The organism is Pseudomonas costantinii (assembly GCF_001870435.1).
Lineage (GTDB): Bacteria > Pseudomonadota > Gammaproteobacteria > Pseudomonadales > Pseudomonadaceae > Aquipseudomonas > Aquipseudomonas costantinii.
Genome location: NZ_MDDR01000018.1, coordinates 1 through 55,451, shown reverse-complemented (window position 1 = coordinate 55,451; position 55,451 = coordinate 1). Strand labels below are relative to the sequence as shown.

Here is a 55,451-nt window from a genome sequence, read left to right as displayed (position 1 = left end):
CCAACGGCACACACACCACCTTCTGCCCATCATAGGTGTACTCCGTAAACGGCTTGGTCACCAAAATCGAAAAGCCAAACCCCCTTCCCACCATCCCCCGCACCATCTCAATCGACGGCGAGCTGAACACAATATTCGGCGTCAGCCCACGCTCTTCAAAGATGCTCACGAAATACGTGCGGCTCGGCAACACGTCCAGCAAAATCATCGGTTCCAGCACCAAATCCGCCAGCGACACCTTGGCCTGCTGCGCAAACCGGTGATCCGCCGGCAACAGCGCGTACGGCTGCTGCGGCGGCATCAGCGGCGTGGTCTCAATGGTGCCGCCCAGGTCATGCTCAAACAGCATCGCCATATCGATGCTGCCCGCCGTCAGCGCCTGCACCAGCTCTTGCTGCTCACCATCGCGAATACGGATTTCCACCCCCGGCCAGCGCGCCTTGAAACCTGCGATCAAGCGCGGCAGGTACAGCGGCGCCACCGTTTCAAAGCAGCCGATATCGATCTGCCCCGCCACCACATCATTGTCCGCCAGGGCGTTTTGTTCGAATTCATGGGCCACCCGCAGCAGCTCCAAGGCCTTGCGATAAAACCGAGCGCCGCTGGGGGTGAGTGAAACGCCTTGGGCGTGATGGCGGATAAACAACTGCACGCCAAAGCTGTCTTCCAGCTGTTTGATCGCGGTGGAAACCGACGGCTGCGCGATATACAGCTTGCGCGAAGCCTCGGCAACGCTGCCGCACTCGGCCGTGGTGACAAAATATCTGAGTTGGCGCAGGTTATAGGCAGCCATCGGGACCTCCAAAAACGTGGGGATTTCGCCCCAAATACGTGCAAGAAAAAGCCACTTTTTTCGGTGAATCAACTGCATGCAACATACCGGAGCACAAATCGACTCGAGATACTTTTTTTAAGGTCTATAGCAACAAACTTACTAATTTACCTCCCCGCCCCCTTTGCAGATGATCACTCCAACAACAAAGCGTCGCCCACGCGCCGCACAGCGAAGTACGTCAACGTACTCACCTTGCCTTGGAGCTCGTCATGGTTACCACTGCAACATCCTCCGCCCCGCTCATCGAAAAACACACGATAGGATACGTGCCCCCGGATGATCGCCATGGAAAGGTAAGAGACCTGTTCACCCTGTGGTTCGGCGGCAACATCGCGCCGTTGCCGATCGTTACCGGTGCGCTGGGCGTGCAACTGTTCCACCTGAACCTGGTGTGGGGCATCGTCGCCATCCTCGTCGGCCACTTGGTCGGCGGCGTGCTGATGGCGTTGCACTCGGCCCAAGGCCCACAGATGGGCATCCCGCAAATGATCCAGAGCCGCGCGCAGTTCGGCTCACTCGGCGCACTGCTGGTGGTGATCATCGCCGGCGTCATGTACATCGGCTTCTTCGCCTCCAACATCGTGCTCGCGGGTAAATCCCTGCACGGCGTGGTCGACAGCGTGCCCGTGCCGGTCGGCATCGTCGTCGGGGCCATCGGTTCCGGGATCATCGGCATCATCGGCTACCGCTTTATCCACGTGCTCAACCGCATCGGCACCTGGGTACTCGGCGCCGGCATCGTGCTGGGCTTCGGCTACATCTTCACCCACGTACAGACCACGGACTTCCTGACACGCGGCAGCTTCAACATCTCCGGCTGGCTCGCCACCGTGTCCCTGGCCGCGTTGTGGCAAATCGCATTCGCGCCCTACGTCTCCGACTACTCGCGCTACCTGCCCGCCGACGTGCGCGTCGCCTCCACCTTCTGGACCACCTACCTGGGCTCCGTCCTCGGCTCCAGCCTGGCCTTCATCTTCGGCGCCGTCGCCGTCCTCGCCACCCCGGTCGGCATGGACACCATGGACGCCGTCAAACTCGCCACCGGCGCCATCGGCCCGCTGATGCTCGTGCTGTTTTTGCTCAGCGTGATCAGCCACAACGCCCTCAACCTCTACGGCGCGGTGCTGTCGATCATCACCCTGGTACAGACTTTCGCCTACCGCTGGATTCCCACCGCCAAAAGCCGCGCGGTGATCTCCACCTTGGTACTGGCCGCCTGCGCGATTGCCGCCGTGTTCGCCTCCAAAGACTTTATCGGCCACTTCGTCGACATGGTGCTGGTGTTGCTGGTGGTACTGGTGCCGTGGACGGCGATCAACCTGATCGACTTCTATGCGATCCACAAAGGTAAATACGACATCGCGTCGATCTTCCGCGTGGACGGTGGGATTTACGGCAAGTACAACCCGCAGGCGCTGCTGGCGTATGCGATCGGGATTGCGGTGCAGATTCCGTTCATGAACACGCCGCTGTATGTGGGGCCGATTTCGGCACACATCAATGGCGCGGATTTGTCCTGGGTGGTGGGGTTGGTGGTGACGTCACCGTTGTATTTCTGGTTGGCAAGTCGGGACAGTGCTTATAAGCGCCGGATGGACGGGGGGAAGTTGGTGAGTGGGGTTTGAGCTGACTGCCTGCTGTGATTTGATCCTGATGTTTTGAACCACCCATATCCTGGTTTTGCGGCCGGGGTATGGGTGGTTTTCCAGTTTTTGGGTGGGCGCTTTAGTTTTCTATAAAGAACCAGCTGATAGCCATACCTATGATTGAGACAACCGCGACGAGTGGCGGCATGACCATCCAGAATTTGAGATGTCGTGGGATTTTTTCGACATCCTCAACCTGTACCAAATCACGCCACTGAAGCACTTTGGGGATAAGAATGATGATAGCCATGGTGACTACACGCACTTGCCGCCCCTCAAAATGAGCGTTACGAAAAATGTGCCTGTATCCGGCTACATAGTCGCTGTGTTGCAGGTAGCGCTCTGCGGCATCGAGTTTTTTGAACATCACGTAAAAAGTGAGCGGGATGCTGAGTAGCATGAGGATGAGGGAACACATGCCCAGATATAGCCAGACCATTAATGACTCACCGTCTTATAGAGAAACTTGCCTGCGCTTTCCCCCAGTCCGCTTCCGAGTGCCCCCAGGGCGAACCCACCTGCTGCACCGCCTACGATTGCACAGGCCAAGGCCCCAGCACCCGCTGTAGGTATGCCAAAAACAACCGCACAGGCGCTGATACCAAGACCAGCCCCAACGCTCCCGCCAACTGCTGCACCGGTCACTCCAGCTACCAACTTACCGCCTTCAACATACTTCGCCTGCGTGCACTCTTGCTCACGCCCTGTGGAGCACGCCTGCGTTATCTCCAGCGCCGTCGCCCCAACATCCAGCGCTATACCAATGTAAGTCCCCGTATTCAACAGCTGCGAAGCCTTGGCTAATCGCTTGACCCGCTCCTCATACCCACGAATTTCTCCATGGTGCCAATAGCTTCTACTGGAAATCCCCAACATCTTTTTAATCGACCCTTCGTTTCTCAACCCCGTACCAAAGCGTGCCATGCCCGAGATTTGGCTGTCCAACGCGGCAAACAACGCTCTACGCTTAACCAGAAACTCCTCCCTCGCCGCCGTGGTGCCCTTCCTCAAGTACTGCTTATGCAAATCCTCGATTTCCATAAGGGTCTTCTCGACTTGCGCCAGATGCTTGCTCCAAGCACTGCTGGCACTGCCAATGCCAACAGACGAATAGGACAAAATAGCCTGCAACTGATCATAGTTTTTGACCAGGAACTGGTCGGTTGAGGAGTACGCCAACAGGGCAAGCTTAATATTCAGCGCCGAGCGCATCAGCTGTGCCTCTTCAGCGGTACAAGCGGCGGTTCGGCTGTCGCCAATGATCACCAACTGCCCCGGCAACACCAGCGTATTGCGGATGTGCTGGTTGAGGGTGTCGAATTTTGTGTGAGTACGTGGATCAAGCGCCAGGCTCAGTTTGAGCAGTGGGTAAGGCTGGGGTCGTTCATTGATAAATGCGTAGGGTCCCTGCATGCGTGCACCTCCAAGTGACTGAGGCGCACGACTATAAAAAGGCGCTACAGCGGAGGTAAGACGCGTATAGGGGTGGTTTTAACGATTCAGAAATGGACTACTTCAGTCTAAGTGCATGCCTACGCACTGGACGTTCCGGGGTGTTTCATTGGCATCATCATTGAGGAACTAACGCCAGACACCCACCTAACGGCTTCCGATTGCGTCAGTCAGGAAGGCCACGCCACTGGAAGCACCCAACATTGCGTGCCTGAAAGAACCAGCAAACTCCCCCGCCTACATCCGATGATGTTCCAACAAAAAGTCCACAAACAACCGCACCCGCGCCGGCATTGTCGGCCCACCTACAAACACCGCATGAATCGGTTCCCGGTCGCCGGGGTTCCAGGCTTGCAACAGCGGTATCAGATCGCCGCGTCGCAGGTCCTCGCTTACGGTGAACTCGCCGATGCGCGCAATGCCGGCACCGACTCGCGCAAATTGTGCGAGCGCTTCACCACTGCTGCATTCGATGTTACCGCTGACCTTCAGGGAAAACGCTTTGCCGTCGCGAATAAACGGCCAGTTGGGTTCGGCACGTCGGAAGTTGAAGCGAAGGCAGTTGTGCCGTAGCAAGTCTTCCGGTGCGTGGGGGGTGCCATGGCGCTGTAGATACTCGGGCGATGCCACCACCACCTGGCCGGTGTCGCCGAGCCTGCGCGCGGTCAGCGGGCTGTCGGGCAAATAGCCAAAGCGTATCGCAACGTCGGCCTGGCCGCCGAGAATGTCGACCACTTCGTCGCCAAGGGTGAGGTCGACGACGATGTTCGGGTAGCGCTCGCTGAAGGCTGCCACCAAGGGCACGATGGACAGACGCCCATGGCCAAGGGCGGCGCTGACCCGCAATCGGCCCCTGGGTACGCCCTGATCGGCGATGGCCTCTTCCACTTCATCCATGTCAGCCAGGATGCGCCGCGCACCGCGCAAAAAAGCTTCGCCCTCGGCGGTGAAGGTGATCGCGCGGGTGGTGCGCAACAGCAGCCGGGTGCCAAGGCGTTGTTCGGCACGCGCGATGATCCGACTGACCGCCGAAGGCGTGAGCCCCAGTGCACGCGCGGCAGCCGACAGGCTGCCTTCCTGCGCCACGGTGGCGAACACGAGCATTTCACCTGATCGACCGTTGAAGTCCACTTGTGCCTCTTACGCAAAGGTGATTGCCAAAAATGCTATCTACCGCCTTAAAACGCTTGATCGTAGCATTGGCGGCATAGATAAGGAGCCTTTCATGCGTATTAATCCACCCCTTGTTGCACTCGCCATGGGTGCCTTTGGCATCGGCGTTACCGAGTTCGCTCCCATGGGCATGTTGCCGGGCATCGCTGCCGATCTCGGCGTTTCGATTCCCGCTGCGGGCTTGTTGGTCAGTGCTTACGCCTTGGGCGTACTGCTTGGCGCACCGCTGATGACCCTGACCACCGGCAGGATTCCCCGGCGCTATCTGCTGATCGGGCTCATGGCGATTTTCACCCTGGGTAATCTGATGTCAGCCCTGGCGACCGATTACTACAGCCTCATGATCGCCAGGGTGGTGACCTCACTCAACCACGGAGCGTTCTTTGGCGTTGGCTCCATCGTCGCCGCCAGCGTGGTTGCCCCTGAAAAACGTGCCGGGGCGGTTGCGGCAATGTTTATGGGCCTTACCCTCGCGACCATTGGCGGTGTACCGCTGGCCGCCTGGTTTGGCGAACTGTTCGGCTGGCGCAGCGCCTTCTGGGGCATTACCGGCCTCGGCGTAGTGGCGATGGCCGCGTTGTGGTTCGCCCTGCCCAACCTGAAGGCGCCGCAAAACGTCAGTGTGATGGACGAAATTCGCGTACTGGGCCGTGGCCCGGTGCTGGCGGCGTTGGCCCTCACCGTCGTCGGCTCGGGAGCGATGTTCACCGTCTTCACCTACATCGCGCCGATCCTCAGCAGCGAGACCCACGCGTCCAGCGCCTACATCACCGCCATGCTGGTGCTGTTCGGCGTGGGGCTGACACTGGGCAACATGTGGGGCGGCAAAGCCGCCGACCGCTCGATAGACCGCACCCTGATCGTTTCGCTGAGCGTGCTGATCCTGGTCTTGCTGGCCTTCACCGTCCTCATGCGCTGGCCCCTGCCCGCCGCCGTTGCCATCCTGATATGGGGTATCGCCAGCTTCGCCTTGGTGCCGCCGCTACAGATGCGCGTCATGGAAGCGGCCAAGGACGCGCCCAACCTGGCCTCGGCGGTGAATATTGGGGCGTTTAACTTTGGCAACGCGATTGGTGCGGCGCTGGGGGGCGCGGTGATCAATGCGGGGCTGGGTTATCCGGCGATTTCCCTGGCCGGGGCGGCGATGGCTGGGTTGGGGTTGTTGATGGTGTTGGGGTTTGCGTGGCGGTCGAGGATGGTTGCGGCGGCAGTGGTGTGAGGGTGGTGTGACAAAAAGGGACGGTTCTATTTTTAATCGAATAGATCCGTCCCATTTTTGCTTCAACCTGTCCTGAATCTTGCCAGAACGTTGAAAACGCTTGGGTACTACTAGTTACCTGCGGCAGCAGTGTTGATTTATTCGCCTCCGATTTTGATGGCTTCGTTTTCACACACTCTCGGCCAAAAGCAGCTAATCAATGAGGGTAGTCTCCGATTAGAATTCGATGCGCTCATGATAGCTATTACAGTTGCGCGCAGTCATAGGCAGTGCGGACTATAGCGGACATTAGTAATGTAGGACGTAAACGCCTAACGCGGCCATATATTTGCCGATGCCTCTACGTTAGACACGTTTCAATCATCTCGATTACCATGTATAGCTTATGCCCGAGCACCGGGAATTCTGAAGCAGTCAATTCAAGCGGCCGCCCTGCCATTCCAAGAGACACCACCTAGGTAGGGACGGAGTACTTTTTACTAGTAGCATCACTAATAAACGGATGTTTGGTTTATGCATAAAAGAGACGATGCCTTTTCAATCACGATTAATGACCCCGACTTGATTGATGAGTCCGCAATAATAACGATGGAAAACATTAATGATGCATTGCTTTTAATTTTCAAAGAGAACAGCATCTACAAACTGTTAACCGCTGACTCAACTGACCCACAAAAAACCCAGCCAGATACCGGACACACATATGAAAAAATAGCAGCTATTGGTGCTGCCTCTCCCTATGTAGCCCGGGTTTTTCTTCAGTTCAAACGGATTATTGATCAAGTTTTTCCGGAGAACCCCATAAAGCCGAAGCTTCTGGAGCAAGTTTGGAGTCTAAACGAGCAACTACTGCTCTGCGCACAGTTTGAGTCTAATATTCGTGAGCAGCTTGATGACGTTATGCAAAAATGTGACATCATCATTGAACAGAACAAGTCCAATCGCGCCATCCCGCCGCTTGTCAAAGTTAAAAATCTAGAAAGTGATGCAAAATCTTTCCTTTTGGTCGGAAAACAGTTCCTAATAGATTGCTTTAAACTATTAAGCCTGCTTACGGGTTTGCCATTGGGAGCCCGAGACGAGGCGCATTTCGATAAACATATAAAATGGCTGGAGCAGCATCGCCCTACTTTAAATAAATTATCTTCAGTCCTCGGCAATGACCTACCTTGGATTCGAAGATTATCGGAGTGCCGGAATGCAATTGAGCACCCTGGGCCAGGCCAATCTCTTACGATAGAAAATACAAGGCTTCACCCAGGTAACAAATTCTCGCTCCCGACTTGGAGCTACGATCTTACAAACAAAATAAACGTACAAGAATCCTCTATCTCCATTCACCAAGAGCTTGATGCTTATTTAAATAACATGCTTTATTTTTAGAGGAGATTCTTCTCTTCTGTATTTCCGAAAGCTTACCCGAAGATGGCATGCTTTCAATATACCAATACGACGAGGCAGACATAAATCCGAACTGCCCAATTAAGTATTATGCAAGCTTAAGCGCTAAATTTCGTTCGAAACTAAAACCATTTTAACGTTACAGTGATCCAAGCTGGCATCCGGGCGTGACTTCACCCGCGAGCAGCCCCCAAGAAGGCACTTGAATTGCTTGACGGGAGGCCCGCAGGCTGAGAGCTTGCGAGCCAACACCTAACGAAGAGGACGCCCATGTCGCGCAAAGACCTTGAAACCAAGAAGCGTCACCATTACGTCTGGGCGAACTATCTGACCCGCTGGGGCCGCGGTACGAAGAATGTTTTCTACACCACGAAAACTGGAAAAATTGCCCACGACAGCGTGCGAGCCTTAGTTGTTGACGACTTTTTCTACAAGACCACCGCGCTTACCGACATGGATGTTCGGGTAATTAAAGGTTTCTCCCGAAAAAGCCCCGACCATCTTCATCAACAGCACATGTCGTATCTTAATGACTTTCTTAAGATGCAGCAGCTTGAGACCATTTACCGTAAGTCTGGCATTCAGGATCAAAAAGTCGAGCTGCATCTCCATGCGATGAAATGCAACCTACTGGAAAACCTCCACGCATCCCATGAAGCAAAGGCATTGCCAGTTTTAGCAGAGCTCGCTGATGAAAAACTCGATGTACTGCAAGATAAACAGCACATTGTCGAGTTCATGATGTTCTTCGGTCACCAGATCTCCCGCACAAAAACTTTCCGAGATGGCCTGATCCGGATTCAACCACGGAGTAACGCCCTTGAAATTGAAGTGGCAGATGCTATGGAGCGTGCATGGTGGTTCATAAGCTACATGTTCGGGATGAGTATCGGCTTCAGCCTGTACGTAAGCCGCCACGAGGATAGACATGCATTACTGGTGAATGACACTAGAGTGCCTTTCATCACGTCCGACCAACCTATAGTCAACGTGCACTCTTGTGTCTCAGAGACAGAGTTCGCCGCACCTGAGTATGCCGACTTTTACTACCCGATCTCGCCGAGGGTCGCCTACATTATCTGCAACTCCGAACGATTCATGCCGGGTAGAAATGAGATAGATGAAGCCACTGTCTTGGAACTCAATACCAAAGTGGCAGCTCAATCCATGCTACACATCATCGGTGATAGTGAGAGCGCAATTCTACCTTTCAAACAGTACATCGGACGGCGCTATAAAAGAACTCCTGATGGACATGTCATAGTCTGACTGAAAAGGCTAATGGTCTAGTCAGTTATGCACGTAATATTTTTGGTAAAACCCTATGTAAATGACGGACTAGGTTAGACGCAAAATGGATGAGCAGGTTTTTGATTTCAGCCAAAATCTCTTGGTGGATGAACGAGTGAGTTTGGTGATTGGGGTTTGATACACCCTCTTGGTTGCGCTCTGGCTAAACGCACCTTATAGTTCGGCCCGTCGCTGGCATTGGCCAGCGACAGGGTTTCGCAGCCCTAAAACGATTCACACCAACACCGTCAGACATGCCCCAGCCGGCTCCCGGCTGCCGAATGTTTTATGGCGGTTGTGCGTGGGAGACCTTCGGGTCTGCCGGGTTTTGGTGTAAATCGTCCGGTCTGCGAACCCGCGCACAGCTGCCACCCAATCTGTTTCGCAGCAGAGCCGGTGGTAAATCTTTTTTCTTGAGGATTTACACCATGACTACTCAACACCCGCCCCGCCGCTTCACCCCCATGTCCCAATCCGCAACCGACTACCCCGTCCTGCTGATCGACAACGACGCCCCACTCAGCGAGCTGCACGCTTGCGCCAGCGAGCGCCTCAACGCCGCACTCGCCTACCTGAACCTGATGGCCTGTTCCAACGTCTCCGACTATGCCGAGCACGACATTAATACCGTCGCCAATACCGCTCGGATCATGGTCCAGGATGTGGCGGATGTGTTTTCGGTGATTGAGCGGCGGGGGTTTGATTCGCCTGCTGTGGGTTGATGTGATGTGAGCTGTGAGGGAACCCGCTTTGGCGGGTTTTCTGGTTTTTATGATCTACCAAAAATACTGGCCGTAGCAGCTGTCGAGCCCTGGCGAGGCTGCGTAGGCCGCGCTGCCGAAATCGAGCCAGGCACCAGACCGAGTCGCGCCTGACGCAGCCTCGCCAGGGCTCGGCAGCTGCTACGGGATTGAGTGTGGTTCCTAGGTCGGTGATGATTCTCTATCATGTGGCCTTTCGCTCAATGCCCCAGGAAATACCCATGCCCACCCTCACCTTCCGCAACGCCCTCCCCGCCGACGCCGCGCGTTGCTTTGAGATTGAAATCGGCGCCTACGAAGGCGATGAAGCCGCGACGCTGGAGAAGATTGCCACGCGGATTGCGCAGTACCCACAGGGCTTTCTGATTCTGGAAGCGGATGGCGCGGTGGTGGGGTTTATCAACTGTGGCTGCGCCTATGACGTGGTGATGTCGGACGAGGCGTTCAAGGAGTTGGTGGGGCATTCGGCTGAGGCGCCGAATGTGGTGATCATGTCGGTGGTGGTCGCCCCGGCGCATCAGGGCAAGGGGTATTCCAAGGCGTTGATGACGGAGTTTGTGCAGCGCATGCGCGGCATGGGCAAGCAGACGATTCACTTGATGTGCAAGGAGCAGCATGTGCCGCTGTACCAACGCATGGGCTACCAGTATGTGCAGCCCTCGCCATCGGATCACGGTGGTATGGCGTGGCATGAGATGGTGATGACGCTCTAATCTAACCAACAGGGAGTTCGGCGATGACGGCAGCGCTTTTTGAGGTCAGTGACCAACCCAATCCCGAAGCCGAGCATATCCTCGGCAGCGGTCTTGCGGCGTTCAATGAAGCGGTCACCGGGTCCAACGATCGCCTGCCGTTGACGGTGCTGATCAAAGACCCCGTCACTGCGCAAATCATCGGCGGCATCACCGGCAAAACCACGCTGGGCGTGGCCTTTCTTGACCTGTTCCATTTACCTGAATCGCTGCGCGGCTCGGGCCTTGGCAGTCAGTTGCTGCAAGCCTTTGAAGACGAAGCCCGGCGCCGGGGTTGCGCGAATGCGGTGCTGTACACCATCAGTTTCCAGGCACCGGGGTTTTACGAGAAGCATGGCTGGGTGCGTTTTGGCGAGATACCTTGCACACCTGCGGGCAGCAGCCGGGTGTTTTTGTCTAAACAGCTGTGATGTTCAGGGCTTTGCCAAACAACCGATTGCCATGGGTTTCCCCCTGAAAGGTATAGGTCGGCGCCCCCAACTCTTCATACCCACGTCGAGGGTAGAACCCCAGCGCGCGCTCATTGCCCACCCACACCGTCGCCCACAATAACGAAGCGCCACCCAGCGCCGCGCGTTGTTCCGCCGCTTGCAGCAATTGATAACCGATGCCCAGACCGGTGAAGCGCTCCTGGATATACAGGCGTTGCAGCTCGGCGACGTCAGGCGCCTCAATCATCGAATGGCTGGCGTTGAGGGTGATTTGGGCGAAGCCGACAAGGTGATTGTTCAGTTCAGCGACGACTAATGCGGTGCCGGGCTGGGTAATCAGTTGGGCGATGGATTCCGGTGCGAAGGCCTGCAGCGCTTCATTGGCAATCGAGCTGCGAATGCCTTGCGTCGCATAGGTGTCGAGGAAGACTTGCATGCCGAGCACGCCAATGCACAGGGCGTCCTGGGGGATGGCATTTCGAATAATGATGGCGGGAGGGTTGGCGGTAGACATTGAGCATCCGTACTCGGGGTTGTGAGGCTCAACGTTTTACCACGAATGTGTGGTGCAGCAATTGCCTCGGCTGATTTGCCGCAGTAGGGTTTACGCCTCGCCCAATCCCCAGGAGCCCAGCATGAGCTTTTTTTCTGACCCGGACGCCGTCGCCCGTTACGCCGAAGGCCCCGTGCGCCTGGTGCCGGGCTTCGATGGGTTGCAACGCATGACCACCTTGCTGCTGCGCGAAAGCGTGCCGGCCACGGGCAATGTGTTGGTGTTGGGCGCAGGTGGCGGGCTGGAGTTGAAGCGCTTTGCCGACGCCGAGCCGGGTTGGCGTTTTGTGGGCGTGGACCCGTCGGCTGAGATGTTGAAGCTGGCGCAGGCGATGTTGGGCCCACTGGCAGAACGGGTTGCATTGCATGAAGGCTATATCGACACCGCGCCACTGGGCCCGTTTGATGGGGCTACGTGCCTGCTGACCTTGCACTTCATCCCGGCCCAGGAGCGCCTGCAAACCCTCAAGGCGTTGTGGCAACGCTTGCTGCCGGGGGCGCCGCTGGTTGTGGCGCATCACAGTTTCCCGCAGGCGCCGGACGTAAAAGCCCGTTGGTTGAAGCGCTATGCCGCGTTTGCGGTGGATTCGGGCGTACCCGCCGCGGATGCCGAGCGGGCGATTGCGGCGATCAGTGAGAAGTTGCCGGTGCTGTCACCCGAGACGGATGCCGCCTTGATGGGTGAAGCCGGGTTTGAAGGCGTCGAGTTGTTCTACGCGGGCTTCAGCTTCAAAGGCTGGGTGGGCTACAAGCCGCGCTAGCAGCTTTACCCTAGGGCTATAACGCGCAGGTGACGCCCTGCATGATCGGCTCGACGCTGCCCGTCAACACCACACCGCCCTGCCCGTCCCACTGCACCGTGACCGCGCCGCCGTCGCACTGCACTTCAACCGTGTTATCCAGCAAGCCCCGCCGAATCCCATTGACCACCGCCCCGCAGCAGCACGAACCGGAGCCCAGCGGCACACCGCCGCCGCGCTCCCAGATGCGCAGGCGGATATGGCCGCGGTCCAGCACCTGTACGAAATGCACATTGGTCTTGGCCGGGAACAGCGGGTGAGTTTCCAGCGCCGGGCCCACGGCGGCTACATCGACAGCCTCGATGTCCTCCACGAAAAACGTGCAGTGCGGGTTGCCCATGCTGCACGCGGCCGGGTTGCCGTCGATGGGCAGTCGACGGGTGTCCATCGCCTCGGCCAATGGCACCGCCTCCCACGCCAACGATGGCGCGCCCATGTTCACCGACACCCGCCGCCCGGATGCACGCGTGCAGGTCAGCAAGCCACGGTCGGTACGCAGCACGATGGCGTCGGTGCCGGCCTCACACATCAAGCGATCGGCTACGCCTCGAGTCGCGCTGCCGCAGGTTTCCAGCGGCGTGCCGTTGGGGTTCCAGAACTTGATGCGCGCGGCAGCGTCGTCGCAGTCGAGTACCACGGCCAATTGGTTGAAGCCGATGCCGGTGTGACGGTTGCCCAGCTTACGGGCGATTTGCGCGGTGATCGGGTCGCTCTGGCCACGGCGGTCGATGATGATGAAATCGTCGCCATGGGCGTGCATCTTCACGAACGGCAAGGTCATGGACAGTCCTGTTGTCGAGCTGAATGAGAGGTGAAGCATACGGCAGTTTCATCCCCGTGGATTCGGCTGCGTGCTAGCGTGAGCGCGTCCGAGTTCAGCAGAGTCACCCATGAAAAAAACCACCTTCGCCTTGACCGTATTACTGGCCGCGTTTTCCCACGCGGCCCTGGCCGCCAATCTCTGCCAGCCGGTCGCTACAAACCCGACGACCAAAGCTTTGCTGGCCGCCGCCCAACGGCACCTGGGTGATCAACCCAATCCCCTGCCCCATCTGCACACTGAAGGCACCCTGCCCAACCAGGGCATCCGCGAGCAGAGCATCGCCGCCGAAAAAGACTGGCCGGTGATGCGCCAGGCGGCCCTGGCCTGGCGCTTGAGCGGAGATGCGCGCTACCTCAAGCAAGTCGACGACTACCTCGCCGCGTGGGTCGGTGTGTATCAGCCGGACTTCAACCCGATCGACGAAACCAACCTCGACATGTTGATCAATGCCTACGCGCTCACCGCCGATAGCCTGCGCCCTGAAACCCGGGAAGCCAGCCGCCGGTGGATCAGCAACCTGGGCAACGGCTACATCGCCCACATCCAACAATTCCACGGGCAGAAAAAAGGCACCCAGACCAATAACTGGCAGAGCCACCGCGTCAAGTTGGTCACCATGGCGGCCGCCGCGCTCGGCGACCGGGCAATGCTCGAGCAGGCCCACCAGTTGTTTAAACAGCAGATCGCCGACAACGTCCTGCCCGACGGCTCGGTGACCGACTTCCAGGACCGCGACGCCTTGCATTACGTGGTCTACGACCTCGAACCACTGGTGCAAGCCGCACTCGCGGCCAAACCCTATGGCGTGGGCGGCGACTGGCTGAAAATCACCGCCAATGGCGCCTCCCTGGGCGCCGCCCTCGATTGGCTGGTGCCGTACGCCGACGGGCAACGCAGCCACCAGGAATTCGTGCACACCCACGTGCAATTCGACAAAGACCGCGCAGGCGTAGGCGAAGCCGGCTACAGCGGCACCTGGGAACCCAAGAGCAGCGCGACGCTGTTTTGGCTGGCGGCGCAGTTGGACCCGCGTTACCTGCCGGTGGCGACACAGTTGGCCGCGAAACCGGCGGATTGGATCAGCGCCTGCTATTTGAAGTAGCTGCGGCTAGACTGGCCGGGCTTCCCCTTTCAAAGGATTGACGATGCTTATTGTATTCAGTGGTCTTCCCGGCACCGGGAAGACCACGATTGCCACCGAACTGACGCGACAGACCGGCGCGGTTTATCTACGAATCGACGTGATCGAACAGGCGCTTCGGGATGCCGGTGTACTGGCGGGCGACGTGGGTGCCAGCGGTTATGGCGTGGCGAACGCATTGGCGCTGAGTAATTTACGCCTGGGGCAGGTGGTGATTGCCGACTGTGTGAATCCGGTCAAGGAAAGCCGCCAGGCGTGGCAGGCGGTGGCCACGGCAGCGGGTGCTGAGTTGATTGATATTCAGGTGGTTTGTTCTGATCAGCGGGAACACCAGCGGCGTGTGGAAAAGCGTACGGGAGATATTCCCGGGCTGGTGCCACCCACTTGGCAATCCGTATTGGCGCATGAGTACGAGGTTTGGGATGAGCCGCCATTGACGATCGACACCGCACGGATGACAGCAACCCAGGCTGTTGCAGCAATCCTGAGCGGGCCTACCTAATGCCATTCAGTTAACTCGCCTCGCTAGCACCAAAGCTCCCACATTTGATTACTGTGTTGCCTAGACTCAACCGGCTTCGGTTGGATATCAGGGCATGCCACAAAACCCTAAAGCACACTCCCCATCGCCTTCATCAACACCGGATCACGCCCATAAATATCCGGCGCGTACACCAACCCACCCTGACGATCCACTTCAACCGTCCAATACCCCAACAACAACGGCACCGGCGTGGCCAACCTGAACTCATGGGTCACACCCGTCGCCAGCAATTCATCAGTGCGGGTACGTTCAGCCGGGCTCACCAGCAGATCACGCAATAGCAGCGGCTGCTCAACCCTCACACACCCCGAGCTGAACGCACGCGGCCCTTTGGTAAACAGCGGCTGGCTCGGCGTGTCATGCAGGTACACCGAATACGGATTGGGAAAACGCATCACGATTCTGCCCAACGGGTTACGCGGACCAGCGTCCTGGCGCAGGAGGATATTGCCGGGCCGAGTCCAATCGACCTGGTCGGCCGCCAACGGGTGACCTTGGGCATCGAGCACTTGCAAGTTTTGCTGACGCAGATATTCGGGGTTCAAACGGATCGCCGGCAGCTTGTCCTCGCGCATGATGGTCGGCGGGATGGTCCACGTTGGGTTGAGCGTCAGCCGAGTAATACGTGATTTGAGCAACGGCGTCTGGCGTTCGGCACGGCCGACTTGCAGGCGGGTTTGCCACACAGGAATGCCGCTCTGGTAGACGCTCAATTGCGCGGCGGCGACGTTGACCACTACGCCTTCAGGCTCCAGGTCCTGGCTCAGCCAACGAAAACGCTCCAGGTTGATGCGCAGTTGTTCGCGGCGCATCGCCGGGCTGATGTTGAGTTCGGCCACGGTGCCCGCCCCAATCACGCCGTCAGCTTGCAACGAGTGGCTGAGTTGAAAGGCCTTGACCGCCTTGACCAGTTCATCACGGTATTGCCTGGCGTTGCCGGTGGGTGCCTTGGCCAGGTAGCCGCCGCTGTACAAGCGCCGCGCCAGTTCCGGCACGCGAGGGTCTTCCATGCCGGGGCGCAGCAATGGACCGCTGGCGACCGGGTCCCAATGGGGCAACGGTTGCAGGCGCAGGGTGGAATAAGCATTGCGCAGGCTGCGGTATAAATCGGCGCTGGGGCGCGCGTGGTCGAAGGCTTGGGCCATGTCATGCAAGCCGGTGGCGGCAAAAGCCAGCACCTCGGTATTCGGGTCGCGCGTGGGGGGCTGGGAATGCCAGATCGGTTCGAAACGCGATTGCTGCAGGCGGCCATAGTGCAAGTCCTGCAGGGCTTGCAGGTATTGCTGGCTGGTGCCGATATCGCTGCACAGCACGTTGCCCGTGGCCTCTACCGTGGGCAGGCTATAGTGGGTGGGGTCCAGGCCATCGTCGGCCAACAGATGCAACTGAGATTGCAACGCTTGGCGGCGCTCAGCGGCGGACCACAGCGGCACATCACCCTGCTGCTGATAGAACGCTTGCAAGCGCGATTGGGCCGCAGCGTCGATGTGCGGGGCGAGATTGGGGCAAACGCCGCTCAACTGTGAGAGGGCCTGTTGCACCGGGCTGGAGGCAATGACGGGCACGGCCGCCACCGGCGGCTCATCCGCTGTCGCGACCAATGGTGCAACGAGCAGGCAAATGCTCAAGTAACATGCGTGTTTTTTGAACAATTGTCTTGGCTCCAATCCACTGCGGGGGACGCTTTGTAGATGCTGACTTTTATAGGCCGCCTCGGTTTGATCACCGTGACCCTGACTGCGCTGAGCACTGTTGCGCTCGCCGCCAATAGCAACCCACCTTCTTTGTATAGCAGCCTGGCGCGCTCGGCTCCAGAACTCAATCCCACTGTACTGAAAAGCGCCCTGAGCGCTGTGCAGTGCGCGGTCAATAACGGCGAGGACCGTTCCGATCGCCTAGCGGTTATTGACTACTCCCAGCCATCGACCGCCCGTCGGCTGTGGATCTTCGATTTACGCAAAAAAACCTTGGTACTGCGTGACTTGGTGGCCCACGGCGCCAAGTCCGGGGAAAACTTCGCCACCCAGTTCTCCAATCGTGAGGGCAGCCACCAGTCCAGCCTGGGCTTGTTCCGCACTCAGGAAAGTTACCTGGGCACCCATGGCTACTCATTGCGCATGGACGGCCTGGAGCCCGGTTTCAATGATCAGGCTCGCGACCGCGCGCTGGTCATCCACGCCGCCGACTACGTCAACCCCGCGTGGAGCAAGCGCGAAGGCCGTATCGGCCGCAGCCAGGGTTGCCCGGCCGTGCGCCCGCAAGTGGCGCGCCAGGTGGTAGACAAACTCAAGGATGGGCAGTTCATGTTTTCCTGGTACCCGGACCAGCGTTGGCTGAAGTCGTCGACGTACCTCAACTGCAAGCCCCAACAAGTGGCGAGTAGTCGTACAATCCGTGGTGGTTAGCCTGTCCCCACAGATAAAAGAGAGCGTCTAATGCTTCTACACACGTCCACCTGGATCGAGATCGGGCAGTTTCTGGAACGCAGCCGCACGGTGGTGATTCCCATCGGCTCCAACGAACAACATGGCCCCACCGGCCTGCTGGGCACCGACTGGATGTGCCCGGAGATCATCGCCCATGAGGCGCAGAAGAATACCGACATCCTGATCGGCCCGACCTTCAACATCGGCATGGCCCAGCACCACCTGGGCTTTCCCGGCACCATTTCCCTGCGCCCTTCCACCTTTATCGCCGCGATTGGCGACTGGGTGCGCTCGTTGGCCGGACATGGTTTCGAGAAGATCCTGTTTCTGAACGGTCATGGCGGCAACATCGCCACCATTGAAGCGGCATTTTCCGAGCTGTACGCCGAAGCCAGCTACGCCCGCCGCCCGGCCGGGTTCGCGCTGAAGCTGGTGAACTGGTGGGATCTGGAAGGCGTCAACGACCTGGCTCACCGCCAATTCCCCGTAGGCCACGGCAGCCATGCCACGCCATCGGAAATTGCGGTGACGCAATGGGCGTATCCGGAGTCGATCAAGTCCGCCGACTATTCGCCGCAAATCGCCAACACCGGGCCGATCCGTGAGGCGCTGGACTTCCGCGCACGCTTCCCCGATGGGCGCATGGGGTCAGACCCGGCGTTGGCCACGGTAGAAAAAGGCGGAGAGTTGGTGGCGTTGGCTGCCAAGGGGCTGGTCAAGACCGTCGATAGCTTCAGCAACGAGCCAAAACCTTAAGTCGAACGCTAAGCAACATGTGGGAGCGGCGGTGCGACGATTCGACTTGCCCGCTCCCACATTTTCATTTGTGTATGGCCTGAGGTTATTTGCAGTCTTGCGCTGCCAACTCCAGCCGCGACGGTGTGATCGCCGAAGCCAGCGGCTTGCGCTCGTACAGGAACACCTTGGTGCCGTCCTGGGACTTGTAGGCCTCCAGCACATCATCGGCGGCAATCTTGCTGGTCAACACCACTTTGGCGTGGCGCGAGTTCTGCGTCACGGTAGAGGTGATGCCGTGCTTTTCAAGCTTGGGCAATACGCATTGCACATAGCCTTCGGGGGTCTTGCTGGTTTGCAGGGTCAAGGTCGGAGCATTGGGAGCAGAGATACAACCGGTCAGCAACAAAGAAGTAAAGGCCAGGGCCGGGACGAAAAAGGAGCGCATAGAAAATCCTGAATATAAAAAGAAAAAGTCACATCAACTCGCTCGGACTAACGCCTTGAGCGACGCATCAAACTGCTTCAAGGCATCGAGCTGTACATCACGCTGCTGTTCAATCTGTGCGGCAATCTCGGGAGCCGCCTTGTCATGCACCCACACCGACGACACCTGCTTGTGCACCGAGCCTTCGGCCTTCGTGATGTATTGCAGGTTCGCGTCATAGAACCGCGCGGTAAAACTCGCCTCGACCCAGTCGTTACGCTGAGTCAGCAATTGGTTATGGGTATCGAGCACCACCACCACATCGGGGTGAGCCTGCACCAACTCATCCAGGCTGCTATAGACCGTTACTATGCGAAAAGTGCCCTGCAACGAGTTCATTAACCAATCGATGGCCAGTTCCGGATCGGAGCTGTTGACGAACGCTTCGCGGATGCGTCCATCAAGGGCATCCTTGGCGCCGTTCAAGGCCATGGCGTGGTAGCGTTCAAGGTAGCTGAGGTTGTCGCGGGTGTTATCGCTGTACAACACACCCACCGACTGCGCGTGCTGCAGGGAGTCTACGCTACCCACGAGTGGCAGCAAATGGCCTGTACGCAGTTCATCGGCAATTGCCGGGTTCGTCAGCACTGCTGTGCCGAGCATCAGCATCATTAAACCAAACTGGATAATCGTCCTCATCGCGCATTTCCTTGAGCCGCGTCTCGATGGGGCTATTTTCCACTTTTCCTGAAAAAACAGAACGTGTGATCCTTGATGGTGACTATCATTTGAACCGATAGTGTCAGGCATCCAAACCCCATAAAACCTACAAGGACCACGCCATGAGACCCCACCAGAAAACCTTCGATCGCATCCGCGAAGCCGTATTGCCGGAGTTTCGCGAGCGGGTCGCCGATTACCTGGTCGACTATGAGAACGTGCTGCAGGATGAGGCGGCCGACGCGGATCAGCGCTACGCCAGCGCCCAGCAACTGCGCGGTTACCTGCGCGGTTTGAACACCACACGGGTGCTGGGCATGGCCGATTGGGAGGACCTGGACCGGCGCGTGGGCCAAGAATGGCTACAGGTGCTGGAAGCCGAATAACTGACTGGGGGTGTCGATCAACAGCGCCCGCGCAACCTTCGGCGACCAACCCAGCGCCTGACGCTGCTCCACCACGCTGGCATAGTCGATATGCCCCTCATGCTGCGTATGCGGCCAGTCACTGCCCCACACCAGGCGGTGCAGGCCGAAGCTCTGTTCCAGCAAGGGCATGACCTCACGCGCGAACGCAAGGTTCTGCGACGGGGTGCCGGCCAATCGGTAGATGCCGGAGACCTTCAGCCAAACCAGCCCACTTGCCCCCAACTCCAGCAACTCGACAAACGCGGGCTGCTCAACGCCCTGTCGCGCATCAGGGCGCCCGAAGTGATCAATCACCAACTTGACCCCGAACGGCATCATCTGACGCACCAGGTGTGGCAGGTCTTGCACCTCGCGATGCAATTCCACATGCCAGCCCAGTTCGGCAATCCGTTGGAAAAACACTCTCCAGCCGTGCTCGGCAAAATCCGGCAGCGGCTGGCCGACCAGGTTCAACCGCACTCCCACCACACCAAGCCGGGCCATGGCCTGCAAGCGATCAACACTCACATCACGCTCAACCACCACCACACCGCGCAGTTGCGTAGGCGCCTGCGTCAAGGCGGCCAATAGATAGCTGTTGTCAGCCCCCAAAAAGCTCGGCTGCACCAACACGCCATGGCTCAACCCGTTGGCGTGCAAGTGCTTGAGGTAATCCGCCAGCGTGGCGTCGTAGCCGGGGGTATAGCGGCGCTCGCCGGCAAGTGCCAGCGCTTGGCTGAATACATGGGCATGGGCGTCGATGCCGGTGATGGGCGTGGTGCGGTTATCAAGCATGGTTTCGTCTTTCACAAATAAAGGGGTTCAAGCCTGGGCGCGTTGGCCGACCGGCTCACTGTCCGCAGGCGCAGCTTCGAGGGTGCGGCCACGGGTTTCCGGCAGGCACAGTGCAGCGATTACCGCGACACCGTAGGCAATTCCGGCATCAATACCGATGGCCGAGCCCAAGGACATGGAGTCACTCATGTGCCCTACCAGAAACGGGAACACCGCCGACAGTACACGCCCGAAGTTGTAGCAAAAGCCCACCCCGGCGCCCCGCACATCCGCAGGGTACAGCTCGTTGAACAGCGCCCCCAGACTGGCCGGAATACCGGCGGCAAAGAAGCCCAGCGGAAAACCGAGAAACAGCATCTGGGTATTGCTCAACGGCAGGAACACATAAGCCTGCACGGTGACCACGCAGCACAGCGCAAACAGCACGATATTTTTGCGCCGGCCAATACGGTCAATCAGAAACCCGCTGACCACGCAGCCGCACCAGAAGGCGAAGATGATCACCGCCAGGTAGCCACCGGAGTTGAGCACCGAGAGGTTGCGCTCAGTCTTGAGAAAGGTCGGCAGCCAGGTCATCACCGCGTGGTAACCGCCGTGGGCGCCCAGGCCCAGCAGGCCGCCGAACAACGTGACGCGGATCAACTCCGGGCGGAAGATCCCCGCCAGGGACTTGAAGAAACTCTGCGGGATCGCCTGTTCTTTTTGCAGGCGCTGGAAGCTGTCGGGCTCCTCGACGTTACGCCGCACCCAAATGATCAGGAACGACGGCAGCAGGCCCACCACAAACATCACCCGCCAGGCCATGTCCTGGGGCACCAGCGAATAGATCAGCGCAAACACCCCGACCGCCACGCCCCAGCCCACGGCCCAGGCGCTTTGCACGGTGCCCATGACTTTGCCGCGATACTTGGGGTTGATGGTCTCGGCCATCAACACCGCGCCCGCCGCCCACTCACCGCCGATGCCGAAACCTTGCAGCGCCTTGACGATCAGCAACTGGTTGAAGCCGGTGACAAACGCCGACAAGAAGGTGAAGAACGAAAACCACAGGATCATCCACTGCAAGGTGCGCACGCGGCCGTAACGGTCGGAGAGCGTGCCGCCGACCCAGCCGCCGATGGCCGAGGTGACCAGCGTGACGCCGCTGATCAGCCCTGCATCGCCCTTGGTCAAGGCAAACGCGGCAATCAGCGCCGGGATCGCCAGGCCGAACATCTGCACTTCCAGTGCGTCGAGGGACCATCCGCCGAAGCAGGCCCAGAACGTTTTGCGCTCCCGAGGAGTGACTTGGCGATACCAACTGAACATGATTTCTTATCCTTATAGGTCAAACGCAAGGCGGCCGAGCGCGAACCGCGCCGTAACGGGGCCAGTGGTGGCAAACATCAAGGGGGTGGGGCCAGAAGCGTCTGGCCCCTGACTTCAGCGAATATCCACGCGGTAGCGGAAGTGTTCGGCGTGCCCGCGCGAGCGTCGCCATTCCAGCGGTTGCCCGGCGTAATCCCGGGCCAGCCGCTCGATCACCACCACCGGGCTGTTGACCGGCACCTGCAGCAGGCGCGCGTAAACCTCGTTGACCGCTTCGGCGGTCAGGGTTTCCTCGGCCGAGGCCACCACTTGCCCGCAAACGCTTTCATAGATCGGGTAGAGCAACGGCCCCTGTTGCGCCAGGTCGACGTCGAGCAAGGCCTGGAAGCGCGCGCGTGGCAGCCAGATTTCTTCAGCCAGCAGCGGCTGCACGTCCAGCAAACGGGTACGCACGATGCGAATCACCTGGGCCTCAGGCGTAAGGCCGAGTGCCTCGCTGACTGCCGACGGCGCGGCTAGGGATTCAACGGACAGGATCCGGCTCTCCGGCACCTGGCGTTCGCCGGAGGGGCCTTGAAAGCGGAAAAAACGAAACAGGGAGGATTGGAATTGTGGGCGACGCACAAACGTGCCGCGGCCCTGCTGACGCTCAAGGATGCCCTCGCTCACCAGCGCATCCACCGCCTTGCGCACGGTGCCGGTGGACAGCTCGTACTCGGCGGACAACACCGCTTCGGTGGGAATGGCTTCACCGGGGCGCCAGCGATTATTGGCGATCTGGTCAACCAATTGGTCGCGCAGACGTTGATAAAGCGGCAGGCGGGCATCACTGGACAGCGTATTCATGGGCCACATTCACTTTGTTATTTAGTCATATATATGAATATGGCGAGAGTATTTGCCCGCTGGGTGACACCTGTCAAGGGCGTCACCCCTCGCGGAGGATGAATGGTCGGGTTACAGCGCGGGGCGTTGCAGGTTGACCCATGCTTGGACCGACGGCCGCAGCCACTGGCGCCGGGCGTAATCCACCAACTCAGCCGGCACGCTGTCACCGTTCAGAATCAAGCGATTGAGCATCACCGCCAGGTCCACGTCGGCAATCGACCACTCGCCGAACAGGTACGCCGGATTGCCCACCAACAGCGCCTGCGCCGCGCGGATCAAATTGTGCGCGGCCGCTTCGGCAACCGGCGACAACGGCGGCATTTTTTCACCGTAAAACACCACCAGCGTCGAGCGCTCCTGGCGAATCGGCAGCAAATCGCTGCGCAGCCATGCCTGAACCTGCCGTGCCCTCGCCCGCTGTTTTGGGTCGGCCGGGTACACCGCCGTTTCAGGGTAAACCTGCTCCAGGTATTCGCTGATCGCGGAGGATTCCGACAGGGCAAAGTCGCCTTCTACCAGAGTCGGCACCCGTTGCGTCAGCGACAGTTGGGCATAGTCCGCAGCCCTGTTTTGCGCGGCGTCCAGGTCCAGGGCGACGGTCTCGAACGCCAGGCCTTTTTCCAGCAGGGTCACGAACACCGACATCGCGTAGGGGCTGGTGAACTGGGCATCAACATAGAGGCGTAACGCAGGTGGGTTCATGGTGGGTCTCCTTGAGTGAAAGCCCAACCTACGAGATGTGCGGCCATAAAGACAATGCGCGGTTTTTATGGGGGCATTCCTGGCGGGAATGCCAACAGCAATGGCAAAATGCTATCGATTAGCTACTCTGCGAAATCGCCCTGCCCTTATCGGCCGTCAAGGAATGATCCGTTCATGAAACAAGCAGTCGTCGTCATCCACGGCATCGGCGAACAGCGCCCAATGGATACCCTGCATGGCTTCGTGGAAGCGATGATCCCGGCAGACACGCCCGACGGCACGCCGTTCTACTGGAGCAAGCCGGACCGACTGTCGCGCAATTTTGACCTTCGCGTGCTGAAGTCCTCAGGGCGCAACACCACGGATTTCTACGAGTACTACTGGGCCCACAAGATGCAGGGCACCAAGGTGGGCCATCTGCTGGGTTGGCTGTGGGATATCTTCAAGCGCCCGCGCCGCGATATTCCTGACGCCATCGTGCCGATCTGGCGCACCACACGCTGGACAGTGATCGTGCTCCTGCTGCTGCTCGCCACTGGCACCCTCGCCACGGCCTGGGGCAAATTCGATCACAACAGCAACCCCTTCGCGCTGGTCCCGCTGCTGCTCGGCGCCATCGGCTTGGGGTTGCGCTATTCCGCCCTGTCCTACCTCGGCGACGCGGCCCGTTACCTCAGTCCCAACCCGCAGAATGTGGTGGTACGTGAACAGATTCGTGCCGATGGCGTGGCACTGCTGCGCGCGCTGCACAACAAAGGTGACTATGACCGCATCATCGTTGTCGGCCATAGCCTGGGCAGCGTAATTGCCTACGATATCGTCGGCTACCTGTGGCATGAACATCACGACCAGTTGACCAAGGTCAACCCCAGCAACCTGGAGCTGGCTGCGCGATACGCCAATCACGAACCGCTGCAACCGGTCATCAACGAAACCCTGCGCAAAGCCGGCGCCGCCCTCGACGGCAGCCTGAGCAGCACCTTGAAGTTTCGCGAGCTGCAAGCCGAGGCGTTTATCGAACAACGCGGCCTGGGTAACCCATGGCGCATCACCGACCTGGTCACCGTCGGCAGCCCGATGGCCCACGCCAGTCTATTGCTGGGCCGCAGTGTCAGTGACTTCAAGCAGCGCATGGAACGCCGCGAAGCCCCGGCCTGCCCGCCCACCGAAGACACCAAGGGCTATGGCTACAACGCCCGCCAGCCGGTGATGCTCGGGCAAAAACCCTTCACCCCACAATACCTGCACCACGCCGCGGCGTTTGCCGTCACGCGCTGGACCAACCTCTACTTCCCTGCCCCTTTCGGCCTGTTTGGCGATATCGTCGGCGGCCCGGTCAAGCCGGTGATGGGCGCAGGCGTGTTGGATTTGCCGGTAAGCGTGGCCAAGTGGAAAGGCTGGCTTGCACGGTCCTGGTTCAGCCACATCCACTACTGGAGCGAGCGCGGCGGTGCCCAGGGTTATCTCGGCACATTGACCAGAGATGACAACGCAATCACCCAAGGCCCGCGCCCCTCGGCCACCGAAGCATTGCGCTGGGCGGTCGACCTCAAGGGGCTGCGGCGCTTTCGCCCGGCAGGCGCCAAAGAGCCCCTGGCACAAGCCGACACTTAACCTGAGAAGCCACCGGCCTTGAGGAACTCGCGCTCGTGCTCGGTGGTTGGCCTGGCCAACACCTCGTTGCGATGGGGAAAGCGCCCGAACCGTTCGATGATATCCGCGTGCTCCTTGGCCCAGTGGTAGGTGTTGGCATCCAGGTGCTGATTAAGGGCCAGCGAGCGCTGCTGATCCGTCGGCTCCTCCGAATGTTCAAACGGCAAATAACAGAACGCGCGCAACTGGGGCTCAATCAACTGGTCCAGCCCGGCATCGACCATCCGGTGCGCATACAAACGCGCCAACGGGTCGGTGGCAAACATATGCGCCGTGCCGCGAAAGGCATTGCGCGGGTACTGGTCCAGCAGGATCAGTAAGGCCAACGCGCCCTGCGCCGAATCCAACCAGCCTTCCAACTCGCGCCTGGCCGCTTGCAGATGGGCCGTGTGGAAGGTGTCGCGAAAAATCGCATCAAACGCGTCGTCCTTGGCAAACCAGCGCTTGGGACCGGCCGCTGTCCAGAAGTCGATGACGGTGTGTGGCGTGTGTTCAGACGTGCTCAAAGTGGGGGTCTCCTCGTGCTGTAGGCGCGATCAAGCTCGCGCCTACAGTGGACAACCTTTACCGCTTAGAAGTCTACCGTCGCCGAGACTTTGAGCGTGCGCGGCTCGCCTTGGGTCAGGTAGTTGTTGGCCGTCGACGCCGAAGCCCAGTACGCCTTGTTCGCCACGTTTTCGAGGTTGGCGCGCAGAGTGATGTACTTGTCATCAGCCTTGAAGCCATACCGGGCGCCGAGGTCGACGCGGGTCCAGGCCGGGATATTCAGGGTGTTGGCGGCGTTGACGTACTCGCCACCGGTACGCAGCATGCGCGCGTTGAGCGCCGCGCCCTGAATGCCCGGCACGTCCCAATCGGCACCGACGTTGTATTGGAAGCGCGGTACACCAGCGGCGCGGTTGCCATCGGTGAGGCCATTGGAGGTTTTCGTCAACTCGGTGTCCATCCACGTCGCACCGGCCAGCAGACGCAGGCCATCGATTGGCTCACCGAACACGTTGAGTTCTACGCCCTTGTTGATTTGCTGGCCGTCGACGCTGAAGGTGTCGCGGGTGTTGCCGGGCAGCCGCGAGGTGGAGCTGTTTGGCTGTTCGATGCGGTAGACGCCCAGGGTGGCGCCATAACTGTCCCAGTCCAGCTTGACCCCCGCCTCGGTCTGTTTACTGCGGCTGGGCGCAAACACTTCGCCGGGGTTGGTGACGTTGGTCAACGGTGCCGTCGGGCCCTGGGCCAGGCCTTCGATACGGTTAGCGTAGAACGACACGTGTTCCCACGGTTTGACCACCAGGCCATACACCGGCGTGGTAATCGACTCGGCATAATTGGCTGTGCGGGCGCCGCTGGTAGTGTTCCAGGCATCCACTTCGATGGTCTGGCGACGCACACCCAGGGTCAGCAGCACACGATCATCGACAAAGCCCAGTGTATCGGACACCGCCGCACTCTTGATGCGGTTCTTGCCGACGATGCGCGGGTCGTGAATATCACTGCCGAAGTAAGTCACGGTCGGGCGTGGCACCTGGATCGGGTTGTACAGGTTGCCGGGCACACGGTTGGCTTGCAGGATCGCTTCAAACGCCGATCGCTGCTCACCCCAAATGCCCGACAAGCCGAAGTTCATCTGATGGGTCACCGGCCCGGTGTTGAAATGCCCATTCAACCCGGCCATGGCGCTCTTGTTATCTTCATCATGGGGCGAATACAAAAAGCCCACCCGCCCGCTGCCGTCGTTGCCCACATACAGCGACGAATATTGGCCATTCTCCCGCGTGTGCTTGGCGCCGCCGCCCACATACGCCGTCCAGATTTCATTAAGGTCGTATTCGGCATTGAACATGCCGTAGGTGTCTTCCAACTCCGACCAACTCCAGTCCTGCGCATAGTTGTGCGTGGCCGACGGCGCCTTGGGCACCTGGGTACCGTTGGGGTATACCACCGCGCGGCCGTTGTTGATGCGCTCTTTCTGGTAGCCGACGTCGGTGGAAACGCGCAGGCGATCGCCACGGTAATCCAGGGCCACGGCGATCAACTGTGAGCTTTTATTTTCATCCTCGATAGCGGTGTCGCCGCCGTGCTTGGCCAGGTTGACCCGAGCGCCGAAGCGATTGTCTTCGCCAAAGCGCTGGCCCAGGTCGAGGTGGCCGCCGGTCTGGCCGTCGCTGGCGTAGTCCAGCGTCACGCTGCGGGTTGGCACATCTTCGGCGCGCTTGGGCACCAGGTTGACACTGCCACCAATCCCCGTGCCGGCCGGAGACACACCGTTGACGAAGGCGTTGGGGCCTTTGAACAATTCGACGCGCTCCAGGGCCTCGGTGGTGATGATCTGCCGGGGCAGCACGCCGTACAACCCGTTGAAGGCGATGTCATCGGTATTCAACGGCAGGCCACGAATGATGAACATCTGCGCGAAGTTGCCGAACCCGGACGATTGGCGCACCGACGCATCGTTGAGCAGCACATCCCCCACTGTACGAGCCTGCTGGTCGGCGATGGTCTTGGCGGTGTAGCTGACCACGCTGAACGGCACATCATTGATCGAACGATTGCCCAACACCCCCAAACGGGCCGAACGCGCCACCTGGCCTCCGCCGTAGGTGTCCGCCTGCGCCCCGCTCGCCTCGCCGCTGATCGTCGTCGCGCCCAGCTCCAGCGCATCACCATTGGCCTGAGGCACCACGGTGTAACCATTGGCACCAGTGCTTTGCACGGTGTAGCCGCTGCCTTGCAGCAACTGCATAAACCCGGATTGCGCGGTGAAGTTGCCGTGCAGTCCGGCACTTTGCTGATCGTTAAGCAGCGTGGAATTAAACGATAACGGCACGCCGGACAGCGCCGCAAACTGCGCCAGCACATTACCCAGTGGACCAGGCGCAAGGGTGTAGCTACGCGCCGCGCTGGTCGACACAGCGTCCGCCGCCACGGCGCTGTGCAGCGGCGCCAAGGCCGTAAGCGCAACAGCCAGGCTCAACGCCTTCAGGGGACGGCGGCAGTGTGGGAGCGGTCTGGAGATCATGGGCATTCCTGTCGGCGCGGTGCAAAAATTGAGGGTTCTCCTCTACACCGGGCGACAACGAAAAAGGTATCAGTAGACGTCGAAAATAATTTCAGCGCGGCTCAACGGTCACCCAGTAGCCAGTCAAACTGCTGACTTTTACCGGCAAGGTTTCCTGCAACAGGCGCAGGCTGGCGTCGGTATCGCGCAACGGGAACGCCCCGGAGACACTCAAGCCCGCTACGCTGTCGTGGCAACGCAAGACGCCGGAGCGGTAGCGGCCCAATTCTTCGAGCAAATCTGCCAGGCGCATTTGCTGGGCGAGTAACATGCCGTTCTCCCACGTCGTCGCGCTGACATCCAGCGGCTCCAACGCCGCCACGCTATCGCTGCCAAACGCGCTCTGCTCACCCGCCTTGAGAATCACGCCACGGATGGCGTACTCCGGCAGTATTTCCACCGCGCCTTCGATCACCGCCACGCGGCTGCGTTGCTCGCCCACCCGCACACTGAAATGCGTGCCCAAGGCTCGGGCAGTGCCATGACGGGTCTGTACGATAAAGGGCCGGTGGGGCGGCGCGGGATCTTTGGCCGTGGTGATCATCACTTCGCCCTGCAGCAACTCAATGCGCCGAACCTGCTGGGTAAATACGATATTCAGCGAGCTGCCGGTGTTGATCAGCAAGCGTGTGCCGTCCGGCAACGTCAGGTTGCGCTGCTCGCCGATGGCCGTGTGTTGATCAGCCGTCCATTGCCGCCACGGTGTATGCCGATAAGCCAGCCAAGTCGCCGGGCCCGCCAGTAGCAGCAACCCGAGCGCTTGGCGCCGGCCGAGGGATTTTTTGCGACCGATACGCTTGAGCGTGTCCCCGGCAATCGCCCCCGGCACGCTGTCAAAGTCCCCCAGAATCGCCTCCGCACGCTGCCAGGCTTGGGCGTGCTGGGCACTGCGGCCCTGCCATTGGGCGATGGCGCGGCGGTCTTCGTCGGTGGCGCTGCCGGATTGCAACTGCACCAGCCAATCGGCAGCTTCGCCGAGGATCAGCGGGTCGATCGACGGGCTCATGCCACGCTCAGGCAAGCCAGGAAAGCCTCGCGCATGTAGCGTTTGACCGAAACCAGCGACACCTTCAATTGATCGGCGATCTGCTGATAGGTCAAACCATCGAGCTGCGACAGCAAAAATGCCTGGCGGGTTTTCTCGGGCAAATCGCGCAGCATGGCTTCAATGCGGTACAGCGTTTCAAGAATCAGCCAGCGGGTTTCCGGCGACGGCACTTCCTGCTCCGGCAGATGGGCAATGGTTTCCAGGTAAGCGCGCTCGACTTCCTGGCGGCGCCAGCTGTCGATCATCAGGCCCTTGGCGATATGGGTCAGCAACGCACGCGGCTCGCTGCCAAAACCGGCGCTGTGCTGGCGGGTCAGCAGGCGCATGAACGTGTCGTGGGCCAGGTCGGCCGCATCACTGGCGTTGCCCAGCTTGCGGTCGAGCCAGCGGTACAACCATCCGTGGTGTTCGCAGTACAAGTCCTGAATAGGCAGATTGAGCGAAGACGACATGCAGATCACCAGGCGCCAGGCATAAGCGCCAAGCAGTAATTAAGAATTGATCGCATTCTAATCTGGACAACGAAACGCGGCAACGCGCAAATTAATGTTATAGGATAACGTTAATTTTTCCGCCCTACTCTGTGAACTCGCCCATGCCTGACGCTGTTCCCCTACGCCAACGCCTGCTCTCCATCGACGCCCTGCGCGGCCTGGTGATCCTGTTTATGCTGCTGGACCACGTACGCGAAACCTTCCTGCTGCACCGCCAGGTCAGCGACCCAATGAACATCGACGGCACCGAGCCCACGTTGTTTATCAGCCGCACCCTCGCCCACCTGTGCGCGCCGGTGTTCGTGCTGCTCACCGGTTTGTCCGCCTGGTTGTACGGCCAGAAATATCAGGGCCGTCGCGATGTATCGGCGTTCCTGTTCAAGCGTGGGCTGTTCCTTGTCGTGCTGGAATTCACCCTGGTCAACTTCGCCTGGACCTTCCAGTTGCCGCCCAGCGTCATCTATATGCAAGTGATCTGGGCGATTGGCGTGAGCATGATCGCCCTCGCCGCGCTGGTGTGGTTGCCGCGCCCGCTGCTGATCGCCTTGGCGCTGGTGATCATTACCGGGCACAACCTGCTCGACGGCGTGCACTTCGCGCCGGGTTCGACGCTGCAAAATGCGTGGGCGGTCCTGCACGAGCGCAGTTGGATCGATATCAGCGACACCCTACGCTTGCGCACGACCTATCCGGTGCTGCCGTGGATTGGCGTGATTGCCCTGGGTTACGGCATGGGGCCGTGGTTCGCCAATGTCACGTCACCGGCCGTGCGCCAGCGTTATCTGTTGTTGGCGGGTGTGGGGGCGTTGGTCGGGTTTGGTGTGCTGCGTGCAGCCAATGGCTACGGTGAAAAGCCTTGGCACCTGTATGGCAGCGATGTGCAGACGTTGATGAGTTTTTTCAACGTGACCAAGTACCCGCCTTCACTGCTGTTTCTGGCGTTAACGTTGGGGGTTGGTTTGCTGTTGTTGCTGGCGTTCGAACGTGCGGGTCAAAAACGCTGGATCGGCCTGCTTGCCACGTTCGGGGCAGCGCCGATGTTCTTCTACTTGCTGCACCTGTACGTGCTGAAAATCCTTTACGTCGCGTGCGTTGCGCTGTTTGGGCTCAACCATGGTAACTACTTTGGTTTCGATGGCATGGGTGCCGTCTGGCTGGTTGCGCTGTTGCTGCCTTTGGCGCTGTACCCGCCGGTACGCTGGTTCGCCGGGCTCAAGGCGCGACGTCGCGACTTGGCCTGGCTCAAATACCTGTAGAAACCTGTGGGAGCTGGCTTGCCTGCGATACAGGCACCTCGGTCTGCCAGTGATACCGAGGTGATGCAATCGCAGGCAAGCCAGCTCCTACATTTTTAGACCGTGCTAGGCACAGGAATCAGGCCAGCTCAGCCCGCAGTTGACGCGCCGCCGTCACCATATGAATCAACGCCGCCTCAGTCTCCGGCCAACCACGCGTCTTCAAGCCGCAATCCGGGTTCACCCACAAACGCTCCGCAGGAATCCGCTTGGCTGCCTTGCGCAGCAAGTTGGCCATTTCCGACGCTTCCGGCACACGCGGCGAGTGGATGTCGTAGACGCCCGGCCCAATGTCATTCGGGTAAGCGAAGGCTTCGAACGCGTCCAGCAGTTCCATGTCCGAGCGCGAAGTTTCAATGGTGATCACGTCGGCATCCATGGCCGCGATGGACTCGATCACATCGTTGAACTCGCTGTAGCACATGTGCGTATGGATCTGGGTTTCGTCACGCACGCCGGAGGCGCACAGGCGGAAGACTTCGGTGGCCCAGTCCAGGTAGTGCTGCCACTGCGCCTGGCGTAACGGCAAGCCTTCGCGGAACGCGGCTTCGTCGATCTGAACGATCTTGATCCCGGCAGCTTCCAGGTCAACCACTTCGTCACGAATCGCCAGCGCCAGTTGACGAGCCTGCACTTCGCGGCTCACGTCTTCGCGCGGGAAGGACCACATCAGCATGGTCACCGGCCCCGTCAGCATGCCCTTCATCACCTTGTGGGTGAGGCCTTGGGCGTAGCGGATCCACTCCACGGTCATGGCCTTCGGGCGGTTTAAGTCGCCGAAGATCACCGCCGGTTTCACGCAACGTGAACCATAGCTCTGCACCCAGCCGAAGCGGGTGAACACGTAGCCGTCCAGTTGCTCGGCGAAGTACTCGACCATGTCGTTACGCTCGGCTTCACCGTGCACCAGCACGTCCAGGCCGAGGTTTTCCTGTACCTCAACGGCGTGCTTGATCTCACTGTGCATCGCTTCGACGTATTCGGCCTCGCTCAACTTGCCGGCCTTGTACGACTGACGCGCCAGGCGGATCGACGCGGTTTGCGGGAACGAACCGATGGTGGTGGTCGGGAACAGCGGCAGGTTCAGGCCGGCACGTTGTTTCTCGATACGCTGCGCAAACAGCGACTGGCGCCTGCTGTCCTTGGCGGTAATCGCAGCCACACGGGCTTGCACCGCAGGCTTGTGGATACGCGGCGAAGCAGCGCGAGCAGCTTGTACGGCGCGGCTTTCAGCCAAGGCTGCCAGCACATTTGGCGCTTGCGGCTGGTTAACCGCTTGAGCCAACACCGCGACTTCGGCGCACTTCTGTACGGCAAACGCCAGCCAGCTTTTCAGCTCGGCATCCAGCTTGTCCTCACGGCCGAGGTCCACCGGGCTGTGCAGCAACGAGCAGGACGGCGCAACCCACAGACGATCACCCAACTTCTCATGGGCATGCTGCACAGTGGCCAGGGCCTTTTCCAGGTCACAACGCCAGACGTTACGGCCATTGACCACGCCCAGGGACAGCACCTTATAGGCCGGCAGACGGTCGAGGATGGTCGGGTACTGTTCTGGGGCGCGCACCAGGTCGATGTGCAGGCCGTCGACCGGCAGGTTGGCGGCCAGGCCAAGGTTCTCTTCCAGGCCACCGAAGTAAGTGGCGACCAGCTTTTTCAGCGGATCGCGCTGGATCTGGTTGTAGGCACGCTCAAAGGCGTTTTTCCAGTCTTGCGGCAGGTCCAGCACCAGGATTGGCTCGTCGATCTGCACCCACTCCACACCCAACTCGGCCAGGCGCTGGAAAATCTGGCCGTACAGCGGCAGCAGGCGGTCGAGCAACTCGAGTTTGTCGAAGTCGCCACCCTTGGCCTTGCCCAACCACAGGTAAGTCAGCGGGCCGATCACCACCGGTTTCACGTTGTGGCCAAGGTCGCGCGCTTCCTTCACTTCCTCGAACAGTTGATCCCAGCCGAGGTGGAAGTGCTGGTCAGCGCTGAATTCCGGCACCAGGTAGTGGTAGTTGGTATCGAACCACTTGGTCATTTCCTGGGCGTGGGCACCGCCGCAGCAGCTATCGCTGACACCACGGGCCATGCCGAACAGGGTTTGCAAGGTGGCTTTGCCGTCGGCTGGGCGGAAACGCTCCGGGATCACGCCGAACATCAGCGAGTGAGTCAGCACCTGGTCGTACCAGGCAAAATCACCGGCGGGCAGCAGCTCGATACCGGCCTGCTTTTGCAGCGCCCAATGCGTCTTGCGCAGATCACGGCCTACGGCACGCAAGCCAGCTTCGTCGAGTTCGCCCTTCCAAAACGCTTCCTGCGCTTTTTTCAGTTCACGATCGCGTCCAATGCGCGGAAATCCAAGGGAATGAGCGACTGCCATGACTTACAACTCCAATAGGTACGTTTATGGGAGCTATTGTCGACAGACACTCATAGTGAGACAAACTCATTTTATTCTAGATGGTCACAAGATTTACTCACGTTGCGATCAGGTGCAAATAGAACGCGTGGAACATGAAATACGCGCATACCGCCAGCGCCACCCCCATGCAACGGTTGAACAGCGTGAACGCTGATTGCCCGGTAATTCGCCGCCCCAGCACCGCGCCCAGCAGCGCGTAAACCCACGGCGCGCCAAACGCACCGAAGGCCAGCAAGGCCGACACCCCAGCAATGGACGCCCCGGTAATATGCGCCGCCGGCAACATCACGCTGGTGATCGGCAACACCGCCATGATGCCTTTGGGGTTGAGCAACTGGATCACCAGGCCGTTCCAGAACGTGAGGGTTTTGGCCGGTGCATGTGAGGCGGCTTCACCCTCCTGCGGCACGACCGTGCGGGCCGTGAACACCTGATAGGCGAGGTACAGCGTGTACACGCCGCCCACCAGGGAGATGTAGGGCAACGCGGCCGGGGAAATGATCGCCTCGCCGGTGTAGCCAAACAGCACGAACAGCACCAGCATTGCGCAGCCCACGCCGATGAAGAACCCCGTGGAGCCGCGGAACTTGCCGGTGAGCCCGGCATTGAGCCCCATGAAATTGACCGGGCCGGGGCTGTACATGACGCTGAAGGCGTAGAGGAAGATGTCCATGGAAAACCTGCAGTAGAAGAAGTCCAACGAGTCTACTGAGGGGGTTTGCGGTGAATCTTGTACGTTTATAGTTCGGTTCTCACTCAGCCCTGCGCTTGTCGCGCGAACCACTCCATGACCACTGCACAGCCTGGATGGGACGCCGCCATCGGTTGCGGGCAGAGCGCGTACACCCCGCCCGTTTCCAAGGGTTCGCCCAGGGGGGCCACCAGCACACCACGTTCGATGGATTCGGCGGCCAGGGTCAAATCGGTCATCGCCACGCCCAGCCCACGGGCGGCTGCGTCCAGCGCCAGTTCATCGAGATTGAACGGAATATGCCGGTAATCCTCCAGCGCTCCGGCGCCGTTGGCGGCCAGCCATACGCGCCAGTCTTGTTTGTCGACGGAACGGTGCAGCAGCGCAACCTGACGCAGCTCTTCCAGCGTTGCCAACGGCCCGAGGTTGGGCGCACACACCGGCACCAACTTTTCCTGGAACAGCGTCAGACACGCCGGATCACTCGGCGGCTTGGGCAGGTATTGAATGTAAGCGTCACTGTCGCTGGCGGGTTCGACCACTTCGGTGGCGACGGTCTCGATCGCCAGGGAAATATCCGGGTGCAGCCGGTAGAAATCACTCAGCTTGGGCAGCAACCAACGCACGGCCAGCGACACATGCAGGCGAATGCGGAACGGGCGTTTCTGTGGTGAGATCCGATCTTCCAGCACCTTGAGTTGCGCCAGAATACTGCGTGCACTGGCCAACACCTGCTCGCCTTCGGCGGTCAGACGCAGGCTGCGGCTGGTGCGGGTAAACAGCGACACGCCGAAGTGACTTTCCAGCTGTTGGACCTGGCGGCTGACTGCGCTCTGGGTCAGGCACAGCGTTTGCGCGGCGTGCGTGAAGCTGCCGCTGTCGCTGACTTCCACCAACGCCTGCAAGCCCTGCAACGACGGTACGTGACGAATCTTATCCATGCGTTTTCCGAATAGCTGGATGATTTTATAACGTTGGTTGTATCACCCAAGCGCCTATAAATTCTAGCCATCGACTTAAATCATCCATGCAGACAGTGCATGCAACCGAGGTCACCGTGGACAATATCTGTGGCTGGATAGCCCAAACCGAACGCCTGCCCGCCCGCGCCGCCCTGCAGGGCACGCAACGGGCGGACTGGCTGGTGATCGGCGCCGGTATCACCGGGCTCAACGCCGCCCACACCCTCGCGGCCATGCACCCCCAAGCGCGCATCGTAATCATCGACCGCCAGTGCGCGGCCCAAGGCGCCTCGGCGCGTAACTCGGGGTTTGTGGTGGCTCACGAGCATCCGGCCGAAAGCGAGTTGATGGGCCGTCCAGGTTTCGCGGGTTTTGAGGTGGATACCGCCATCTCCCGCGCCGCGAGTGACGAGGTGCGCCAGCGCATCGCTCGCCACGGTATCGACTGCGATTTTCGCGACAACGGCTACTTCTTCGCCGTGCATGACGCCGACAAACTCACCCAGGTTGACGCCAAACTCGCCACCCTGCGCGCCCTCGGTGCATCTGTGCAGTTGCTGCAAGGCGATGCGCTGCGCCAGAAGCTCGGCACCGCGCATTACCAGGCCGGCATCTGGTGCGGCGGTGGCAACGCCCTGCTGCAACCGGCCAAATACGTGAAGGGTTTGCTGGAGGCGCTACCGGAAAATATCAGCCTGTTTGAGAACACCGACATCACCGGCCTGGAGCGCATGAGCAACGGTGCACTTCGCGCCACAAGCCCCGCCGGGAACATCGAAGCCCGCCAGGTGCTGGTGTGCCTGAACGCCTTTATCCCGCGCGTTGGCCTGGACCACAGCGCCACCTTCCCCATGGAACTGAGCGCCAGCCTCACCCGCCCGCTGACTGAAAAAGAATGCGCCGCCGAGCCTTGGGGCGTGCTCTCCACACGGCCACTCGGGGCAACTGTACGCCTGACCCCTGACCGGCGCGTGATGATCCGCAACACCGCCGAGTACCGTACGCGAGACTTGTCCAACGGTGATTTGCTGCAGCGCCGACACCACCATGTGCGGGGTTTACAGCGGCGCTTTCCGTGGCTCAACGAGCAGGATATCCACTACACCTGGACCGGTCACCTTAGCGCGTCGCGGTCCGGCCAGCCCTACTTCGCCAAGGTCGAAAACAACCTGTACGCCATTGCCGGCTGTAACGGTTCCGGGGTGGCGCGCGGCACCTTGTGGGGCCGGTTGATGGCGGAGTGGGCCTCGGGGGAAAGCTCGCCGTTACTGCAATCGGTCATCCAGCGTGCGCAACCCGGCTGGTTGCCGCCGCGCCCACTGTTCGACCTCGGTGCCCTGCTGCGCATGCGCGTCGAAGCCGTGCGTGCGCGTTCAGAAATCTAAAACAAAAAAGGTAAATGAAATGCCTATCAACCGATTGTCCGTGGCCGTCATGCTCAGCGCGTTTTCGGTCGCCAGCTATGCTGCCGAAACGGTGAACATCTCCAACTGGAACGGCTATATCGCCGACGACACCCTCACGAATTTCACCCAGGCCACTGGCGTCAAGGCCACCTACGACATTCATGACAGCAACGAAGTGCTCGAATCCAAGTTGATGACCGGTAACACCGGCTACGACGTGGTCAGCCCTTCGAACCACTTCCTGTCACGGCTGATCAAGGCCGGGGCGATACAGAAGCTCGACCGCAGCCAGTTACCGAACTGGAAAAACCTCGACCCGGTCTTGATGAAAAAGCTTGAGACCAACGACCCCGGCAATCAGTACGGCTTCCCGTATATGTGGGGCACGGCGGGCATCGGCTACAACGTCGAGAAGATCAAGGCGATCTTCGGCAACACCGACGTTACCCGCTCCTGGAAGATGTTCTTCGATGAAGACACGATCAAAAAACTCAGCACCTGTGGCGTCGCAATCATCGACAACCCGACGCAGATCCTGCCGATAACCCTGAACTACCTGGGCCTGCCGCACCACAGTCATGAGCCCGCCGACTATAAAAAGGCCGAAGAGGCCCTGCTGAAGATTCGGCCTTACATCCAGTACTTCCATGCCTCCAAATACATCAGCGACCTGGCTAACGGCAATATCTGCGCGGTGATCGGTTTTAACGGCGACGTGGTGCAAGCGGCCGCCAGCGCCAAGGAAGCCAAGAACGGCATCGAGATCGCCTACTCGATCCCCGAAGAAGGTTCGACGCTGTGGCTGGACATGGTGGTAATGCCCAAGGCCGCGCCCCATGAAAAGAACGCCTACGCCTACATGAATTACCTGCTCGAGCCCAAGGTCATCGCCAACATCAGCAACAGCATCCACTACGCCAACCCCAACAGCGCGGCGGATGAGTTCCTGACCCCGGCGGTGAAGCAGGACCCGGCGATCTACCCGCCGAAAAGTGTGATGGAGAAATTGTTTATCGTCGAAGACCTGCCCCCGGCGATAGCGCGCCTGGCCACGCGTTTGTGGACCAAACTCAAGACCAATACTTGAAGACAAGGGGCATCCGGCCGATAGCGAGGCTGCGATAGCGGTGGGTCAGGCAATATCTCTATTGGTAGTGCAGCCGCCATCGCGGCCTCGCTGGCGCTCGACGGCTCCCACATTTAAGCTGCGGAGTTTTCAGCGTTGTGATTCTTATAGGAGGAGAGCCAACATGGATGCAGTGACCCAAGGCAGTTGCCTCTGCGGCGCGATCACTTATCAGGTTTCTACTCAACTTAAAGCCGTCACCCACTGCCATTGCAAAAAATGCCAAAAAGGCCATGGCGCAGCATTCGCCACGTATGCCAGCGCTCCCAAGTCAGCCGTCAGCATCAATGCCTCACCGGATGTGCTTCGCAGCTATGCGTCTTCCGAGGGTGTCACTCGCCAATTCTGCTCACAGTGCGGATCGTCGCTGTTCTGGTCTGACGCCAAGGGGCTTTATCCGGAGTGGATTTCGATCGCGCTGGGCACGCTCGACTCGCCTTTTATTGCCCAGAAGCAGACGAACAGTTGTCTTGAGTCGAAGGCAGGCTGGTGCGCAGCCCCCCACAGCTGCGACTAGGCACGGACCCCAATATTGAATTGAAGCCCGTGCCACTCGGCTACTTACATCAACGGAATCGAATAATTCACAAACACCCGATTCTGATCCTGGTCCCGCGCCACGTCACTGCGCGAGACGCCGTTACGCCAGCCAAACCCGACATTCTTGAACGTGCCGCTCTGCACCACGTAATCCAGGGAAATATCCCGTTCCCACTCGCTGGCGTTGTTGCCGCTGGCGGTGAGGATATGGTCGCCCTTCAAGTACATCATCGAGGCCTTCAAGCCGGGCACGCCCAGCGCGGCGAAGTCGTAGGCGTACTGCGCGAAGGCGGTGCGTTCGCCCGCCTGGATAAAGGTTTGTACGGTACGGTCGGTGTAAAGATAGAGGCTGGAACCGCCCTCGCCTTTGTTCACCAGGCCACCCTGGTTGAGTTGGGCGAAGTTGCTGTCGTTAGAGACTTGCTGATACCCCGCAGTGATAGCGTGCGGTCCCAGGGAGTAGATGAACGCCGCGCTCCAAGTGTTGTTATCGATTTCACCGGTGCCGTTCTTGGTATAGCCGCTGAACTTGTAACCTTCGGCGCGACCGGCAGCGCTGCTGTTTTTACCGTCGGAGGTGGTCTTGAAGTAACGCAGGTCGGTTTTTAATGAGCCGTAGTCGCCCAGCGGCAATACATGAATCAAACCGGCGAAGTGCTGTTGGTAATAGTCTTCGAGGTTGGCGTAGTAGTACTGGACCATCAGGTCCTTGTTCACTTGGTAGTCGGCACCGGCGTAGTTGAATTTATTGCTTTCCTGGGTGCCACCCGCTGCCGCCAGGCCGCTGCTGTCGCTGGAGCCACGGCCGGTGGTGTGCTGGAGTTGACCGCCGATCAAGGTCAGGTTGTCGATGTCTTTGCTGGTGACTTGCCCACCTTCGAAGGACTGCGGCAACAGGCGGCCGTCGTTGCTCACCAGGATCGGCAGGTTCGGGCGCAGGTAGCCGTAGCGCAGTTCGGTCTTGGCGAAACGCGCCTTCGCAGTCGCGCCGCCTCGGGCCCAATTGTCAGCCGCCTTGCCATCATCGTTGGGGATCATCGAACTGCCCACGTGGCGGCCGGCGCCGCTGTCGAGGGTCACGCCGAGCATGCCGACGGCGTCCAAGCCAAAACCGACGGTGCCGTCGGTGAAGCCCGATTGATAGTTGAGGATAAATGCCTGGCCCCACTCTTCGGTCTTCGACGGTGCGGCGGCGCCATCACGGTTGTCGTTGTTGAAGTAGAAGTTGCGCATGCTCAAGTTGGCTTTACTGTCATTCAGAAAATCAGCCGAAGCCAAGGGGCTCAAGGCAATACCCAGGCCGCCGGTCAATACGCTTAACACATTCAAAGTCGCTTTCATCAGGACGAACTCCGGCGCGGAATCCAAGTTCCGGGCGCAAAAAAAGGTCAACAGGAAGCACTCGGCAAACTTGAGTTGGCCGGTGCGTTAACGAGCGTTTACGTACTTAGTTGTGCGAAGTGAACCTCCGTAAAACCTCAGTCAATCAATCCATGGGCGTCATAAAACGGGTACGGCCCCGGGTATTCCCCAAACACGCCGTTGTGGCTGATCAAACCGTGCTGCGCATCCCAGCGGTGCAGCAGGTAACCCGCCGGTTCCAGGTTGAAATGCGCGGGAGCGGCCTCTTGCAGGTCGAGCACGATCTGGTGCGAGGTGCCAGGGCACACACAACTCAAGCTGCCACCAAAACGCCGCTGCATCGGCCGGTGCAAATGCCCGCACAACAGGCGTTCCACTTGTGGGTGACGGGCGACCACGCGCTCAAGGGCGGCGGCGTTGATAAAGGGTTCGCGGTCCATATGCCCGATGCCGCTGATAAACGGCGGGTGATGCAGGATCAGCAAGGTCGGTGCGTCAGGGCGCAACGCCAGCTGTTCGTCCAGCCATTGCAATTGGCTGTCCAGTAACTGACCGCCATGGCCGCCGGGGATGGTGGAGTCCAGACCGATCAGCCGCAGCGGATAGTCGTCCACCACCCAATCCAACGGCGCATCCGGCGAATTCGGCAAATAGAGATGATCGCCGAACGCCTCGAGCAACGGCCCACGCGTATCGTGGTTGCCCGGCACCAGGTAGTAAGGCATGTGCAGGCGCGCAAGTTCGGGGTGCAGCACGGCGTATTCATCGGCGCGACCGAAATCCACCAGATCGCCGCTGATCACCACAATATCGGGCCGAGGGTGGCTGGCGTTCAAATGATCGACGGCACGGCGCAACGCCCCCAGCGTATCGACGACGCCATAGGTCAGGCGCTGGCCGGCTTTAAGGTGCAGGTCGCTGATCTGTGCAACAAGAAACGGACGATTCAAAATAAGCTCTCACGCATTCAGGGTGAACAACATGTGCGGCGCGATCGCCAGGGCAATCGGCGCGCCGACGGTGTGCAGTGGGGTGTCGCTGCTGTCCACCAGCAGCGGTTGCACACCGCCGATATCCACCAACAGGCGGCTTTGCGCGCCCTGGAAAAACTGCGCCACCAGATGGCCGTGCAAGTGCCCTTCGCTCTCCATCACCCGCAGGTGTTCGGGGCGGCAGTACACGGTTGCAGGTACGTCTACGGCTTGCCATGGCAGTTCACCACCGCACACCTTCAGGCCATGGGCCGTACGTTCAAGCACCGAAAATGCATTGAGGTTGCCGACAAAGCCGGCGACGAACGCGTTGGCCGGTTGCTGATAGATCTCCCGCGGGCTGGCCAGTTGCGCGACACGCCCCTGCTCCATCACCAGGATGCGATCCCCCAGGGCCATGGCTTCGCCCTGGTCGTGGGTGACGAAGACCGAGGTGATGCCAAGGCCGCGCAGCAGTTGATCCAGTTCACTGCGCAGGCGCTCGCGCAATTGCGCATCGAGGGCTGCCAACGGTTCATCCAGCAACAGCACTTTCGGGCGTGGCGCCAAAGCGCGAGCCAAGGCCACGCGCTGACGCTGACCGCCTGACAACTCATGAATGCTGCGCTTGCCATGGTTTTGCAAACCCACCAGTTCCAGCAACTCTTCGCAGCGCTTGTTGCGCTCCAGCGCAGCCATGCCGCGAATCTTCAGGCCATAGACGATATTCCCCGCTACATCCAGGTTGGGAAACAGCGCGTAATTCTGGAACACCATGCCCACATCGCGACGCTCGATGGGCAAGCGAGTAACGTCCTGATCGCCGAAAAAAACCTGGCCTACATCCGGGCGTTCCAAGCCCGCAATCAGGCGCAAGGTCGTGGTTTTGCCACACCCGGACGGGCCCAGAATCGCCAGGGTTTCACCGCCCTCGACGGTCAAATTCAAGTCATGCACGGCCACGGTGCCATCGGCAAACGCCTTGCGGCAGCCCTGCAAGCGAATAGTGATAGCGGTCATCGACGCTCTCCACGGGACAAACGAGCACTGATGGCCTGCAACGCAATCAGCAGCGGCACGATCATCAGCAAGAAGATAAGGGTGTAGGCGCTGGCGATTTCCAGGCGAGCCGAGGCATAGCTGTCGGCCAAGCCCACGGGCAGCGTCTTGGTCATCGGCGTGTGGAGCATCCAGGTCAGGTTGAACTCACCCAACGACAGGGTGACGACCATCAGCACGCCCGCGAGAATCCCCGCCCGGCAATTGGGCACTACCACGCTGAAAAAGCGCTTGATCGGTCCGGCGCCGAGGCTCGCCGCCGCCTCTTCCAGTACCGGCAGTTGTTGGCGCTGCATCACCGCCATCACCGGTCTTACCAGAAACGGCAAAGTGAACAACACATGGCCCACCAGGATGAATAACCAACTGCTGCGAAACGTGCCGAACTGGCCGTAAGTCAGCAGCAACGCCAGCGCACTGGCCAACCCCGGCATCGCCACCGGCAATACCATCAATTCCTCGAAAGCGCGGCTGAAGCGGTTGTTCATGCGCACCAAGGCATAGGCCGCGGGCACGCCGATCACACAGACGCACACCGCGCAGGCCAGGGCCAGTTGCAACGACAGCCACACGGTCGGCGAATAGGCCTGCCACACCTGAATCAGCCAGTCGAAGGTCAGCCCGCTCGACACACCCACAAAAAAGTTGCGCGTCAAACCGGCCAGCAGCGACATCAACACCGGCACCAACATGAACGCGCAGACCAGCAGGGTAAACAGCAGTTGAATCACAAACAGCGATGAGCGTTTCACAGGACTGTCCCCGCGTTTTTCACCAAGCGTCGCGTCAGCAGCAACACCGCCCACGTCAGGGCACCGAGCACCACCGACAGCGCAGCGGCGACGGCAAAGTTGGCGTAGTTGGTGAACACGTTGTAGATCGCCACCGGGGTGACATTCAGGCGTGTACCCAAGGTAAAGGCGGTACCGAAAGCGCCCATCGACGTGGCGAAGCAAATCGCCCCGCACGAGGCCAGCGCGGGTGCCAGGCCCGGCACGATCACGTCGCACACCACGCGCCAATGCCCGGCGCCCAGGGAATGAGCGGCTTCTTCCAGGCTGCGGTCGAGGCTTTCGCATGCGGCCATCACCGTGAGGATCACCCGTGGGATCGAGAAGTACAGGTAGCCCACAAACAACCCCGCCAGCGAGTACGCAAAGATCCAGCGCTCACCGGCCAGTTGCAGGCCCAGGGACGCAAACAAGCCCTGGCGCCCCGCCAACAGGATCACCAGAAAGCCCACCACCACCCCGGGAAATGCCAGCGGAAACGTCAGCAGCGCGACCAGCGCCGAGCGCCCGAAAAACTGCTGGCGGGCGAGGAACACCCCGCTGATACCGCCTACCACCAACGCGGCAAAGGTCACCACCAGTGCGAGGAGCAAGGTTTGCCCGAGGCTGCCCAGATACTGTGCACTGCTCAGCACCTGCCAGTAGCCGCTGCCTTGGCTGTCGCGACTTTCAGTGCCGAGCACTATCAGGTGCGCCAGCGGCAACAACCAGAAGGCGAGCAGCACGGCAAACGCGGGGGCCAAGGCCCAGGTTGCCTGTTTAGCCGACGCTGCCACTTACTTGACCTCGCTCAGGTAACGGGCGGCGAACGCTTCCTGCACGGCGGCCATCTTTTGGTAGTCCACCACACCGGCGCGGGCGTAGTCGCTGTCAGGCAGGAACTGCGCGGCGACATCGGCCGGCATCTTCATTGGGCGCACCGGGCGCAAGTAGGCCTTGGCCCAGAGCGCCTGGCCCTCATCGGAGAGTACGAAGTCGAGGACCTTCTCGGCATTCGCGCGGTGCGGTGCGTTGGCCACTGGGCTCATGACGTAGGGCACGCTGATGCTGCCTTCTTTGGGAATCACGAAAGCGACGTTGGCGTTGTCTTTGTAGCGGGCGCGGTAGGCGTTGAAGTCGTAGTCCACCAGAATCGGCAACTCACCGGACAGCACCCGCGCATAGGCGGTTTGCTTGGGCACGATGGGCGCGTTTTTCGCCAGCTTCTGGAAGTAGTCGATGGCCGGGGCGAAGTTGTCCAGGTCGCCGCCCAGGGCACGGTTAATCGCCACCGCCGACACGTAGCCGACGAACGCGCTGGACGGGTCCAGGTAACCGACCATGCCTTTGTACTCAGGCTTGAGCAGGTCGGCCCAGCTTTGTGGCACCGGCAAGCCGCCCAAGGCATCAACGTTGACCATGATGCCCAACGTGCCGGAGTGGATCGCGAACCAGTGGCCGGCCGGGTCTTTCAAGCCAGCGGGTATCTGCTCCCAACCTTTAGGTTTATAGCTGCCGACCACATCAGCCTTTTGCGCCTGCAAGCCGAAGGTCACACCGTAGTACACAACGTCCGCAACCGGCGCCGCCTTCTCTGCCACCAACTGCGCCAGGGACTGGCCGGAGTTCTTGTTGTCCAGCGGCACTTGCACGCCAGTGCTGGCGGCGATGGCCTTGAGCTGGGTGCCCCAGTCAGCCCAGTCCGGCGGGCAGTTGTAGCAAATCGCAGTTTCGGCGGCCTGGGCCAGGCTGGCCACACCGCACAGCAGCACGGCTGCCAGGGTTTTATTGAACGCGCGCATCAAGCGTCTCCTCATGGGGTTGAGTGCTTTCGCCCGGCCGGATATGGCAAGGCAGGCAATGGGAAATCGGGGCGTTGCCGGCGATTTGCGCCAGCAGTTGATCAATCACGGTGCTGGCCAGCAGTGCGATGGGCTGCACCACGCTGCACAGGGTCGGGTGCATTTGGGTGCCGAGGGCGATGCCGTCAAAGCCCATCACCGACAGTTGCTCGGGCACATTCCAGGCGTTACGGCGCAGTTCGGCGATCAGGCTGATGGCCAGGAAATCGTTGGAGCACACCAACGCGGTGGGCGCCTGGGGGCCTTGGAGAAACGGCGCGATGGCAGCGAACTCGGCTCTGGTGTGCGCGGGCATTTCGATCACCGGGCGGCTTTTCAGGCCGTATGCCTTCATCGCATCGCAATACCCCGCGTAGCGCAGGCGCGCACGGTCAGACTGCAGCGCAGGGCCGGCGACCATGCTGATACGCCGGTGCCCCGCGTCCAGCAGGTAGCGCGTGGCCAGGGCCATGCCCGCGCGGTTGTCGACCGACACCGCGCTGTAGTTGGGGTTGCTCGGTTGGTGATACGCCAGCACAAACGGCGTTTGTTCGGTATTGAGGCTGCTGAGTACGCTGTTGCTCTCAGCATCGGTAACCGTCAGCACCAGGCCATCGACGCGCTGGCGCAGCAGTTCTTCCACCACGATGCATTCGCGCTCGCTGCTGTAGTCGGTCGTCGCCAGCAACAGGCTGTAGCCACGCAGCCGCGCTGCGCGCTCCATCGCTTGGAACTGTTCGGCGAACACCGGGTTGAGCAGGTTCGGTACCACCACGCCAATCAACTGGGTGGTTTGCAGGCGCAGTTGGCGGCCGAGCAAGTTAGGGCGAAAGCCCAACTCGCGGGCGGCGGCGAAGACCTGCTCACGGGTGGTCGGGCGCACCTGCTCGGGGGAGGCAAAGGTACGGGCGGCGGTGGCGCGGGATACACCGGCCAGCCGCGCAACGTCTTTCAGGTCAGTCATTGTCACTCGCTTGAGATCGATCTCATTGGCGAGGACATTAACCGGGGAATGTGGCAGTGAAGTGGTGGGTAGATGACGGTTTGATGGCAGCGCAGGCCTCTCTGCAAACCCACGACCCTGCCCAAACCGACTGGCCTTATACTGCCGGTCTAGTCCTATCCCTCAAGGAAGAATAATGCGCGTCATCGTCATCGGAGGCCTCGGCAACTTCGGGCTGCGTATCTGTCGGCGCCTGGCCTCTGAGCCGGGTATCGAAGTGATCGCCGCCAGCCGCAGCTCCCGCTCAGGCCTGCACACACTCAACGACGGCCAGCGCGTGGCCACGCTGCCCTTGGATATCGGCGCTGCCGACTTTGAGCAACGCCTGGCCGAGGCCAAACCGGGATTGGTCATACATTGTGCGGGGCCTTTTCAAGGCCAGGATTACCGCGTGGCCAAGGCGGCGTGTGCGGCCGGGGCGCACTATCTGGATCTCGCCGATGGCCGGGAATTTGTTGCCCAGTTCGCGGCCAATGTCGATGCCGAGGCGAAAGCGGCCGGCGTGATCGCTATATCGGGCGCCAGCAGCGTGCCGGGCCTGTCCTCAGCAGTGGTCGATCATCTGGCCCAATCCTTTAGTCGCATCGACAGCATCCAGACCGTCATTGCCCCCGGCCAACAGGCCAGCCGTGGAGTCGCGACCATCCAGGCGGTGTTCGGTTATGCGGGCATCGCATTCGAACGCTGGAACAACGGCGCCTGGACTCGACACTTTGGCTGGCAGGATATGCGTCATTTCAACTTCGCGAAGATCGGCAAACGCTGGGGCGCGGCCTGCGATGTGCCGGACCTGGCACTTTTCCCAACGCGTTACCCGGGCGTACGCGACGTAGCGTTTCATGCCGCCCTCGAACTGCCCATCCAACACGTGGCCCTGTGGCTGGCCGCCGCCCTGCGCCGCCTTGGCGTACCCCTGCCGATCAGCCGCTACGCCGCCCAACTGGACGCCTTCTCCAGTCGCGTTCTCGACCGTTTCGGCAGTCAGACCGGTGCAATGCAAGTCAACGTGCAAGGCCTGCGCAGCAATGGCCAACCCGGCGCGCTGACCTGGCACCTGACTGCACCTGGCGGCGATGGCCCGGAGATCCCGTGCATGGCAACCTTGCTGCTGGCACTCAAGCTGGCGAAAAACCAGCTCCCGCAGACGGGTGCTTTCCCTTGCCTCGACTTTCTGCAGTTGGACGAATTCACCGCAGAGTTTCAACGTTGGGGCTTCACCAGCACCCTCGTCGAGAGCACGCCATGAGCCAACGCCGCATCACGCTGGTTATGCCAGCCAGTGCCGCCCAGACGTTCGAGGCGTTCCATAACCACAGTGTGCGTATGCAGTGGGACACGCTGCTGTCCCGCGCAGGCGTCGAAGGCGGCGGTAGCCATCCCTACAAGAACGCAATTACCTTTAACCAAGGGCGTGGCTGGAAACGCTATTTCGCGATGCGCACACGCTTCGTCAACTATGTGCCCGCCAAGGTTGCCGCCGCCGTCTTGGTGGAACCTGCCGGGTGGTTCGACGGGTGGTCAGCATCCATGCGTCACCGTGACCTGGATAACGCCACGTCAGAGCTGATCTATACTTTCAACGTCCGCCTGCGCCCACGCTGGCTCGGCTGGCTGTTGGACCCGTTGGCCAACCGCCTCTTCGAACATGAAACCCGACAACGCTTCGCCGCCATGGCCGAGTATTTGCGCCGTCATCCGATAAACAGTCACGAGAAGTCGCCAGACTTATAGGCGGTTCTGAAAGTGATACCGGCAAAATCCGCCCACTAACCTTCCGATCTGATCCAAGTGCGGGCACAATGCGTGTCCTTTTTTGGCAGGCACCGCCGCAGGCTCTCAAAAATGATCAAAACGCCGTACTACCTCATCGATAAACAGAAGCTTCTGGTCAACATGCAGAAGATTGCTTACGTGCGCGAACAGTCCGGCGCCAAGGCCCTGCTAGCGCTCAAGTGCTTTGCCACCTGGTCGGTGTTCGACCTGATGCAGCAATACATGGATGGCACCACCTCCTCGTCGCTGTATGAGTTGAAGCTCGGTCGCCAGAAGTTCGAAGGTGAAGCGCACGCCTACAGCGTGGCGTGGGCCGACGATGAAATCGAAGAGATGCTGGATAACTGCGACAAGATCATCTTCAACTCCATCAGCCAACTGCAGCGCTTTGCCGAACGCTCCGAAGGCAAGGTGCGTGGCCTGCGTGTGAACCCGCAGGTCAGCAGCTCCGACTACCTGCTGGCCGACCCGGCGCGTCCGTTCAGCCGTTTGGGCGAATGGGACCCAGTGAAGATCGAAGGCGTGATTGATCAGATCTCAGGCTTCATGTTCCACAACAACTGCGAGAACGGCGACTTCAGCCTGTTCGACAAGATGCTCGGCGTCATCGAAGAGCGTTTCGGTGAGCTGCTGCACAAGGTCAAGTGGGTCAGCCTCGGCGGCGGCATCCACTTCACCGGTGAAGACTATGCCGTCGACGCATTCTGCGCACGCTTGAAGGCGTTCTCCGAGAAGTACGGCGTGCAGGTTTACCTGGAACCCGGCGAAGCGGCGATCACCAACAGCGCCTCGCTGGAAGTCACCGTGCTCGACACCCTCTACAACGGCAAGAACCTCGCCGTGGTAGACAGCTCCATCGAAGCCCACCTGCTGGACCTGCTGATCTACCGCCTCAACGCCAAGCTGGCACCGAGCGAGGGTGAACACACCTACATGGTGTGCGGTAAATCCTGCCTGGCCGGGGACATCTTCGGTGAGTATCAATTTGATCGTCCGCTGGCCATCGGCGATCGGCTGTCGTTCATCGACACCGCGGGCTACACCATGGTCAAGAAAAATTGGTTCAACGGCCTGAAAATGCCGTCCATCGTAGTGAAACAACTCGACGGTACAGTCGAGGTGGTTCGTGAATTTGGTTACGACGACTACCTGTCCAGCCTTTCTTAAGCTGGCGGATATAGGAGAAATAAAGCAATTGAAAAAGAACGTTCTTATCATTGGTGCAGGAGGTGTCGCCAAGGTGGTGGCCCACAAGTGCGCGCAGCACAACGACGAACTCGGTCGTATTGCTATCGCGTCGCGCAACATCTCCAAATGCCAGGCCATCATCGACAGCGTCAAGGCCAAGGGTAGCCTCAAGGTTCCCGCCGACATCCAAGCCTTTGCGCTGAACGCCCTGGACGTGGAAGCGACCAAGGCCCTGATCCGCGAGACACAATCGCAGATCGTTATCAACGTAGGTTCCTCGTTCCTCAACATGTCGGTACTGCGTGCCTGCATCGATACGGGCGTTGCGTACCTGGACACCGCCATCCACGAAGAGCCGGGCAAGGTCTGCGAGACCCCGCCGTGGTACGGCAACTACGAGTGGAACCACCTGGAAGAGTGCAAACAGAAGAACATCACCGCCATCCTTGGCGTGGGCTTCGACCCGGGTGTCGTCAACGCGTATGCCGCGCTGGCGCAGCAACAGCATTTCGACCGCATTGATTCGATCGACATTCTCGACGTCAATGCCGGCTCCCATGGCAAATACTTCGCCACCAACTTCGACCCGGAAATCAACTTCCGCGAGTTCACCGGACAGGTGTGGAGCTGGCAGAACAGCCAGTGGACCAGCAACACCATGTTCGAAGTCAAACGCACCGACGACCTCCCGGTAGTCGGTTCGCAGAACCTGTACCTGACCGGCCACGATGAAGTGCACTCGCTGTCGAAAAACCTCGACGTGCCCAACGTGCGTTTCTGGATGAGCTTCGGCGAACACTACATCAACGTGTTCACCGTGCTGAATAGCCTCGGCCTGCTCTCCGAAAAACCGGTCAAAACCGCCGAAGGCCTGGAAGTGGTGCCGTTGAAAGTGGTCAAGGCCGTGCTGCCCGACCCGTCTTCGCTCGCCCCTGGCTACACCGGCAAGACCTGCATCGGCGACCTGGTCAAAGGCACCAAGGATGGCAAGCCGCGCGAAGTCTTCATCTACAACGTGGCCTGCCACGAAGAAGCCTTTGCCGAAACCGACAGCCAGGGCATCTCCTACACCGCAGGCGTTCCTCCAGTGGCTGCGGCCCTGTTGGTGGCGCGTGGCGAGTGGGATGTAAAGCACATGGCCAACGTTGAGGAACTGCCGGCTGAGCCGTTCCTGAAGGCGCTGGATGTGATGGGATTGCCGACTCGGATTAAAGACGAGAATGGTGATCGTGCTTGGGATGCGATTGCCTGAGGGTGATTGTTGACTGAACAAAAGAATGCGCCCTCAGGGGCGCATTTTTTGTTTGGGCATGTGGAAACTTTCAGAACACATTTGGATTTGTAGCGTTAGTTATTCCAAATTTCGGGCTGAGTTACTCAACGCCCTTGAACACTGCAACAACGCCGGCGCCAACTGTTTCTCCGCATCCGCCCGGCTCCACCGACTGGTGGGCGCCACCACATGCACCGCCGCGACCGGTCGACCATTGGCACCCAGCACCGGCGCACCAATCGTCATGTCACCCAGGAACAACTCCTGCGTATTCACCGCATAGCCCTGCTCTCTCACTAATTGCAGTGACTCCAGAATCCGATCCACATCGGTCAATGTATGGCTGGTGTGCGCCACCCGCTGGCTATTCTCGATCAACGCCAGCGCCTCATCCTGCGGCAACGCGCTCAAATACGCGCGCCCCGACGCCGTGCAATACATCGGCACCCTCGAACCAATCGGCATATGCACCGGCACAAACCCCGAGCTGACAAAGCGTGCGATATAAGTCATGTCGTAACCCGCAGGCTCGGTCAGGCACGACGTCTCGCCGGTCAACCGCGTCAACTCGGACAAAAACGGGTTGGCCACTTCGATCAACGAATGCGCATCCAGATAACTGAAGCCCAACTCCAGCACCCGGGGTGTGAGTTGGTAATGGCGTGTGCGGGGGTGTTTCCGAAGGTAACCCAGGCTTTCGAGGGTAAACACCATGCGCTGGGCCGAGCTTTTGGTCATGCCGGCAGCCTCGGCCACCTCTGCAAGGCTCATGCTGCGGCGCTGTGCGCTGAATGCCTTGAGTACCGACAGGCCTTTTTCCAGGGATTGGTTGTGCAAACTGTTGCGTTCTTCGGACATGGCGAACTCACGGTCAGGTCGATCAGGCGTGGCGATATTTCTACCTCAAATCACAAAAATAGACCATTAAATATCGCATATCGATACGAATAGTTCATTTTGTATATTTTGCATGTCGATAAACGATTTATTTTGATCGAAATGGCATAGAGCTTGCGTTTTCATCGGCAGCCGCTCGCGGTACTGACTTTCCGTTTTCCTTCTGGAGTAACCCGATGAACAGTCTTTCGCCCTTGTTTCGCCGCCTTGCCTTCGGTCTATGCGCCACGCTTTGCGTTACAGCAGTGCACGCAGAAAGTGCGGCCTCGTACAAAGTCGGTGCAACCGCCAGTGGCTCGCCGTTTACCTTCCTCGATATCAAGAGCAACAGCATTCAGGGCGTGATGGTCGATGTGGCCAATGCAGTGGGCAAGGCCGGGGGCTTTACCAGCCAGATCGAACAGACCAACTTCGCCGCGCTGATTCCGTCCCTCACCTCCGGCAAGCTGGACTTCATTTCCGCCGGCATGCTCAAGACTGAGGAGCGCACCAAGGTCGTCGACTTCAGCGCCCCGGTGTACGCCTACGGTGAAGGCCTGATCGTCAGCGCCGATGACAATGCCACCTACCCCGACCTGATGCCGCTCAAGGATCAAGTCGTCGGCGTGCAGGCCGGTACCATCTTCTACGACCAACTCAACAAGCTGGGCATCTTCAAGGAAATCCGCACCTACGACTCCATCGGCGAAATGGTCCGCGACCTCTCCCTGGGCCGCATCAAGGCTGCCGTCGGCGACCAACCAGTGGTCGCCTACCAAATCCGCCAGAAGCTGTTCAAAGGCGTGAAGCTGGCCCCTGACTACAAGCCCAGCAACGTCGGCGAGGTCTGTCTGGTGGTGCGCAAGGGCGATGCTGAAACCCTTAATCGCCTGAACACCGCCATCGCCAGCATCAAGGCCGACGGCACCCTGGACAGCATCCTCAAGAAGTGGGGGCTGGAATGAACCTGACAGAGTTCCTGCAAAACGCCCAGGATTTTCTGCCGATTTTGCTGCAAGGCGCCTGGGTGACAATCCAGATCACCGTGCTGTCGTTCCTGCTCAGCAGTGCAATCGGCCTGGTGCTGGCGTTGCTCAAGCTGTCGCCGATCCGCGCGTTGTCGTGGACGGCGAGCACCATCATCAACGTGATCCGTGGCCTGCCGATCATCGTGCAGCTGTTCTACATCTACTTCGTGTTGCCGGACATGGGCGTGCACCTCACGGCATTCTATGCGGGTGTAATCGGCATGGGCATCGCCTACTCGGCGTACCAGGCCGAGAACTTCCGCACCGGCATCATCGCCGTCGAACAAGGCCAGCGTGAAGCTGCTGAAGCGCTGGGCATGCGCTCGGTGTTGATGATGCGCCGGGTGATCCTGCCGCAAGCGTTTCGCATCGCCCTGCCGCCCTACGGCAACACGCTGGTGATGATGCTCAAGGACTCATCCTTGGTGTCGACTATTACCGTCGCCGAGATGACCCGCCAGGGCCAACTGATCGCCTCGTCAACCTTCCAGAACATGACCGTCTACACCCTGGTCGCCCTGCTCTACCTGCTGATGAGCCTGCCGCTGGTGTATGGCCTGCGTCGTATGGAACAACACCTGGGCCGGAGGAAAAAAGCATGATCGAGATACGCCAACTGCAAAAACACTACGGCAGCCATCGCGTGCTGCATGGCGTCGACCTCGACGTGGCCAAGGGCGAAGTGGTGTGCCTGATCGGCCCGTCGGGCTCGGGCAAATCCACCCTGCTGCGCTGCATCAACGCGCTGGAAGCCTACGACGGCGGCACCATCAACGTGTTCGGCGAAACCGTGCAGCGCGCCAGCAAGACCGTGCACGCGCTGCGCAGCCGTATGGGCATGGTGTTCCAGCGTTTCAATTTATTCCCCCACCGTACCGTGCTGGAAAACGTGATGGAAGGCCCGGTGTACGTCAAAGGCGAACCACTCAAGCAGGCCCGCGCGGAAGCCTTGGTGCTGCTGGAAAAAGTCGGCCTGTCGGCCAAGGCCGACGCCTACCCGGAACAACTCTCCGGGGGCCAGCAACAACGCGTGGCCATCGCCCGCGCCCTGGCGATGAAACCCGAAGCCATGCTGTTCGACGAACCCACCTCGGCGCTCGACCCGGAACTGGTGGGCGACGTACTGGCGGTGATGCGCACCTTGGCTGACGAAGGCATGACCATGATCGTGGTCACCCACGAAATGGGTTTTGCCCGCGAAGTCGCCGACCGCGTGTGCTTCCTCCATGGCGGTTACATCGTCGAAAGCGGCCCGGCCGAGCAAGTGCTGGGCAACCCGCAACAACCGCGCACCCAGGATTTCCTGCGGCGCGTACTGCACCCCACCGGTGATACGCGGAGCCTGTCATGAAGTCTTTGTGGTCAGCGACTGCGCCTTCAGTGGTGCCGACACCGGCATTGAGCGAATCGGTAAAGGTTGACGTGGCGATTGTCGGTGCCGGCTATACCGGTTTGTCGACGGCACTGCACTTGGCCGAGCGCGGCGTCAGCGTCTGTGTGCTGGAGGCCAACGAGCCGGGCTGGGGCGCGTCAGGGCGCAATGGTGGGCAGGTCAACCCCACGCTCAAATACGACCCGGAGCAGTTGGTGCAGATGTATGGCGCTGAGCGTGCCGAACCGCTGATCTCAACGGTGTCGAATTCGGCGGACCTGGTGTTCAAGTTGATCGAACGCCATGGCATTGATTGCACGCCGGTGCGTAAGGGCTGGATGCAGGTTTCGTACACTGAAAAAGGCGTCGCCGGGTTGCATGCGCGGGCGGAGCAATGGGCTCGCCGAGGTGTGCCCGTGCAGAAGCTGGATGCAGCGACAGTCGCCTCGCGCATGGGCAGTGAAGCGTTCGCCGGCGGTTGGCTGGACGGGCGCGCCGGTGCGATTCAGCCGTTGGCGTATGCCCGTGGGTTGGTGGCCGCGGCGTTGGCCGCGGGTGTGCAGATTCATGGCCACAGCGCCGTAACCGGGTTGCAGCGTCAGGGTTCGGGTTGGCAATTGCAGACCGCTGGCGGCGCACAGGTGATCGCCGATCAAGTGGTGCTGGCAACCAACGGCTACAGCGACAACCTGTGGCCGGGCATGGCGCAGAGCATTCTGGCGGCCAACAGTTTTATCGTCGCAACCAAACCCTTGAGTGGGCGCGCGGCGCAGAGCATTTTGCCGGGACAGGAAACCGTATCCACCGCACAACGCCTGCTGCTGTACTTTCGCAAAGACAGTGATGGACGCTTGTTGATGGGCGGACGCGGACTGTTCAACGACCCCACCGCACCGGCTGATTTTGCGCACCTGGAGCGATCCCTGGCACTGCTGTTTCCGCAGTTGGGGCCATTGGAGTTCGAGTACCGTTGGGCCGGACGCATCGCGATCACCCGCGACTTTATGCCCCATGTTCACGAGCCCGCGCCGGGGCTGACCTTGGCGTTGGGCTGTAACGGGCGCGGGATTGCGTTGTGTACCAGCCTGGGGCAGCAATTGGCTGGGCGCTTGTGTGACGGCAACGCGGAGTTTGCCTACCCGGTGACGCCGCTGCAGCGCTTGCCGATGCATGGGTTGCAGCGGTTTTACATTGGCGCGGGCGTGGCGTGGTACAGCCTGCTGGATCGGTTGAATATCAGTTGAGGGCCAATCGCCAAACAGTCTAAAGAACTGTCAGTTTTCAACCATGACAAAGGCCCTATCCCCCGCTAGCCTTGATCAATCGAACTCAGTTGTCGATTGACAGCCCTGCGGGGTTTGCTTACCCGTTCACCATGCACGAAAGGATTCGTCCATGCCTCTCGAAGAAAACACAAACAGCCTCGCGACCCGCCTGGCTGGCCTGGTATACAGCAGCTCTTGCTATCTGTTTTTCTTGTTGGTTTTTTTGTATTTGATGGGATTCTTGGGCCGCGTGGGGGTGCCCAAGCACATTGACGACGGCCCCCTCATCGCCTGGCCAATCGCCTTACTGATCAACTGTTCTCTGCTCCTGGTGTTCTCCATCCAGCACTCCGGGATGGCACGCAAACGCTTCAAAACGTGGATGACCCGGTTCATTCCTGCACCGGTTGAACGCTCCACGTATGTGTTGCTCAGCAGCCTGGTGTTCACGCTGATGTTCTGGCTGTGGCAACCCATTACGTTCACGGTCTGGAACGTTGACGCAGGCTGGGCCAGGGCAGCATTGACCGGCCTGTTTTGGCTAGGTTGGGGAATTACCTTACTGGCCACCGTGCTGATCAGCCATTTCGAACTCTTCGGGCTCAAGCAGGCCATCGACCGCTGGCGCAACACCGCGCAAAGCGCCCCGGTTTTTAGAACGCCGCTGCTCTACAAAAATGTCCGCCACCCGCTTTACCTGGGGTTCCTGATCGCCTTCTGGGCCACGCCCCATATGACGGCAGGCCACCTGCTGTTTGCGGTGTGGATGTCGCTCTACATCTTCATCGGTGCCTACCTCGAAGAGCAGGATCTTGTGGTGCTGTTTGGAGACCGGTACAGACGGTATCAGGCTGAGGTCGGGATGATTTTGCCTTGGCCGAAGGCGCGCTCTGCGCCTCAGGGAGAGACGCTTGATTAAGCATCCGATGCTCGTCTGCCTAACCAACGAACGCCTAACCTGTGGCGCATTCAAACCTGCTCTTGGCAATCGACATAAAGGCGATTGGCCATGGACTTATAGGACTTTTCCGACGCATCTTTCAGGTTGTCGCTCGGAACTGTGCTGACTAACCTCTCCGCTGTCGCTGCCAATTCAGCGACCGGATTTGACCGTCCGACTTATTAGGAACACTGCACCAACACTGATTCAGGCGTTTTTTTTTCGTCTGATGTATCGTGTCGCGGCAGCTGTACGCGGGATACCTTAGGGTATGCCGGGTTCCTAGTACCGGTCGGTCAACCCGCGTATAGCTGCCACCCTATTTCGTTTGACCGCGAATCCTGGCAGCTCCACTACTAGGAGTTCCACCATGATTAAAGACAGCCCAAATCCCCCAAGCCATCAAGACTTCGACACAAGTACCCTGCACGAAGTGGCCTACCGCGCGATCAACCACTACCTCAATCCCGGAAAACCAATACCCGAACCCAGCGAAGGCATCTTCACCGTGCGCGCCGATCTGGGCACGGAAACCTTGCTGGTCAACGCGTCACAGGACCTGGCGTCCATCAGTGATATCGCGAACCATCTGGCGTTTGAAATCGAAGGATCTCAACGTAATCTCGCGCTGGGTATCTGCCGAATGCTGGAAGGTGTGCAACTGCTGGTGAACACAGCATTGGATAACGCCCACCCGGCTGCTTGAGATGAAGATCGTTCCCACGCGCAGCAAAGGAATGCATCCCGTGACGCTTCGCGTCACCTTGCCCAGAACTCGACCTCATCGCTTGAGGCGGGACGCGGAGCGTCCGGGGCGGCATTCCC

General features: G+C 59.8%; 56 protein-coding genes (1 of these 56 running past the window's edge). 28 read left to right on the top strand and 28 right to left on the bottom strand.

Annotated features, from left to right (window positions below):
- Positions 1–793 carry the 5' portion of a LysR substrate-binding domain-containing protein gene (locus BFL40_RS10125; protein ID WP_071483848.1) on the bottom strand. 119 nt of this gene lie to the left of the window's left edge, so only the first 793 of its 912 coding nucleotides appear in the window; it begins with the start codon at positions 791–793; its stop codon lies off the left edge, out of view.
- A gap of 251 nt (positions 794–1,044) precedes the next feature.
- Between BFL40_RS10125 and BFL40_RS10120 the strand changes: the two genes are divergently transcribed.
- Positions 1,045–2,460 (top strand): purine-cytosine permease family protein, encoded by a 1,416-nt coding sequence (locus tag BFL40_RS10120; RefSeq protein WP_071483847.1) that lies wholly within the window; start codon positions 1,045–1,047, stop codon positions 2,458–2,460.
- A 100-nt stretch (positions 2,461–2,560) separates the two neighbouring features.
- On the opposite strand, the gene BFL40_RS10115 is transcribed toward BFL40_RS10120, so the two are convergent.
- The 3 genes from BFL40_RS10115 to BFL40_RS10105 all read right to left on the bottom strand — a co-directional run bounded on the left by BFL40_RS10115 (position 2,561) and on the right by BFL40_RS10105 (position 5,064).
- Positions 2,561–2,920, bottom strand: coding sequence for a hypothetical protein (locus BFL40_RS10115; RefSeq protein ID WP_071483846.1), 360 nt, complete (start codon positions 2,918–2,920; stop codon positions 2,561–2,563).
- Positions 2,920–3,894 carry a hypothetical protein gene (locus BFL40_RS10110; RefSeq protein WP_071483845.1) on the bottom strand — a complete coding sequence of 325 codons (975 nt, stop codon included), beginning with the start codon at positions 3,892–3,894 and terminating at the stop codon, positions 2,920–2,922. Before BFL40_RS10110 ends, BFL40_RS10115 begins: the two co-directional genes overlap by 1 nt.
- A gap of 276 nt (positions 3,895–4,170) precedes the next feature.
- Positions 4,171–5,064, bottom strand: a complete 894-nt coding sequence (locus tag BFL40_RS10105; RefSeq protein ID WP_174555568.1) for a LysR family transcriptional regulator — start codon at positions 5,062–5,064, stop codon at positions 4,171–4,173.
- Positions 5,065–5,158: 94 nt separating this feature from the next.
- Here BFL40_RS10105 and BFL40_RS10100 point away from each other — a divergent pair, with 94 nt between their 5' ends.
- The 6 genes from BFL40_RS10100 to BFL40_RS10075 all read left to right on the top strand — a co-directional run bounded on the left by BFL40_RS10100 (position 5,159) and on the right by BFL40_RS10075 (position 10,939).
- On the top strand, positions 5,159–6,325 hold the full coding sequence (locus BFL40_RS10100) for an MFS transporter (RefSeq protein ID WP_071483843.1): 1,167 nt from the start codon (positions 5,159–5,161) through the stop codon (positions 6,323–6,325).
- A gap of 513 nt (positions 6,326–6,838) precedes the next feature.
- Positions 6,839–7,708 carry a hypothetical protein gene (locus BFL40_RS10095; RefSeq protein WP_071483842.1) on the top strand — a complete coding sequence of 290 codons (870 nt, stop codon included), beginning with the start codon at positions 6,839–6,841 and terminating at the stop codon, positions 7,706–7,708.
- A 288-nt stretch (positions 7,709–7,996) separates the two neighbouring features.
- The gene (locus BFL40_RS10090; RefSeq protein WP_071483841.1) at positions 7,997–8,995 is read left to right on the top strand and encodes a DUF4238 domain-containing protein; all 999 of its coding nucleotides are present in this window, start codon (positions 7,997–7,999) and stop codon (positions 8,993–8,995) included.
- Between the two features lie 449 nt (positions 8,996–9,444).
- Positions 9,445–9,738, top strand: coding sequence for a fructose-bisphosphate aldolase (locus BFL40_RS10085; protein ID WP_071483840.1), 294 nt, complete (start codon positions 9,445–9,447; stop codon positions 9,736–9,738).
- A 260-nt stretch (positions 9,739–9,998) separates the two neighbouring features.
- Positions 9,999–10,490 carry a GNAT family N-acetyltransferase gene (locus BFL40_RS10080; protein ID WP_071483839.1) on the top strand — a complete coding sequence of 164 codons (492 nt, stop codon included), beginning with the start codon at positions 9,999–10,001 and terminating at the stop codon, positions 10,488–10,490.
- 23 nt (positions 10,491–10,513) lie between these two features.
- Positions 10,514–10,939, top strand: coding sequence for a GNAT family N-acetyltransferase (locus BFL40_RS10075; RefSeq protein ID WP_071483838.1), 426 nt, complete (start codon positions 10,514–10,516; stop codon positions 10,937–10,939).
- On the opposite strand, the gene BFL40_RS10070 is transcribed toward BFL40_RS10075, so the two are convergent.
- Positions 10,926–11,474 carry a GNAT family N-acetyltransferase gene (locus BFL40_RS10070; protein WP_071483837.1) on the bottom strand — a complete coding sequence of 183 codons (549 nt, stop codon included), beginning with the start codon at positions 11,472–11,474 and terminating at the stop codon, positions 10,926–10,928. The two genes, BFL40_RS10075 and BFL40_RS10070, sit on opposite strands and share 14 nt — an antisense overlap.
- Before the next feature lie 121 nt (positions 11,475–11,595).
- Between BFL40_RS10070 and BFL40_RS10065 the strand changes: the two genes are divergently transcribed.
- The gene (locus BFL40_RS10065; RefSeq protein ID WP_071483836.1) at positions 11,596–12,273 is read left to right on the top strand and encodes a class I SAM-dependent methyltransferase; all 678 of its coding nucleotides are present in this window, start codon (positions 11,596–11,598) and stop codon (positions 12,271–12,273) included.
- Between the two features lie 16 nt (positions 12,274–12,289).
- On the opposite strand, the gene dapF is transcribed toward BFL40_RS10065, so the two are convergent.
- Entirely contained in the window at positions 12,290–13,093 is an 804-nt protein-coding gene (gene dapF, locus BFL40_RS10060) for a diaminopimelate epimerase (RefSeq protein ID WP_071483835.1), read from the bottom strand.
- A gap of 109 nt (positions 13,094–13,202) precedes the next feature.
- Between dapF and BFL40_RS10055 the strand changes: the two genes are divergently transcribed.
- On the top strand, positions 13,203–14,237 hold the full coding sequence (locus BFL40_RS10055) for an alginate lyase family protein (protein WP_071483834.1): 1,035 nt from the start codon (positions 13,203–13,205) through the stop codon (positions 14,235–14,237).
- Positions 14,238–14,280: 43 nt separating this feature from the next.
- Complete coding sequence (locus BFL40_RS10050; protein WP_071483833.1) at positions 14,281–14,778, top strand: P-loop nucleotide/nucleoside kinase family protein; 498 nt, start codon at positions 14,281–14,283, stop codon at positions 14,776–14,778.
- Between the two features lie 107 nt (positions 14,779–14,885).
- Here BFL40_RS10050 and BFL40_RS10045 read toward each other — a convergent pair whose 3' ends face one another.
- Entirely contained in the window at positions 14,886–16,472 is a 1,587-nt protein-coding gene (locus tag BFL40_RS10045) for a L,D-transpeptidase family protein (RefSeq protein ID WP_071483832.1), read from the bottom strand.
- Positions 16,473–16,511: 39 nt separating this feature from the next.
- Between BFL40_RS10045 and BFL40_RS10040 the strand changes: the two genes are divergently transcribed.
- Positions 16,512–17,225 carry a murein L,D-transpeptidase catalytic domain family protein gene (locus tag BFL40_RS10040; RefSeq protein WP_071483831.1) on the top strand — a complete coding sequence of 238 codons (714 nt, stop codon included), beginning with the start codon at positions 16,512–16,514 and terminating at the stop codon, positions 17,223–17,225.
- A 30-nt stretch (positions 17,226–17,255) separates the two neighbouring features.
- Positions 17,256–18,002, top strand: coding sequence for a creatininase family protein (locus tag BFL40_RS10035; RefSeq protein WP_071483830.1), 747 nt, complete (start codon positions 17,256–17,258; stop codon positions 18,000–18,002).
- Between the two features lie 85 nt (positions 18,003–18,087).
- On the opposite strand, the gene BFL40_RS10030 is transcribed toward BFL40_RS10035, so the two are convergent.
- Together BFL40_RS10030 and BFL40_RS10025 are read right to left on the bottom strand one after the other, a co-directional pair.
- Positions 18,088–18,429 carry a hypothetical protein gene (locus BFL40_RS10030; protein ID WP_071483829.1) on the bottom strand — a complete coding sequence of 114 codons (342 nt, stop codon included), beginning with the start codon at positions 18,427–18,429 and terminating at the stop codon, positions 18,088–18,090.
- A 33-nt stretch (positions 18,430–18,462) separates the two neighbouring features.
- Positions 18,463–19,107: an ATPase gene (locus BFL40_RS10025; protein WP_071483828.1), complete on the bottom strand. Its 645-nt coding sequence runs from the start codon at positions 19,105–19,107 to the stop codon at positions 18,463–18,465.
- 143 nt (positions 19,108–19,250) lie between these two features.
- On the opposite strand from BFL40_RS10025, the gene BFL40_RS10020 reads away from it, so the two are divergent.
- Positions 19,251–19,514 (top strand): lipase chaperone, encoded by a 264-nt coding sequence (locus tag BFL40_RS10020; protein ID WP_071483827.1) that lies wholly within the window; start codon positions 19,251–19,253, stop codon positions 19,512–19,514.
- Here BFL40_RS10020 and BFL40_RS10015 read toward each other — a convergent pair.
- From BFL40_RS10015 to yfcF, 4 genes are all read right to left on the bottom strand, one after another.
- The gene (locus BFL40_RS10015; protein WP_071483826.1) at positions 19,491–20,330 is read right to left on the bottom strand and encodes an amidohydrolase family protein; all 840 of its coding nucleotides are present in this window, start codon (positions 20,328–20,330) and stop codon (positions 19,491–19,493) included. The two genes, BFL40_RS10020 and BFL40_RS10015, sit on opposite strands and share 24 nt — an antisense overlap.
- A 27-nt stretch (positions 20,331–20,357) precedes the next feature.
- On the bottom strand, positions 20,358–21,638 hold the full coding sequence (locus BFL40_RS10010) for an MFS transporter (protein ID WP_071483825.1): 1,281 nt from the start codon (positions 21,636–21,638) through the stop codon (positions 20,358–20,360).
- Positions 21,639–21,752: 114 nt separating this feature from the next.
- Complete coding sequence (locus tag BFL40_RS10005) at positions 21,753–22,484, bottom strand: GntR family transcriptional regulator (protein ID WP_071483824.1); 732 nt, start codon at positions 22,482–22,484, stop codon at positions 21,753–21,755.
- 111 nt (positions 22,485–22,595) lie between these two features.
- A complete protein-coding gene (yfcF, locus tag BFL40_RS10000; RefSeq protein WP_071483823.1) occupies positions 22,596–23,228 on the bottom strand; it encodes a glutathione transferase in 633 nt (210 codons plus the stop codon).
- A gap of 174 nt (positions 23,229–23,402) precedes the next feature.
- Here yfcF and BFL40_RS09995 point away from each other — a divergent pair, with 174 nt between their 5' ends.
- The gene (locus BFL40_RS09995; RefSeq protein ID WP_071483822.1) at positions 23,403–24,842 is read left to right on the top strand and encodes an alpha/beta hydrolase family protein; all 1,440 of its coding nucleotides are present in this window, start codon (positions 23,403–23,405) and stop codon (positions 24,840–24,842) included.
- On the opposite strand, the gene BFL40_RS09990 is transcribed toward BFL40_RS09995, so the two are convergent.
- The 4 genes from BFL40_RS09990 to BFL40_RS09975 form a co-directional block, all read right to left on the bottom strand.
- A complete protein-coding gene (locus BFL40_RS09990) occupies positions 24,839–25,387 on the bottom strand; it encodes a DUF924 family protein (RefSeq protein ID WP_071483821.1) in 549 nt (182 codons plus the stop codon). The two genes, BFL40_RS09995 and BFL40_RS09990, sit on opposite strands and share 4 nt — an antisense overlap.
- A gap of 65 nt (positions 25,388–25,452) precedes the next feature.
- Positions 25,453–27,894, bottom strand: coding sequence for a TonB-dependent receptor (locus BFL40_RS09985; RefSeq protein ID WP_071483820.1), 2,442 nt, complete (start codon positions 27,892–27,894; stop codon positions 25,453–25,455).
- Positions 27,895–27,985: 91 nt separating this feature from the next.
- The gene (locus BFL40_RS09980) at positions 27,986–28,939 is read right to left on the bottom strand and encodes a FecR domain-containing protein (RefSeq protein WP_071483819.1); all 954 of its coding nucleotides are present in this window, start codon (positions 28,937–28,939) and stop codon (positions 27,986–27,988) included.
- A complete protein-coding gene (locus BFL40_RS09975; RefSeq protein ID WP_071483818.1) occupies positions 28,936–29,433 on the bottom strand; it encodes a sigma-70 family RNA polymerase sigma factor in 498 nt (165 codons plus the stop codon). The genes BFL40_RS09980 and BFL40_RS09975 overlap by 4 nt, the downstream gene beginning before the upstream one ends.
- A 143-nt stretch (positions 29,434–29,576) precedes the next feature.
- Here BFL40_RS09975 and BFL40_RS09970 point away from each other — a divergent pair, with 143 nt between their 5' ends.
- Positions 29,577–30,731, top strand: a complete 1,155-nt coding sequence (locus tag BFL40_RS09970; protein WP_071483817.1) for an acetyltransferase domain-containing protein — start codon at positions 29,577–29,579, stop codon at positions 30,729–30,731.
- A 118-nt stretch (positions 30,732–30,849) separates the two neighbouring features.
- On the opposite strand, the gene metE is transcribed toward BFL40_RS09970, so the two are convergent.
- The 3 genes from metE to BFL40_RS09955 form a co-directional block, all read right to left on the bottom strand.
- Entirely contained in the window at positions 30,850–33,138 is a 2,289-nt protein-coding gene (gene metE / locus BFL40_RS09965) for a 5-methyltetrahydropteroyltriglutamate--homocysteine S-methyltransferase (RefSeq protein ID WP_071483816.1), read from the bottom strand.
- 97 nt (positions 33,139–33,235) lie between these two features.
- The gene (locus BFL40_RS09960; RefSeq protein WP_071483815.1) at positions 33,236–33,853 is read right to left on the bottom strand and encodes a LysE family translocator; all 618 of its coding nucleotides are present in this window, start codon (positions 33,851–33,853) and stop codon (positions 33,236–33,238) included.
- An 83-nt stretch (positions 33,854–33,936) separates the two neighbouring features.
- Positions 33,937–34,812 (bottom strand): LysR family transcriptional regulator, encoded by an 876-nt coding sequence (locus BFL40_RS09955; protein WP_071483814.1) that lies wholly within the window; start codon positions 34,810–34,812, stop codon positions 33,937–33,939.
- Between the two features lie 116 nt (positions 34,813–34,928).
- On the opposite strand from BFL40_RS09955, the gene BFL40_RS09950 reads away from it, so the two are divergent.
- The 3 genes from BFL40_RS09950 to BFL40_RS09940 all read left to right on the top strand — a co-directional run bounded on the left by BFL40_RS09950 (position 34,929) and on the right by BFL40_RS09940 (position 37,882).
- On the top strand, positions 34,929–36,218 hold the full coding sequence (locus BFL40_RS09950; protein WP_071483894.1) for an NAD(P)/FAD-dependent oxidoreductase: 1,290 nt from the start codon (positions 34,929–34,931) through the stop codon (positions 36,216–36,218).
- Positions 36,219–36,237: 19 nt separating this feature from the next.
- On the top strand, positions 36,238–37,326 hold the full coding sequence (locus tag BFL40_RS09945; protein WP_071483813.1) for a polyamine ABC transporter substrate-binding protein: 1,089 nt from the start codon (positions 36,238–36,240) through the stop codon (positions 37,324–37,326).
- Positions 37,327–37,489: 163 nt separating this feature from the next.
- A complete protein-coding gene (locus BFL40_RS09940) occupies positions 37,490–37,882 on the top strand; it encodes a GFA family protein (protein ID WP_071483812.1) in 393 nt (130 codons plus the stop codon).
- 44 nt (positions 37,883–37,926) lie between these two features.
- Here BFL40_RS09940 and BFL40_RS09935 read toward each other — a convergent pair whose 3' ends face one another.
- The 7 genes from BFL40_RS09935 to BFL40_RS09905 all read right to left on the bottom strand — a co-directional run bounded on the left by BFL40_RS09935 (position 37,927) and on the right by BFL40_RS09905 (position 44,872).
- Positions 37,927–39,246, bottom strand: coding sequence for an OprD family porin (locus BFL40_RS09935; RefSeq protein ID WP_071483811.1), 1,320 nt, complete (start codon positions 39,244–39,246; stop codon positions 37,927–37,929).
- A gap of 137 nt (positions 39,247–39,383) precedes the next feature.
- Complete coding sequence (locus BFL40_RS09930) at positions 39,384–40,217, bottom strand: phosphodiesterase (protein ID WP_071483810.1); 834 nt, start codon at positions 40,215–40,217, stop codon at positions 39,384–39,386.
- A gap of 9 nt (positions 40,218–40,226) precedes the next feature.
- Positions 40,227–41,258, bottom strand: coding sequence for an ABC transporter ATP-binding protein (locus tag BFL40_RS09925; RefSeq protein ID WP_071483809.1), 1,032 nt, complete (start codon positions 41,256–41,258; stop codon positions 40,227–40,229).
- A complete protein-coding gene (locus BFL40_RS09920; protein WP_071483808.1) occupies positions 41,255–42,049 on the bottom strand; it encodes an ABC transporter permease in 795 nt (264 codons plus the stop codon). The genes BFL40_RS09925 and BFL40_RS09920 overlap by 4 nt, the downstream gene beginning before the upstream one ends.
- Positions 42,046–42,864, bottom strand: coding sequence for an ABC transporter permease (locus BFL40_RS09915; protein ID WP_071483807.1), 819 nt, complete (start codon positions 42,862–42,864; stop codon positions 42,046–42,048). The genes BFL40_RS09920 and BFL40_RS09915 overlap by 4 nt, the downstream gene beginning before the upstream one ends.
- A complete protein-coding gene (locus BFL40_RS09910) occupies positions 42,865–43,869 on the bottom strand; it encodes an ABC transporter substrate-binding protein (protein WP_071483806.1) in 1,005 nt (334 codons plus the stop codon).
- On the bottom strand, positions 43,853–44,872 hold the full coding sequence (locus tag BFL40_RS09905; RefSeq protein WP_071483805.1) for a LacI family DNA-binding transcriptional regulator: 1,020 nt from the start codon (positions 44,870–44,872) through the stop codon (positions 43,853–43,855). Before BFL40_RS09905 ends, BFL40_RS09910 begins: the two co-directional genes overlap by 17 nt.
- A gap of 175 nt (positions 44,873–45,047) precedes the next feature.
- Between BFL40_RS09905 and BFL40_RS09900 the strand changes: the two genes are divergently transcribed.
- From BFL40_RS09900 to BFL40_RS09885, 4 genes are all read left to right on the top strand, one after another.
- The gene (locus BFL40_RS09900; RefSeq protein ID WP_071483804.1) at positions 45,048–46,157 is read left to right on the top strand and encodes a saccharopine dehydrogenase family protein; all 1,110 of its coding nucleotides are present in this window, start codon (positions 45,048–45,050) and stop codon (positions 46,155–46,157) included.
- Complete coding sequence (locus tag BFL40_RS09895) at positions 46,154–46,642, top strand: hypothetical protein (RefSeq protein WP_071483803.1); 489 nt, start codon at positions 46,154–46,156, stop codon at positions 46,640–46,642. Before BFL40_RS09900 ends, BFL40_RS09895 begins: the two co-directional genes overlap by 4 nt.
- Positions 46,643–46,753: 111 nt before the next feature.
- A complete protein-coding gene (locus BFL40_RS09890) occupies positions 46,754–47,851 on the top strand; it encodes a carboxynorspermidine decarboxylase (protein WP_071483802.1) in 1,098 nt (365 codons plus the stop codon).
- Positions 47,852–47,879: 28 nt separating this feature from the next.
- A complete protein-coding gene (locus BFL40_RS09885; RefSeq protein ID WP_071483801.1) occupies positions 47,880–49,124 on the top strand; it encodes a saccharopine dehydrogenase family protein in 1,245 nt (414 codons plus the stop codon).
- Between the two features lie 99 nt (positions 49,125–49,223).
- Here BFL40_RS09885 and BFL40_RS09880 read toward each other — a convergent pair whose 3' ends face one another.
- Entirely contained in the window at positions 49,224–50,003 is a 780-nt protein-coding gene (locus tag BFL40_RS09880) for an IclR family transcriptional regulator (RefSeq protein ID WP_071483800.1), read from the bottom strand.
- Between the two features lie 215 nt (positions 50,004–50,218).
- Here BFL40_RS09880 and BFL40_RS09875 point away from each other — a divergent pair, with 215 nt between their 5' ends.
- The 6 genes from BFL40_RS09875 to BFL40_RS09850 all read left to right on the top strand — a co-directional run bounded on the left by BFL40_RS09875 (position 50,219) and on the right by BFL40_RS09850 (position 55,332).
- On the top strand, positions 50,219–50,986 hold the full coding sequence (locus BFL40_RS09875) for an ABC transporter substrate-binding protein (protein ID WP_071483799.1): 768 nt from the start codon (positions 50,219–50,221) through the stop codon (positions 50,984–50,986).
- Positions 50,983–51,651: an amino acid ABC transporter permease gene (locus BFL40_RS09870; RefSeq protein WP_071483798.1), complete on the top strand. Its 669-nt coding sequence runs from the start codon at positions 50,983–50,985 to the stop codon at positions 51,649–51,651. Before BFL40_RS09875 ends, BFL40_RS09870 begins: the two co-directional genes overlap by 4 nt.
- Positions 51,648–52,400: an amino acid ABC transporter ATP-binding protein gene (locus tag BFL40_RS09865; RefSeq protein ID WP_071483797.1), complete on the top strand. Its 753-nt coding sequence runs from the start codon at positions 51,648–51,650 to the stop codon at positions 52,398–52,400. The genes BFL40_RS09870 and BFL40_RS09865 overlap by 4 nt, the downstream gene beginning before the upstream one ends.
- Positions 52,397–53,665: an NAD(P)/FAD-dependent oxidoreductase gene (locus BFL40_RS09860; protein ID WP_071483796.1), complete on the top strand. Its 1,269-nt coding sequence runs from the start codon at positions 52,397–52,399 to the stop codon at positions 53,663–53,665. The genes BFL40_RS09865 and BFL40_RS09860 overlap by 4 nt, the downstream gene beginning before the upstream one ends.
- A 151-nt stretch (positions 53,666–53,816) precedes the next feature.
- A complete protein-coding gene (gene mddA, locus BFL40_RS09855; protein WP_071483795.1) occupies positions 53,817–54,605 on the top strand; it encodes a methanethiol S-methyltransferase in 789 nt (262 codons plus the stop codon).
- Between the two features lie 391 nt (positions 54,606–54,996).
- On the top strand, positions 54,997–55,332 hold the full coding sequence (locus BFL40_RS09850; RefSeq protein ID WP_071483794.1) for a DUF6124 family protein: 336 nt from the start codon (positions 54,997–54,999) through the stop codon (positions 55,330–55,332).
- The last annotated feature ends 119 nt before the right edge of the window (positions 55,333–55,451 follow it).

Excerpts from the sequence above, each read along its gene's own strand:
- BFL40_RS10110 (WP_071483845.1), bottom strand. The coding sequence starts at position 3,894 with ATGCAGGGACCCTACGCATTTATCAATGAACGACCCCAGCCTTACCCA.
- BFL40_RS10120 (WP_071483847.1), top strand. The coding sequence starts at position 1,045 with ATGGTTACCACTGCAACATCCTCCGCCCCGCTCATCGAAAAACACACG.
- BFL40_RS10030 (WP_071483829.1), bottom strand. The coding sequence starts at position 18,429 with ATGCGCTCCTTTTTCGTCCCGGCCCTGGCCTTTACTTCTTTGTTGCTG.
- BFL40_RS10080 (WP_071483839.1), top strand. The coding sequence starts at position 9,999 with ATGCCCACCCTCACCTTCCGCAACGCCCTCCCCGCCGACGCCGCGCGT.
- BFL40_RS10025 (WP_071483828.1), bottom strand. The coding sequence starts at position 19,107 with ATGAGGACGATTATCCAGTTTGGTTTAATGATGCTGATGCTCGGCACA.
- BFL40_RS10035 (WP_071483830.1), top strand. The coding sequence starts at position 17,256 with ATGCTTCTACACACGTCCACCTGGATCGAGATCGGGCAGTTTCTGGAA.
- BFL40_RS09865 (WP_071483797.1), top strand. The coding sequence starts at position 51,648 with ATGATCGAGATACGCCAACTGCAAAAACACTACGGCAGCCATCGCGTG.
- BFL40_RS10065 (WP_071483836.1), top strand. The coding sequence starts at position 11,596 with ATGAGCTTTTTTTCTGACCCGGACGCCGTCGCCCGTTACGCCGAAGGC.
- metE (WP_071483816.1), bottom strand. The coding sequence starts at position 33,138 with ATGGCAGTCGCTCATTCCCTTGGATTTCCGCGCATTGGACGCGATCGT.
- BFL40_RS09860 (WP_071483796.1), top strand. The coding sequence starts at position 52,397 with ATGAAGTCTTTGTGGTCAGCGACTGCGCCTTCAGTGGTGCCGACACCG.
- BFL40_RS09870 (WP_071483798.1), top strand. The coding sequence starts at position 50,983 with ATGAACCTGACAGAGTTCCTGCAAAACGCCCAGGATTTTCTGCCGATT.
- BFL40_RS09895 (WP_071483803.1), top strand. The coding sequence starts at position 46,154 with ATGAGCCAACGCCGCATCACGCTGGTTATGCCAGCCAGTGCCGCCCAG.
- BFL40_RS10005 (WP_071483824.1), bottom strand. The coding sequence starts at position 22,484 with ATGAATACGCTGTCCAGTGATGCCCGCCTGCCGCTTTATCAACGTCTG.
- BFL40_RS09945 (WP_071483813.1), top strand. The coding sequence starts at position 36,238 with ATGCCTATCAACCGATTGTCCGTGGCCGTCATGCTCAGCGCGTTTTCG.
- BFL40_RS09900 (WP_071483804.1), top strand. The coding sequence starts at position 45,048 with ATGCGCGTCATCGTCATCGGAGGCCTCGGCAACTTCGGGCTGCGTATC.
- BFL40_RS09975 (WP_071483818.1), bottom strand. The coding sequence starts at position 29,433 with ATGTCGTCTTCGCTCAATCTGCCTATTCAGGACTTGTACTGCGAACAC.
- BFL40_RS10015 (WP_071483826.1), bottom strand. The coding sequence starts at position 20,330 with ATGCTTGATAACCGCACCACGCCCATCACCGGCATCGACGCCCATGCC.
- BFL40_RS10055 (WP_071483834.1), top strand. The coding sequence starts at position 13,203 with ATGAAAAAAACCACCTTCGCCTTGACCGTATTACTGGCCGCGTTTTCC.
- BFL40_RS09970 (WP_071483817.1), top strand. The coding sequence starts at position 29,577 with ATGCCTGACGCTGTTCCCCTACGCCAACGCCTGCTCTCCATCGACGCC.
- BFL40_RS10040 (WP_071483831.1), top strand. The coding sequence starts at position 16,512 with ATGCTGACTTTTATAGGCCGCCTCGGTTTGATCACCGTGACCCTGACT.
- BFL40_RS10075 (WP_071483838.1), top strand. The coding sequence starts at position 10,514 with ATGACGGCAGCGCTTTTTGAGGTCAGTGACCAACCCAATCCCGAAGCC.
- BFL40_RS09910 (WP_071483806.1), bottom strand. The coding sequence starts at position 43,869 with ATGCGCGCGTTCAATAAAACCCTGGCAGCCGTGCTGCTGTGCGGTGTG.
- BFL40_RS10070 (WP_071483837.1), bottom strand. The coding sequence starts at position 11,474 with ATGTCTACCGCCAACCCTCCCGCCATCATTATTCGAAATGCCATCCCC.
- BFL40_RS10090 (WP_071483841.1), top strand. The coding sequence starts at position 7,997 with ATGTCGCGCAAAGACCTTGAAACCAAGAAGCGTCACCATTACGTCTGG.
- BFL40_RS09875 (WP_071483799.1), top strand. The coding sequence starts at position 50,219 with ATGAACAGTCTTTCGCCCTTGTTTCGCCGCCTTGCCTTCGGTCTATGC.
- BFL40_RS09985 (WP_071483820.1), bottom strand. The coding sequence starts at position 27,894 with ATGATCTCCAGACCGCTCCCACACTGCCGCCGTCCCCTGAAGGCGTTG.
- mddA (WP_071483795.1), top strand. The coding sequence starts at position 53,817 with ATGCCTCTCGAAGAAAACACAAACAGCCTCGCGACCCGCCTGGCTGGC.
- BFL40_RS10050 (WP_071483833.1), top strand. The coding sequence starts at position 14,281 with ATGCTTATTGTATTCAGTGGTCTTCCCGGCACCGGGAAGACCACGATT.
- BFL40_RS09880 (WP_071483800.1), bottom strand. The coding sequence starts at position 50,003 with ATGTCCGAAGAACGCAACAGTTTGCACAACCAATCCCTGGAAAAAGGC.
- BFL40_RS10100 (WP_071483843.1), top strand. The coding sequence starts at position 5,159 with ATGCGTATTAATCCACCCCTTGTTGCACTCGCCATGGGTGCCTTTGGC.
- BFL40_RS09995 (WP_071483822.1), top strand. The coding sequence starts at position 23,403 with ATGAAACAAGCAGTCGTCGTCATCCACGGCATCGGCGAACAGCGCCCA.
- BFL40_RS09925 (WP_071483809.1), bottom strand. The coding sequence starts at position 41,258 with ATGACCGCTATCACTATTCGCTTGCAGGGCTGCCGCAAGGCGTTTGCC.
- BFL40_RS09980 (WP_071483819.1), bottom strand. The coding sequence starts at position 28,939 with ATGAGCCCGTCGATCGACCCGCTGATCCTCGGCGAAGCTGCCGATTGG.
- BFL40_RS10085 (WP_071483840.1), top strand. The coding sequence starts at position 9,445 with ATGACTACTCAACACCCGCCCCGCCGCTTCACCCCCATGTCCCAATCC.
- BFL40_RS10095 (WP_071483842.1), top strand. The coding sequence starts at position 6,839 with ATGCATAAAAGAGACGATGCCTTTTCAATCACGATTAATGACCCCGAC.
- BFL40_RS09890 (WP_071483802.1), top strand. The coding sequence starts at position 46,754 with ATGATCAAAACGCCGTACTACCTCATCGATAAACAGAAGCTTCTGGTC.
- BFL40_RS09935 (WP_071483811.1), bottom strand. The coding sequence starts at position 39,246 with ATGAAAGCGACTTTGAATGTGTTAAGCGTATTGACCGGCGGCCTGGGT.
- yfcF (WP_071483823.1), bottom strand. The coding sequence starts at position 23,228 with ATGAACCCACCTGCGTTACGCCTCTATGTTGATGCCCAGTTCACCAGC.
- BFL40_RS10115 (WP_071483846.1), bottom strand. The coding sequence starts at position 2,920 with ATGGTCTGGCTATATCTGGGCATGTGTTCCCTCATCCTCATGCTACTC.
- BFL40_RS09960 (WP_071483815.1), bottom strand. The coding sequence starts at position 33,853 with ATGGACATCTTCCTCTACGCCTTCAGCGTCATGTACAGCCCCGGCCCG.
- BFL40_RS10010 (WP_071483825.1), bottom strand. The coding sequence starts at position 21,638 with ATGTTCAGTTGGTATCGCCAAGTCACTCCTCGGGAGCGCAAAACGTTC.
- BFL40_RS10020 (WP_071483827.1), top strand. The coding sequence starts at position 19,251 with ATGAGACCCCACCAGAAAACCTTCGATCGCATCCGCGAAGCCGTATTG.
- BFL40_RS09955 (WP_071483814.1), bottom strand. The coding sequence starts at position 34,812 with ATGGATAAGATTCGTCACGTACCGTCGTTGCAGGGCTTGCAGGCGTTG.
- BFL40_RS09905 (WP_071483805.1), bottom strand. The coding sequence starts at position 44,872 with ATGACTGACCTGAAAGACGTTGCGCGGCTGGCCGGTGTATCCCGCGCC.
- BFL40_RS09850 (WP_071483794.1), top strand. The coding sequence starts at position 54,997 with ATGATTAAAGACAGCCCAAATCCCCCAAGCCATCAAGACTTCGACACA.
- BFL40_RS09940 (WP_071483812.1), top strand. The coding sequence starts at position 37,490 with ATGGATGCAGTGACCCAAGGCAGTTGCCTCTGCGGCGCGATCACTTAT.
- dapF (WP_071483835.1), bottom strand. The coding sequence starts at position 13,093 with ATGACCTTGCCGTTCGTGAAGATGCACGCCCATGGCGACGATTTCATC.